General features: G+C 34.5%; 50 protein-coding genes and 1 tRNA gene (1 of these 51 only partly in view). 14 read left to right on the top strand and 37 right to left on the bottom strand.

Annotation, left to right across the window (positions count from 1 at the left end; genetic code table 11):
- Positions 1-21 precede the first annotated feature (21 nt).
- The 8 genes from ACNQGJ_RS00310 to ACNQGJ_RS00345 all read right to left on the bottom strand — a co-directional run bounded on the left by ACNQGJ_RS00310 (position 22) and on the right by ACNQGJ_RS00345 (position 5,717).
- Positions 22-573, bottom strand: coding sequence for a hypothetical protein (locus ACNQGJ_RS00310; protein WP_417971224.1), 552 nt, complete (start codon positions 571-573; stop codon positions 22-24).
- A 189-nt stretch (positions 574-762) separates the two neighbouring features.
- Positions 763-1,476, bottom strand: a complete 714-nt coding sequence (locus tag ACNQGJ_RS00315) for a helix-turn-helix domain-containing protein (RefSeq protein ID WP_417971222.1) — start codon at positions 1,474-1,476, stop codon at positions 763-765.
- A 186-nt stretch (positions 1,477-1,662) separates the two neighbouring features.
- Positions 1,663-1,971 (bottom strand): hypothetical protein, encoded by a 309-nt coding sequence (locus ACNQGJ_RS00320; RefSeq protein WP_417971220.1) that lies wholly within the window; start codon positions 1,969-1,971, stop codon positions 1,663-1,665.
- An 11-nt stretch (positions 1,972-1,982) separates the two neighbouring features.
- Positions 1,983-2,807: a DUF5131 family protein gene (locus ACNQGJ_RS00325; protein ID WP_417971218.1), complete on the bottom strand. Its 825-nt coding sequence runs from the start codon at positions 2,805-2,807 to the stop codon at positions 1,983-1,985.
- A 119-nt stretch (positions 2,808-2,926) separates the two neighbouring features.
- On the bottom strand, positions 2,927-3,244 hold the full coding sequence (locus ACNQGJ_RS00330) for a hypothetical protein (protein ID WP_417971216.1): 318 nt from the start codon (positions 3,242-3,244) through the stop codon (positions 2,927-2,929).
- A gap of 382 nt (positions 3,245-3,626) precedes the next feature.
- Positions 3,627-4,412 carry a hypothetical protein gene (locus ACNQGJ_RS00335; RefSeq protein WP_417971214.1) on the bottom strand — a complete coding sequence of 262 codons (786 nt, stop codon included), beginning with the start codon at positions 4,410-4,412 and terminating at the stop codon, positions 3,627-3,629.
- A gap of 211 nt (positions 4,413-4,623) precedes the next feature.
- Positions 4,624-5,253: a recombinase family protein gene (locus ACNQGJ_RS00340; protein ID WP_417971212.1), complete on the bottom strand. Its 630-nt coding sequence runs from the start codon at positions 5,251-5,253 to the stop codon at positions 4,624-4,626.
- A 152-nt stretch (positions 5,254-5,405) separates the two neighbouring features.
- The gene (locus tag ACNQGJ_RS00345) at positions 5,406-5,717 is read right to left on the bottom strand and encodes a hypothetical protein (protein WP_417971211.1); all 312 of its coding nucleotides are present in this window, start codon (positions 5,715-5,717) and stop codon (positions 5,406-5,408) included.
- Between the two features lie 194 nt (positions 5,718-5,911).
- On the opposite strand from ACNQGJ_RS00345, the gene ACNQGJ_RS00350 reads away from it, so the two are divergent.
- From ACNQGJ_RS00350 to ACNQGJ_RS00365, 4 genes are all read left to right on the top strand, one after another.
- A complete protein-coding gene (locus ACNQGJ_RS00350) occupies positions 5,912-6,919 on the top strand; it encodes a DNA cytosine methyltransferase (protein ID WP_417971209.1) in 1,008 nt (335 codons plus the stop codon).
- Positions 6,920-7,190: 271 nt separating this feature from the next.
- The gene (locus ACNQGJ_RS00355; RefSeq protein ID WP_417971207.1) at positions 7,191-8,618 is read left to right on the top strand and encodes a hypothetical protein; all 1,428 of its coding nucleotides are present in this window, start codon (positions 7,191-7,193) and stop codon (positions 8,616-8,618) included.
- Positions 8,619-9,583: 965 nt separating this feature from the next.
- Positions 9,584-10,864 carry a DNA cytosine methyltransferase gene (locus ACNQGJ_RS00360; protein WP_417971205.1) on the top strand — a complete coding sequence of 427 codons (1,281 nt, stop codon included), beginning with the start codon at positions 9,584-9,586 and terminating at the stop codon, positions 10,862-10,864.
- Positions 10,848-11,939 carry an HpaII family restriction endonuclease gene (locus ACNQGJ_RS00365; protein WP_417971203.1) on the top strand — a complete coding sequence of 364 codons (1,092 nt, stop codon included), beginning with the start codon at positions 10,848-10,850 and terminating at the stop codon, positions 11,937-11,939. Before ACNQGJ_RS00360 ends, ACNQGJ_RS00365 begins: the two co-directional genes overlap by 17 nt.
- 209 nt (positions 11,940-12,148) lie before the next feature.
- On the opposite strand, the gene ACNQGJ_RS00370 is transcribed toward ACNQGJ_RS00365, so the two are convergent.
- From ACNQGJ_RS00370 to ACNQGJ_RS00380, 3 genes are all read right to left on the bottom strand, one after another.
- On the bottom strand, positions 12,149-12,547 hold the full coding sequence (locus ACNQGJ_RS00370; protein WP_417971201.1) for an NUDIX hydrolase: 399 nt from the start codon (positions 12,545-12,547) through the stop codon (positions 12,149-12,151).
- A gap of 401 nt (positions 12,548-12,948) precedes the next feature.
- On the bottom strand, positions 12,949-13,695 hold the full coding sequence (mtgA, locus tag ACNQGJ_RS00375) for a monofunctional biosynthetic peptidoglycan transglycosylase (RefSeq protein ID WP_417971199.1): 747 nt from the start codon (positions 13,693-13,695) through the stop codon (positions 12,949-12,951).
- Positions 13,652-14,806 (bottom strand): NAD(P)/FAD-dependent oxidoreductase, encoded by a 1,155-nt coding sequence (locus ACNQGJ_RS00380; RefSeq protein WP_417971197.1) that lies wholly within the window; start codon positions 14,804-14,806, stop codon positions 13,652-13,654. Before ACNQGJ_RS00380 ends, mtgA begins: the two co-directional genes overlap by 44 nt.
- Before the next feature lie 229 nt (positions 14,807-15,035).
- Between ACNQGJ_RS00380 and ACNQGJ_RS00385 the strand changes: the two genes are divergently transcribed.
- Positions 15,036-16,901: a S9 family peptidase gene (locus ACNQGJ_RS00385; RefSeq protein ID WP_417971195.1), complete on the top strand. Its 1,866-nt coding sequence runs from the start codon at positions 15,036-15,038 to the stop codon at positions 16,899-16,901.
- Positions 16,902-16,962: 61 nt separating this feature from the next.
- On the opposite strand, the gene accC is transcribed toward ACNQGJ_RS00385, so the two are convergent.
- The 6 genes from accC to pdxA form a co-directional block, all read right to left on the bottom strand.
- Complete coding sequence (gene accC, locus ACNQGJ_RS00390; protein ID WP_417971193.1) at positions 16,963-18,309, bottom strand: acetyl-CoA carboxylase biotin carboxylase subunit; 1,347 nt, start codon at positions 18,307-18,309, stop codon at positions 16,963-16,965.
- Positions 18,310-18,400: 91 nt separating this feature from the next.
- Positions 18,401-18,880 (bottom strand): acetyl-CoA carboxylase biotin carboxyl carrier protein, encoded by a 480-nt coding sequence (gene accB / locus ACNQGJ_RS00395; protein WP_417971191.1) that lies wholly within the window; start codon positions 18,878-18,880, stop codon positions 18,401-18,403.
- A gap of 23 nt (positions 18,881-18,903) precedes the next feature.
- Positions 18,904-19,902: a beta-ketoacyl-ACP synthase III gene (locus ACNQGJ_RS00400; protein ID WP_417971189.1), complete on the bottom strand. Its 999-nt coding sequence runs from the start codon at positions 19,900-19,902 to the stop codon at positions 18,904-18,906.
- Between the two features lie 172 nt (positions 19,903-20,074).
- A complete protein-coding gene (gene rpmF / locus ACNQGJ_RS00405; RefSeq protein WP_007137315.1) occupies positions 20,075-20,269 on the bottom strand; it encodes a 50S ribosomal protein L32 in 195 nt (64 codons plus the stop codon).
- Between the two features lie 9 nt (positions 20,270-20,278).
- A complete protein-coding gene (locus tag ACNQGJ_RS00410; protein ID WP_417971187.1) occupies positions 20,279-20,821 on the bottom strand; it encodes a YceD family protein in 543 nt (180 codons plus the stop codon).
- 85 nt (positions 20,822-20,906) lie between these two features.
- Positions 20,907-21,956, bottom strand: coding sequence for a 4-hydroxythreonine-4-phosphate dehydrogenase PdxA (gene pdxA / locus ACNQGJ_RS00415; protein WP_417971185.1), 1,050 nt, complete (start codon positions 21,954-21,956; stop codon positions 20,907-20,909).
- A gap of 58 nt (positions 21,957-22,014) precedes the next feature.
- Between pdxA and ACNQGJ_RS00420 the strand changes: the two genes are divergently transcribed.
- Entirely contained in the window at positions 22,015-22,602 is a 588-nt protein-coding gene (locus tag ACNQGJ_RS00420) for a riboflavin synthase (RefSeq protein ID WP_417971183.1), read from the top strand.
- 33 nt (positions 22,603-22,635) lie between these two features.
- Here the strand turns inward: ACNQGJ_RS00420 and ACNQGJ_RS00425 are convergent, their stop codons facing one another.
- The 3 genes from ACNQGJ_RS00425 to mce form a co-directional block, all read right to left on the bottom strand.
- On the bottom strand, positions 22,636-22,863 hold the full coding sequence (locus ACNQGJ_RS00425) for a hypothetical protein (protein WP_417971181.1): 228 nt from the start codon (positions 22,861-22,863) through the stop codon (positions 22,636-22,638).
- 156 nt (positions 22,864-23,019) lie between these two features.
- Positions 23,020-23,093 (bottom strand) — tRNA-Ile (locus tag ACNQGJ_RS00430).
- A 142-nt stretch (positions 23,094-23,235) separates the two neighbouring features.
- Positions 23,236-23,637 carry a methylmalonyl-CoA epimerase gene (mce, locus tag ACNQGJ_RS00435; protein ID WP_417971179.1) on the bottom strand — a complete coding sequence of 134 codons (402 nt, stop codon included), beginning with the start codon at positions 23,635-23,637 and terminating at the stop codon, positions 23,236-23,238.
- A gap of 210 nt (positions 23,638-23,847) precedes the next feature.
- Between mce and ACNQGJ_RS00440 the strand changes: the two genes are divergently transcribed.
- The gene (locus ACNQGJ_RS00440) at positions 23,848-25,500 is read left to right on the top strand and encodes an Ig-like domain-containing domain (protein WP_417971177.1); all 1,653 of its coding nucleotides are present in this window, start codon (positions 23,848-23,850) and stop codon (positions 25,498-25,500) included.
- On the opposite strand, the gene ACNQGJ_RS00445 is transcribed toward ACNQGJ_RS00440, so the two are convergent.
- The 6 genes from ACNQGJ_RS00445 to ACNQGJ_RS00470 all read right to left on the bottom strand — a co-directional run bounded on the left by ACNQGJ_RS00445 (position 25,497) and on the right by ACNQGJ_RS00470 (position 33,580).
- Positions 25,497-26,273, bottom strand: a complete 777-nt coding sequence (locus tag ACNQGJ_RS00445; protein ID WP_417971175.1) for an amidohydrolase — start codon at positions 26,271-26,273, stop codon at positions 25,497-25,499. The two genes, ACNQGJ_RS00440 and ACNQGJ_RS00445, sit on opposite strands and share 4 nt — an antisense overlap.
- Positions 26,273-26,755, bottom strand: coding sequence for a hypothetical protein (locus ACNQGJ_RS00450; RefSeq protein WP_417971173.1), 483 nt, complete (start codon positions 26,753-26,755; stop codon positions 26,273-26,275). Before ACNQGJ_RS00450 ends, ACNQGJ_RS00445 begins: the two co-directional genes overlap by 1 nt.
- A gap of 122 nt (positions 26,756-26,877) precedes the next feature.
- Entirely contained in the window at positions 26,878-27,624 is a 747-nt protein-coding gene (locus ACNQGJ_RS00455) for a succinate dehydrogenase/fumarate reductase iron-sulfur subunit (RefSeq protein WP_417971171.1), read from the bottom strand.
- Positions 27,625-27,712: 88 nt separating this feature from the next.
- Positions 27,713-29,713 (bottom strand): fumarate reductase/succinate dehydrogenase flavoprotein subunit, encoded by a 2,001-nt coding sequence (locus tag ACNQGJ_RS00460; protein WP_417971169.1) that lies wholly within the window; start codon positions 29,711-29,713, stop codon positions 27,713-27,715.
- 12 nt (positions 29,714-29,725) lie between these two features.
- Positions 29,726-30,391: a succinate dehydrogenase cytochrome b subunit gene (locus ACNQGJ_RS00465; RefSeq protein WP_417971167.1), complete on the bottom strand. Its 666-nt coding sequence runs from the start codon at positions 30,389-30,391 to the stop codon at positions 29,726-29,728.
- Between the two features lie 351 nt (positions 30,392-30,742).
- A complete protein-coding gene (locus ACNQGJ_RS00470; RefSeq protein ID WP_417971165.1) occupies positions 30,743-33,580 on the bottom strand; it encodes a WD40/YVTN/BNR-like repeat-containing protein in 2,838 nt (945 codons plus the stop codon).
- 215 nt (positions 33,581-33,795) lie between these two features.
- Between ACNQGJ_RS00470 and ACNQGJ_RS00475 the strand changes: the two genes are divergently transcribed.
- The 3 genes from ACNQGJ_RS00475 (at position 33,796) to ACNQGJ_RS00485 (ending at position 37,495) form a co-directional block, all read left to right on the top strand.
- Positions 33,796-35,088, top strand: coding sequence for an aminopeptidase P family protein (locus ACNQGJ_RS00475; RefSeq protein ID WP_417971163.1), 1,293 nt, complete (start codon positions 33,796-33,798; stop codon positions 35,086-35,088).
- A gap of 400 nt (positions 35,089-35,488) precedes the next feature.
- On the top strand, positions 35,489-36,289 hold the full coding sequence (locus ACNQGJ_RS00480) for a TIGR00266 family protein (RefSeq protein ID WP_417971161.1): 801 nt from the start codon (positions 35,489-35,491) through the stop codon (positions 36,287-36,289).
- A gap of 423 nt (positions 36,290-36,712) precedes the next feature.
- Positions 36,713-37,495, top strand: coding sequence for an alpha/beta fold hydrolase (locus ACNQGJ_RS00485; RefSeq protein ID WP_417971159.1), 783 nt, complete (start codon positions 36,713-36,715; stop codon positions 37,493-37,495).
- Here ACNQGJ_RS00485 and ACNQGJ_RS00490 read toward each other — a convergent pair.
- The 6 genes from ACNQGJ_RS00490 to ACNQGJ_RS00515 form a co-directional block, all read right to left on the bottom strand.
- Positions 37,492-38,163 (bottom strand): ATP-binding cassette domain-containing protein, encoded by a 672-nt coding sequence (locus ACNQGJ_RS00490; RefSeq protein ID WP_417971157.1) that lies wholly within the window; start codon positions 38,161-38,163, stop codon positions 37,492-37,494. The two genes, ACNQGJ_RS00485 and ACNQGJ_RS00490, sit on opposite strands and share 4 nt — an antisense overlap.
- Positions 38,160-38,411 (bottom strand): hypothetical protein, encoded by a 252-nt coding sequence (locus ACNQGJ_RS00495; protein WP_417971155.1) that lies wholly within the window; start codon positions 38,409-38,411, stop codon positions 38,160-38,162. The genes ACNQGJ_RS00490 and ACNQGJ_RS00495 overlap by 4 nt, the downstream gene beginning before the upstream one ends.
- A 54-nt stretch (positions 38,412-38,465) precedes the next feature.
- Positions 38,466-41,231 (bottom strand): PD-(D/E)XK nuclease family protein, encoded by a 2,766-nt coding sequence (locus ACNQGJ_RS00500; protein WP_417971153.1) that lies wholly within the window; start codon positions 41,229-41,231, stop codon positions 38,466-38,468.
- 64 nt (positions 41,232-41,295) lie between these two features.
- Entirely contained in the window at positions 41,296-42,729 is a 1,434-nt protein-coding gene (locus tag ACNQGJ_RS00505) for an OmpA family protein (protein ID WP_417971151.1), read from the bottom strand.
- 133 nt (positions 42,730-42,862) lie between these two features.
- Entirely contained in the window at positions 42,863-44,056 is a 1,194-nt protein-coding gene (gene kbl / locus ACNQGJ_RS00510; RefSeq protein ID WP_417971149.1) for a glycine C-acetyltransferase, read from the bottom strand.
- Between the two features lie 44 nt (positions 44,057-44,100).
- Complete coding sequence (locus ACNQGJ_RS00515) at positions 44,101-47,739, bottom strand: UvrD-helicase domain-containing protein (protein ID WP_417971371.1); 3,639 nt, start codon at positions 47,737-47,739, stop codon at positions 44,101-44,103.
- Between the two features lie 277 nt (positions 47,740-48,016).
- Here ACNQGJ_RS00515 and rbfA point away from each other — a divergent pair, with 277 nt between their 5' ends.
- Together rbfA and ACNQGJ_RS00525 are read left to right on the top strand one after the other, a co-directional pair.
- Complete coding sequence (rbfA, locus tag ACNQGJ_RS00520; RefSeq protein WP_416842396.1) at positions 48,017-48,409, top strand: 30S ribosome-binding factor RbfA; 393 nt, start codon at positions 48,017-48,019, stop codon at positions 48,407-48,409.
- A 3-nt stretch (positions 48,410-48,412) separates the two neighbouring features.
- Positions 48,413-49,612 (top strand): ABC transporter permease, encoded by a 1,200-nt coding sequence (locus ACNQGJ_RS00525; RefSeq protein ID WP_417971146.1) that lies wholly within the window; start codon positions 48,413-48,415, stop codon positions 49,610-49,612.
- A 127-nt stretch (positions 49,613-49,739) separates the two neighbouring features.
- On the opposite strand, the gene dusB is transcribed toward ACNQGJ_RS00525, so the two are convergent.
- The 3 genes from dusB to ACNQGJ_RS00540 are packed head-to-tail and all read right to left on the bottom strand — an operon-like array spanning position 49,740 to position 52,797.
- Positions 49,740-50,732 carry a tRNA dihydrouridine synthase DusB gene (gene dusB / locus ACNQGJ_RS00530; protein WP_417971144.1) on the bottom strand — a complete coding sequence of 331 codons (993 nt, stop codon included), beginning with the start codon at positions 50,730-50,732 and terminating at the stop codon, positions 49,740-49,742.
- A gap of 39 nt (positions 50,733-50,771) precedes the next feature.
- On the bottom strand, positions 50,772-51,539 hold the full coding sequence (locus tag ACNQGJ_RS00535; protein WP_417971142.1) for a TIGR03915 family putative DNA repair protein: 768 nt from the start codon (positions 51,537-51,539) through the stop codon (positions 50,772-50,774).
- The gene (locus ACNQGJ_RS00540; protein WP_417971140.1) at positions 51,517-52,797 is read right to left on the bottom strand and encodes a putative DNA modification/repair radical SAM protein; all 1,281 of its coding nucleotides are present in this window, start codon (positions 52,795-52,797) and stop codon (positions 51,517-51,519) included. Before ACNQGJ_RS00540 ends, ACNQGJ_RS00535 begins: the two co-directional genes overlap by 23 nt.
- A gap of 242 nt (positions 52,798-53,039) precedes the next feature.
- On the opposite strand from ACNQGJ_RS00540, the gene lepA reads away from it, so the two are divergent.
- Complete coding sequence (lepA, locus tag ACNQGJ_RS00545) at positions 53,040-54,836, top strand: translation elongation factor 4 (protein WP_417971138.1); 1,797 nt, start codon at positions 53,040-53,042, stop codon at positions 54,834-54,836.
- Positions 54,837-54,912: 76 nt separating this feature from the next.
- Here the strand turns inward: lepA and ACNQGJ_RS00550 are convergent, their stop codons facing one another.
- Positions 54,913-55,845: a 1-phosphofructokinase family hexose kinase gene (locus tag ACNQGJ_RS00550; protein ID WP_417971136.1), complete on the bottom strand. Its 933-nt coding sequence runs from the start codon at positions 55,843-55,845 to the stop codon at positions 54,913-54,915.
- Positions 55,846-55,951: 106 nt separating this feature from the next.
- On the opposite strand from ACNQGJ_RS00550, the gene thiL reads away from it, so the two are divergent.
- The gene (gene thiL, locus ACNQGJ_RS00555; protein ID WP_417971134.1) at positions 55,952-56,998 is read left to right on the top strand and encodes a thiamine-phosphate kinase; all 1,047 of its coding nucleotides are present in this window, start codon (positions 55,952-55,954) and stop codon (positions 56,996-56,998) included.
- Between the two features lie 60 nt (positions 56,999-57,058).
- On the opposite strand, the gene ACNQGJ_RS00560 is transcribed toward thiL, so the two are convergent.
- Positions 57,059-57,671 carry the 3' portion of a response regulator gene (locus ACNQGJ_RS00560; RefSeq protein ID WP_417971132.1) on the bottom strand. The gene runs 74 nt beyond the window's last position, so only the last 613 of its 687 coding nucleotides appear in the window; its start codon lies off the right edge, out of view — the gene reads right to left on this strand; the stop codon is at positions 57,059-57,061.

The following is a 57,671-nucleotide window of genomic DNA, read 5'->3' on the forward strand; positions in this document are numbered from 1 at the left end:
CTGGCTAGTAATTATATTTTATTAGAATATGTTTTCTTTGGCTACTTGCAATTTTTGAACTTTTATTGATTGATTACTCAAAGCTAATTCATCCAATAGTTTGCAGAAATTATTTTTATTTGCCGACCAGATAGCATAATTTTCTTCGAATGATTCACCAACAGAAACAACAAAATCATGTTTCATTGTTTGCGATACCATTAAGAATTCTAGTTCAGTTATTTCGTTTGTATTCCATTTTAAAGGAGTTTCACTTTCAAATGCAGCAATTTCTAAAAGTTTTTCTTTTGGGGATATTCTATCTGGCGATTTGTATAAATTTTCATCATCCTCTCCCCAATAAATATCGCTATCAATTAAAACTCCTAGAATCTCCGTATCCGAACTCATAAAGAGTTTTTTAAACAGACCTCCTAGGTCAATTCCACATGATTTATTTTCAGAAATTCTAGCTAAAATCCCTTGCATCAATTTATAATTCCAGTTTAGGCCGTCTAAATGGACTGAATCAAACTCCAGTAAACTGTAAATCTCTAATACTTCATTTTCGTTTAATTTTTCTAATTTTTTCATTACTATTTTTTTTAATTTTTTAAATATAGAATCCCTAACCCATAACAAATGGGTTTAAAAAATTCCGTTTTTTTACTTTGATTTACTTCTTTCCAGACTTGGAAAGTCGTGATTACGCATTAGAGATTTTCATTGGTTCTCTTTCCAATTACTAATATTAATTACTCATTCTTTTGAGCCCAATATTCGTTAAGGAATTAAATTCTTATCTTTTATATTTACAATAAAATGTAATGGAATTTCCCCATGGTTTGGAAAATAAATTAAATCTGCATGATTATTTAAAGGAACTCCTTTGGTTTTAAAATAATTAAAAATTTTAATTATAGTTTCAATTCTAATCTGCTTAATAACACCATTAAAATAATTTGAAATTAATCCATTGTCAATTCCTGTCGCTAAAGATAAATCGCCTCTATTAATTCTGTATTTATTCATAATTTCGTAAATATTCAATTTAAAATCACTTCCACCCTTTAAGACAGGATATTCTAAATTCATTAGTTTTCTTGGTGAATTAATAATTCCATCAAAAGCAGAAACGATTTTTTCAATTGTTTTCATTGTAATATATTCCGTTCCTGAAAAGTAAGATTTCATTGTTGTTTCTCGAATATTAGCTTTTGTTAATAGCCATTCCCAAGTATTGTTTGTTTTATTTAAAAAATATCCAATATTTTTAAACACATGATAGTTTTTGTGATTTGGAAATATTTCAATCAGAATATTATAGTTGAAACATTCTTTAATGGTGATGATATATGAATCTACTCCATCTCTCCTATAGAAGAAATTATCATCGGTGAAACCATATTTCTCTTTACAATTTTCATCCAGATACAAGCGTCTTAGTCCTTGAGTATTTGGGAAATCATCATTTAATGTAAATTCTTTTTTAAACATGTGTTTTATTTTTTTAAGGTTAATTATAGTTTGTTGTTTATAGTATGTATTAGCTCTAAATTGACTCCTTTCCAGATTTGAAAAGTTGCATAATTTTGATTTAGAGAATCTTCTTTAATTCTCTATTTATTGCATATATGAAATTGATAATCCAGGTGGTTTAAAATCATATAAAATGCATTTTGACTATGCAACTACTTTAAATCTCATTTTAAATAATTTGTCATAATCCTCTACGGTCATATCCATTATTAATGAATTAGGCCCGTCATTTGAATTGATGTAAACTCTTATAGCCATACTGCCATCTTCGTTTTTATGATACAACCCCAGTTGGACTGGGTAGGCAAAATCCATTTCATCACTTAGGATGCCTTCTTTAACTAATTCATCAATATCCAAAATTCTATTAAATTTTGCTTTGATTGTGTTTTGATTAATCGTTCTTAGTTCTTCAACTGTTACTGTTTTTAATTTTTTAAATTTTGTTTTCATTTTTGTTTGTTTTAAATTATTTGTTTTTGTTTATTTATTGGAAATTCTCTAATCATTAAGTCATCTGGGATTGCTTTAATCTTATCTATCTGTTTAAAAAAAAATGGGACTCCTTTAGTTTTACAATCATCTCTAATCAATCTGGCCCAATCACAATCAAAAGGTCTTTTCCCATGACCGCTTTCACCACCACTAATTACCCAATCAACTAAATCCAATAAAACTTTATCAGTACCATCATTAATCTTGGCTATCATGTCAATTCTATCCAATTGAGGCTCGACAGAAAGAAACCTAAGACCATTAACCTTCGATAGTTGAACAATCAATTTATCCGCAGTTTCTTGGTTCACTGGTGATGTCCCAAACATTACATTTTTTGGTGGATTTTTCTTCCAGCTTTCTGGAATGTATTTATTAATGTTTGATGGCCTCTTACTGAGCAACAAGAACATAAGATTTGGCGAATTTGGAACCACCTCATTAAAAAACTTATCTCTCAATTGTCCCGTATTCCAAAATTCGCTTTCTGCTTTACTATATGGAATTCCTTTGTGGTCCACTAGCGGCATTGGTTTTTCAAAAATATCCATCATTGAGCCCACAAAAACTCTATGAATTTCCCCTTCAGCTGCAGCCTGTTTTTGATATTTCTCGATTTCTTTCCATACATTCTGTATTAATCGTCTCGGTTTGTCATTTCCCCAAACGTCTTTACCGTATCGTTTAGCTAAAGCTGATGCATAACAGTTATCGCAGCCCGCATGCACCTTTGTGCAACCCCACCATAAATTTGCTGTGTGATGAGTCCATTCTATTTTACTATTTTCAGCCATGTTTTTTATTTATTAATTAAGGCACAAGAAGTCGACTACCCAGTTGATGGGCAATAAAATCTTCCTATAAATTTGTTGTTATATCTTTTCAGAATTGAAAAGACAATTCGATTAGTTTGTTAAACTACTTGTTTTAATTCAACTCCATTTCTCCCCTTTTGCATCTTTGAATTGTATCCATTTTTTAACAATTCATCAAATTGTCTTCTAGTCAACACCCCTGTTCCAGTTGTTAATATGTCATGATACATGTTTGACTCTGCATATAAAGCATATATACCCTCACCCTTTCCAGAATTTGATTTGGAAGTTTTTTTAAGTTTATCATATTCCTCTCCAGTTAAGAATAAAAGCTTGGCATAGTTTCCGTTTAAACTTGGGATTACTACACTGATTAATTGGAAATCATTTTCTTTTATTTTCATTGAATTTTTCATAGTTACAAATTTTAAGTTTGGGCAGTTCTCTTCCTGTCCATGTTTAGAATAGATTTTTTTGTTTAAATAAAATGTTTTTGATTGTTTGCTTTCTCGAAACGGAAAGGCTTTATTCCTTCATTAAATTACTACTCTGTAATTAATGCTTAGTTTCAACTTCGAAACTTGAAAGTGTTAATAGGATTGAGATAAATCTCCCGAAATTCTCAATTTGAGTTTTATCTCCTTGTGATAATTCTCAATTATTCTTAATTTTTATGTCATATTTATCTATTTTTTTCTTGTAAATCACTCTTTTTATTAGACATAGCTTCGCCTATATACCTTTATGGTAAATTTTAATTGATAATAAAATTTGATTATATCTTAATGGATTAATTCCTTAGTATTGTCGATGCTTCCTGAATTCTTCGGTCGTATTTGCAACACTTTTACTGTATAAATAGTGGGATAGTTTTTCTTTATCCCTAAGAATACTTAACATCTCTATTTCAGTTTTGGGGTCTGGGTCAAACAAATCGAAACTAAATTTAATTTCTTCATTCGGCTCAAGTTCTAATAGCTTAATCGTATCGTTTACCGTTCTATGTCCCATATATTTTGAAATTGCAATAAAAATTTTCTTAGTGCAATTGTATTTATTGACCATATCTCTACCCCAAGCAATTTCAAATGTGTTAGTTTTTAGTTCTCTGAATTTTAACTCCAAATATGTTGATGAAAGAACTTCTAATCTAAATTGCTCATAGAGTTTATTCAACTCTCGATTTAGACTTGATGTTGTTAAAACTTTACCTGTTTTAACATTAATATAAATTGGTGCATCGACATCTCTTGAATGGTAATCAAATATATTTATGTACACTTCCCTAGTGTATCGTTGAATAAAATAACTTAATTTTATGGTTCTGCTATCTTCCTTTTTTTCATTATGAAGGATTAATTCATCTCTGCTAGGAAAGTTATCCGCTAAGTCAACATGTAAAGAACCATCATCATTAATAAAATCATTCCATGTTAACTTCAATAACGAACCAATTTTTATCCCAAAACATGAACCATGAATACAGAGTAAGCCATATCCACGTTCTCCTTTATTGACAAGCCACATACCAAACATTACAAGGCTTTCGGTTGACCAAATTAAATCTTTATCATTTTTATTCATTACTGCTGTATTTTCATTATTATAATGCAAATATAGAAATATTATTTAGATGCACAAAGATATTTTCACAAAAAAAATGAAAATATCTTTAATTTTATTTTTAGTTCATCATGATAATGTATGGCAACACCAATAAACAAAGAGAAATTTAGATAATTCAGAAATTACTATTTAAAGAGCTATTTTAATAAATTATACTAAAAAACCTACTCTATAACATTTTCCTATTAACCATAACTTTTTTAACTTTAATAATAGTAGTACTTGATGCCCCTGTAATTTCAGCAATCTCCCTAATCGTCAACCCTTTTTGTAGCTTCTTTAGTACGGTTTGGTGACGTTCCAATAACTTCTCATCACTTTGTACAGCACCAGTCTTTCTGCCGCTAAATTTCCCAAGTGCCTGTGCTATACGAATTCCTTCCATAGAACGGGATTTTATTTGGTTCCGACTCATCTCACCGATGCTACCCATCACTGAAATAACCAAATTAGCCATTGGGTTTTCTTCACCATTATCCAAAAATGTTGAAAAACCTTCTTTAAGTGATTTCAAATTGATGTGATTTTTTTTAAATACAGATATAGTATTTAAAATATCTAATAAATTTCTTCCCAGCCTATCTGTGGAATCTACAACCACCGTGCATCTTTCAAATTGGTTTGTTATAATATCGAACATTTTGACTGCTTCGGGTCTTTCCATAAATGGAACATTTCCTTGTATCCTTTCTACAAACAATCTTGAAGGGTCAAAACCTTCATGTGCTTTAAAGGACTCTATTTGCCTTGCAGAATTCTGAAAAATCGTTGAAGTGCGAGAATAGAAGTAGTAAATCATATTATTGGGTATTTAGAGTTAATTTGTTTTAGTTTTAGAGTCCAAATTATTTTAAACCATTATTGCTGGTTTTGCTTGGTTACATCTTAGATTTTTGCTTTAGAAAAGAACTATGGTCTAATTCTAAAACGGAGAAATCAAAAAAAAAGGAATTACTTCCCTTCCACCCAATCGATAACTGGAACGAGCATATCACAATAGGCTCTTTTAAATGTTTTGACAGTTTCCCGTTTTTTATTAATAAACACAATAGTATAGTCATCGGCCCATCTTAGGCAAACTTTAATCCATCCTTGATGAGTAAGGCCATTCACTTGAAAAGCTAGGCCACCTTGGAATTCTTTACTTTCTTCGATTGCTGCGAAATTTTGTGCTCCCCAAGCCATCAGTGCTGAACGGTCCGCATATTTAATTTGGTCTAATATTGTTTGTGCGATTTCCATTGTTTGTGTCGTTGTGTTCATATCTTAAATTATTTGTACACCACGAGTGTACAAGGAAATTAGTTCCTGTGCCAGGTTTTATCAAATTATTTTAGTTTTTTTTTAGCGCTGTATCCCCTGTAAACAGGGAGTTAGTAAAAATAATTGGGGTTTCTCCACTGCAAAAAATGTTCTTTTCCCCATGGCGTAATATTTATTATTAAACGATAAATATTATGAAAACAACCCAAAACAACAAAGAAGGTTTAAATGTCCTATCATTATTTGATGGGATCTCATGTGCCAAATTAGCCCTAGAAAAAGCTGGAATAAAAATCAATAAGTATTACAGTTCTGAAATCTGCCCAAATGCACTTGCTATTCAGAACTATCATTATAGTGGTGATACCAATCACATTCAATTAGGCGATGTACGTAAAATATATAGTTGCGACTTATGGGATGAAGTTGACCTAGTTATATTTGGTAGTCCATGCACAAATCTTTCTAGCATCAATCCTAGTGACAGAAGAGGTCTTGAAGGAACTGAATCAAGATTATTCTATGAAGCTTTAAAAATTCTGAGTGAAATTTATGTTTTTATGCCTTCTGGAAAAAAGCTTTATTTTTTAATGGAAAATGTAGCTAGCATGACTTCAAAAGATAGAGATATAATAACTAACGAACTTTCTCAAATATTTGGGAATATTCAGCCTGTTAAGATAAATTCGGCAGATGTAGCTCCAGCAAATCGAAGAAGACTTTACTGGACCAACATTCCAAATGTTGGAATTCCAGAACCAAAAGAAATTAAATACCATGACATTATAGTAAATGGCTATGTAGATAAAGAAAAAGCTAATGTTTTATTGGGCAGCAATATCACACTCACTAACGGAATTTTTAGATACTATAAAATGAATCTTGGCAACCTTATATATAAGGATAAAGAATTTGCAGACTTAACTACTGAACAAAAGTTACTGGAATATCCATTTATTCTTAACAAATCTGGATATGTTGGGAAGTCTAGGTCAGCATTTGGCGAATATGATTTCCCAAATGGATGCTATCGTTTACCTAGTGTTCTGGAATGCGAAAGATTAATGACTATTCCAGATGGATATGTTGCCGATGTCCCAAATGTATCAAAAACCAATAAATTAAAAGCAATCGGATTGGCTATGACTGTTGATGTTGTGGCTGGATTATTAGAAAAATTAAAGGGGAATAATCTAATTTAATCAAATGTATAGATAAATATTATTAAAACATAAATAGCTATAACAAAATAATATGTGCCGTATTAGTTGACTATCAAGTTGCTTGTTAGTATATTTAATAAAATCGATAGCAAACAAATATTAAAGTAATTTAAATTTTTAAAAGGCTGTAGATATCTATATCTACAGCCATTAGATTACTTGGGTATCCAGAGGATAAATGGTAGGCATGCCACCTCTGGTTTCTGCACCCAAAGCAGAAAAAATAACAAAGCAGAAATAAATATTAACGTTGAAAATTAACAAAAAGAACAATCAACAACTTGTTCACAAAAAAACAGCAACATCTTACATTTCATTACCAAAAACCTTGGTTGATGATATTCAAAAATTAAATATTACAAAAACGGAAAAATCACATTCGTTTAAATTTGTTGGTATCTTACTTAGAGATTCATTCCAAGAATTTTGGGATGTTACAACACCAACGCCAAAACCACAAGTATATCTTATAAAAGCCTTTGATGATTATTATTTTAAATGGTTAAAGGTCTTAATCACTAAAAATATAGTTGTTAGAAATGAATATTATTCAGCGGATAAAAATATCTGTTATAATTATTCAGTTTCACCAGAATATTTTAAAGATTTTAATGTTTCTAAATCTTACAATCTTTCAAATGTACTATGTAATGAAAAAGAACACGAACCCTTATTAACAGTGGGATACAAGGATATTATTAAAAACATAACTGTATCAGATGGAATTCAGAACAGAAGGTTTATTGATGATATTGCTACACTTAAAATTGATTATGACCGATTACAAAATATAGTTGATAAAAGAGTCACCACATTATCTATATCGGAATTCAAAATCAATGAACAAATAACTCAATTAAGTGTTAAAATTTTTGTGCCAAATGGCAATTCATTTTTTATAAAAACAATTGATGCTATTGCCAAAGCTAAATTAAAAGGAATGAGCCTTATAAATGACAATGGAAGATTCCGTATTGCTGATGAAAGCCAATTTATTCATAACAAAAAAGTGTCAATCAATTTGGCCTATACCGATTCAATCGAAAAAATGAGAATGGGTAGTTTTAGAGCGGCAAGAAATGCAACAAATAATAGGCTAGATACCAACCTAACAAATATGTGTTCACTTCTAGTTGATGATATATGTGCCCAGAATAATTTGGTTCAGATTGACCTTAATAATTCACAATTTACAATACTATCACACATATTAAAAGATACCTTAAACACGCCAGATTTCAACCGATTTAAAGCACTGTCTGTTTCGGGCAAGCTATACGATTATATTTGGCATGAACTAGGTTTAGAAACAAAGAAACAAGCTAAAAATGCAATGTTTGAAATTATGTTTAGTTCAAGAAAAAACAACACTTCTGGTAAGATGAAAATTAAAAATTTATTTAGTAATGTTGTTAAATGGATTGATGATTTTAAAAAAGAAAATGGAGATAACACTTTCGCTATTATGCTTCAACTAAAAGAATCTTTAATTTTTATTGATGGTATTTTACGACTGATTAAAACAAAAAAAATATTCTGCTTGACCAAACACGATTCATTAATAGTTAAAGAAAATGATATGGATACGGTATTAACGATGGTTCAAGAATATTTTAGTACAATTGATTTGGAATATAATTTATCAATCACCAGAGCAGCCGATTTAAGAAATGAATAATCTAATTAGCAACAGTATTGACATGAAAAAAGGAGTAGATAATAACAAAAAAAGAATTAGTCGTTATTAGAATTTTTAGGACCAGAAGATTGGGGGGAGAGGAAGGACCCTGGCTTCGTATAAAAGAGGATAATTTTTAAAATATAAATTCTCGTTTCCGCCTAGAAAAAAGGAAAAAATAAAAAACTTATTATTGATAGCTATTAATATGTACAAAAATTTCTAGATGTAAAAAACCATTTTTTTTTAAGGCAAGCCAAAATTTCAAAAAAAAATTTTGTAGAAAAATGAACTCCTTTTTTGACTTATCAATCTTTTACACGTACCCTAAGGGACTAGACCAGCCCGTTTCTGCTCCATCGATTCAAGTTGAATGCATTACTAAAAGCTAGATATAGTCTATACTGTGTGCGAGCCTCAGCCTCGTTTTAATGGATTATTTATTTTTTAATTAGAGTTTGTGTTTTTGGAGTGATATTTATCATTAAACGAAGGATATGAAGATAAAGCTGACAGCTAAACAAATGAGAATGTTACTCGATAAAATAGGTGTGCCTAAAGGTAAGGTGTTGACAACAACAGCTGGAATATTGGATAGAATTTATCAAAGCAAACAAAGTAATTTGCTGAACTAAATACCAAATGGATGGAGAGTGATTCGGTTTTGGCGTACATTCATAAAGAAAAATTTGCAAGATTGTATCCAAATTATTGAACAGGAAATTAGTGATTCCGACAAATAAAAAACTAATCTATCTTGTAATTAAATTATTTTGCTTTTTGCCCAAAGACATTGTCAATTATTATATCCTAATATCTATAAAGATTTACAGTGATAAAGCAGATAAATATTATAATACCTCAATATCTAATTAACGGTTGAAAAAATAGTGAACTTCTTTTCAAAGTTGTTTTACTTCATATCACAAAATTTACGAACTTGCAGAAAATTGAACAAAAAATAAATGAAGTTAAAAGAAAACATAAGCATTGACGAATTTGACGGAAAACGCTATCAAATAAGGATTGTTGAGCCAAATAATAGCGGCAAAGCGGTTTTAACTCATTATTTACACAACATTCATAACGGTATTTCAAAGTATTACAAAAAAGATGCTTTGAAAGCTTTAGATGAATATATTTTATACAAACAAGAAGAAGAAAAATTGTCAATGGTAGCGGAAGATGCAATGCAACAACTTCTTTTTGAAGTTGAAAATGTTCCATTTCCAACTCCTGAAAATTATTCATTTAAATTTATTGATTTATTTGCAGGAATTGGAGGGTTTAGAATGGCAATGCAAAATCTCGGTGGGAAATGCGTTTTTACAAGCGAATGGGATAAAGAAGCTCAAAAAACATACAGGGCAAATTATGGTGAAGTTCCATTTGGCGACATTACAAAACAACAAATTAAAGATTATATCCCCGAAGAATTCGATTTGCTTTGTGCTGGTTTTCCTTGCCAAGCTTTTTCAATTGCGGGAAAACGTGGTGGTTTTGACGATACAAGAGGAACATTATTTTTTGATGTTGCCGAAATAATTAAAAAGCACAAACCAAAAGCTATTTTCCTTGAAAACGTAAAAGGATTAAGAAGCCACGATAAAGGAAAAACACTTGAAACAATTTTAAATGTCTTAAGAAATGATTTAGGTTATTATGTTCCTGAACCACAAATTATAAACGCAAAGAATTTTGGAGTACCTCAAAACCGAGAAAGAATTTATATAGTTGGTTTCCGACAAGATTTAAATATTTCAAGTTTTGTGTATCCTGAACCACTTGAAAGCAATCCAAAATTCGAAAACATAAAAGAAGAAAATGTACCGCCAACAAAATATTTTCTTTCCACACAATATGTTCAAACTTTGATTAATCATAAAGCAAGACACGCAAGTAAAGGAAATGGTTTCGGCTATGCAATAATTCCCGATGATGGAATTGCAAATGCAATAGTTGTTGGTGGAATGGGAAGGGAGAGAAATTTAGTTCTGGACCATAGAATTACTGACTACACTCCAACTACACACATAAAAGGAACTGTGAATCGTGAAGGCATACGTAAAATGACACCAAGAGAATGGGCAAGGCTACAAGGGTTTCCTGATAATTATATAATTCCAGTTGCTGACGCATCCGCATATAAACAATTCGGCAATTCTGTTGCCGTTCCTGCAATTCAAGCAACAGCAAATAAAATTTTAGAACTAATTGGAATTAAAAAATATGCTATCAGGAAATAAAGGGGAATGGAGTGAAATTTATGCTCTGTTTAAATTGCTTGGCGACAAACAATTATTTGCAGGAGATGCCGACTTAAATAAGGTCGAAGAGTTATTCTATCCAATAATCAAGATTATAAGAAACGAAAGTGGAGGGAATTTCGAATATGAAATAAACCGAGACTTAGTAATCATTTCAGGTGGAAAAGAAGAGTTAAGAATCCCTGTAATAACCTTTACGGAACAATCTGCGAAATTATTGTCAACTATAAAAGGTTCGACAGGAGCATTTAGTATTCCTGAAATTGAAACTTTTATGAACTCAATAAATTGTAGTTCTTTGAAAGCTAAATCAACTTCAAAATCTGATATTAGAATTGTTATTCACGACCAAAGAATAAATCAAAACGCTGAATTAGGATTTAGTATAAAATCGCAACTTGGTGGAGAAGCAACGCTTTTAAATGCTGGAAAAACGACAAATTTTATTTACGAAATTGAAAGTAGCTCTTTTTCTATTCACGATATGGAACAAGTAAATACTTTGTTTTTAATACGTGGAATAAAAATATCTAGAGATATAAAGGGTAGAATTAAAGCTATCTTTGAAAAAAATGGAAATTTAAAATTCATAACTCTAGAAAAAGATATTTTTAAAAATAATTTGGTTTTAATTGATAGTTTGTTGCCTAATATTTTAGCAGAAATTGTAACAACTTTTTTCACTTCAAATTTAAGTTCTGTAAAAGATTTAACGGAAAACATCAATACGGTAAATCCATTAAATTATGACAATCAGTTTGCTCACACATTTTATGAATACAAAATCAAACGTTTTTTAACAGATGTAGCACTTGGAATGATGCCTTCAAAAGTTTGGAATGGTATTTATGATGCAACTGGTGGTTATTTAGTTGTAAAAGAAAACGGAGATGTTCTGTGTTATCATATTTATAATCGTAATCAATTTGAAGATTATTTATTTCAAAACACAAAATTAGAAACCGCTAGTAGTTCAAGACATGAATTTGGAGAAATTTATGAGAAAAATGATAAGTTCTATTTTAAACTAAACTTGCAAATACGTTTCAAATAAATAGAGAGGAAAAGTTTAGACTTTTAAATAAATCAAATAATTGTCCAATTAATCTAACGGCACTTAATAAGTGGCAAATGCTTGAAAATGCAGTATTTTGCATTACTTAAAAAACGTAAACCCCAGTAAAAAAGTCTATTTCAAAATATAGATTCTATTGTTAATCAGAGGGTACTTGGTTTTAACCCAAAATGGACACACAGTATTATTTACTCTAGTATATTTCTTTCTTTTAAAAAATCAAAAATTAACTTATCGACCTCTGATATTTTATTTTTATCGGAATAAGACAGCCAAATAATTTCTTCAATTTCTGAATTTGCTTTTAGTAAACCAGTATAACTTGCCGAATAACAAGTCATTTTAACAAATGTATCTACAGAATGTCCATGAGCGTGAGCTTGAAATAATCCAATAAATTTTAGAGTATCTGCATTTAACTCTACACTAAGTTCTTCTTTTATTTCACGACTTAGTGCTTGCTCGTCTGTCTCATCATATTCTCTTTTACCCCCTGGAATATAATATTTATTCTTGCCAAAAGATTTTGTAGATAGAATCTTCTTGTTTACAATTTCAATCCAAGCTAGCTTATCAATTATTTTCATTTATTGTGGTTTTAACATCATCTTTGTTATTGTTTCCAAAATAACTAAATACAGTTTTACCACAGCCTTTTTATCTAAATAATTTTAAAAATTACTGCTGAGGTTTTTGATAGCCCATAGAAACTGTTACTTCAGTATGAATATAATTTCACCAAAAACACAACAAAATATTCTCATTATCTAAGTGTACTTAATGAGTGGCAAAATGCTTTAAAATGTATGTTTTTGCACCACTTAAAAAAACACGGCTCCAGTAAAACTGGGGTTTATATTAATATGGTTCCTACTGGCAGGCAAGAGGTGACCGGTTCGAATCCGGTATTCTCCACCAGTATTACCAAGCCTTACAGCAATGTAAGGCTTTTTTTATTTTATAGACTATGTTTTACATTTAAATAAAACTATTTTGGATATTCAATTTTCCCTACTTGCCGCATCACGCGTACAATTTTAGCTTTTCGCCTGTTGATATATGTGGAAGAACTAGTCGCCGAATATTTTCTTGGATTGGGTAATATCGCTGCAATTCCTGCAGCTTGCATCGTGGTAAGACTAGAAGCACCTTTTCGATACCAATGTTCAGTGGCTGCTTGTGCTCCATAAACCCCATTCCCCATTTCGATACTGTTCAAGTAGACTTCCATGATGCGTTCTTTTCCCCAAATGATTTCAATCAGAACAGTGAAATACGCTTCGAGTCCTTTTCTCAAATAACTTCGGCCTTGCCAAAGAAATACATTTTTGGCCGTTTGTTGCGATATTGTGCTGCCTCCTTTTATTCTTCGGCCTCGTTCATTGCTTTTATAGGCTTTTTGCATGGCGACAAAATCAAAGCCATTGTGTTTCATGAAAGTTCCATCTTCACTAGCGATTACGGCTTTTTGAAGATTCATGGAGATGTTTTCAATTGGTTCCCAGTCGTGGCTAAAAAAAACTTCGTTTCCTGCTGCTTTATTTTCTATTCCCCGAATGACCATCAAAGGCGTAAATGGAACTGGTACAAATTTAAAAAGTAAGACAAAAAACAAAGAGAGTCCGAGGAACCATAAAAATACTTTAAATAAAAAACGAGTAAGTTTGCTCATAAATGAAGTTGGTTCCTTTTTAACGGGTTGCCTTGATTTTCTTGGTTTTACTTTTGTTGCCATCTACTAAATCTGCTAATTCTGTTCCAATTAAACTTCCTATTGCCACCCCCATTCCGCCCAATCGCACGCCGCAATAGACATTATCTGACAGTTGGGAAACGATTGGATTCTTGCTGTTGCCAATACCCATGATACCGCTCCAGCGGTGTGCAATTTTGAAATCCTGATTCGGCAAAATTACTTCTTTTAATAATTGTTCCAATTTTTTTTGCACAATTTCTGTTTGACCAAATTTGTTTGTATTCTCCCTCTCAAAATCTAGGTTTCTTCCACCACCCATTAGCAAACGGTCGCCAACATTCCTGAAATAATAATAGCCTCTATCCAAGTGAAAAGTCCCTTTTACGTCTAAATTTTTAATGGGTTCCGTGATTAAAACTTGTGCCCGGGCCGGTTGTACGGCTCCATTAGTTATTGCATTGGCAAACCCATTCGTAGCAAATAGTATTTTTTTAGTCGTAAAACTAAAATCACCGAGTACTACTTCAACTTCCTTTCCTTTGTCAAAATAAGAAGTAACGGTTTGCTGGTTCAGAATTAATATATTTTTAGAAAACACTTCTTTCAGCAGCGCCTGCATCATATTTCCGGTATCTATTTGCGCTTCAAAAGGATTAAAAATCAGATATTCTTGTATCCCACTGAACCCAAAGCGGTCAACCTCTTTGGCAAAAACATCGGCTCTAAATAGAGGTCTTAAAATTTCATTGATGAAAGGTAATTTTCCAACACATTTATCGTAGCAACTGTCGTCGTGTTTTAAAAATAACTCATAACCGCCATAAGGTTTGAAATCTATCGTGTCATCCCCTAATCTTTTTCGCAACAATTGTAGTCCTTTCCATCGTTTTTGAATCAGATGAATAACCTCCTCTTCCGAATGCGATTTCAAATCGTCGATGATTTCTGAAAGGCTTCCAAAACACGCAAAACCAGCATTTTTTGTACTAGCGCCCTGCGGCAACATTCCTTTTTCCAACACTAAAATTTTGCTGTCCGGGAATCTTTCGCGCAAGCGTAAGGCTGCGTGTAAGCCCACAATACCGCTCCCAACAATGGTATAATCGACATTAGTAAACCAGTTTTTTAATTCCCAATAACTTAAATCCATGTCAAAATATTTTTATAAAAATAATAATTTTTTAGATTTATTCTGAATTTATTTCAGAAGCTAATCCCGCTATCCGTTACAATCTTTCTAGTCCTGAAACAAGTTCAGGACTAGAAAGGATTTCCACTTCTATCGGGGCTAAAAAGCAATTATTAAAACGACAAACATCAAATTAAATTGGTTATTTTTATGGTAAAGAAAAAAATTTATTTTAATTCGCTTAGAAGCTATGGTACAAGATGTAATGACACCCGAATTACTTTGGAAATTAGGAAGAATAACCACTTTAGGTATTTCTAAAGACGAAAAAAATGTCGTTTATAAAGTAGAAACTCCTTCTATCACAGAAAACAGATCCGACACGACATTTTACACCTTACCCATAAATGGTGGAAATCCAAGTCTACTTAAAGACACAGCTGCAGTATTAAAAGACAAGACCATATCTCCAGACGGGACCTATATATTTTATAATGAAGAAGTAAAAATCGAAAAAGTTCACGGAAAAGATTTTTATCCAGAACTGGAAAAATCAGACGTTCAAATCTACAATGGATTGAATTATCGGCATTGGGATACTTGGAATGACGGCAAATACAATCATGTTTTTTACAAAGAAAACAAAGAAGGAGCAGTGGGAATTGACATTCTGAAAGGAGAAAATTTTGATAGCCCGCAAAAGCCTTTTGGCGGTAATGAAGATTACATTTGGTCGCCAGACAGCAAAAGCATTCTTTACGTAAGCAAGAAAAAAGCAGGAACTGAATATGCTCTTTCTACTAACACTAATATTTTCGAATACAACCTAGAAACTGGAAAAACCATCAATAGAACGGAAGAAAACCTAGGATATGATAGCGCTCCACAATTTTCTCCAACAGGAAATTTGACTTGGTTGCAGATGAAACGAGACGGTTATGAAGCCGATAAAATCGATTTGATCGTTAACTTTAAAGGAATTAAGACAAACCTTACGGCTTCTTGGGATGGAACGGTAGATAATTTCATCTGGAGCAGTGACGGGAAAAAAATCTTTTTTGTGGCACCAATAGATGGAACAAAACAGTTATTTGAAGTTAATTTTCCGGGGGTTACCAATCCTGAAGTTGCGGGAGCAATTACCGTCCGCCAAATCACTACTGGAGAATTTGACGTCAATGATTTAGTTGGTTTTTCCGGTGATAACATCATCGTAACGAGAACCGACATGAATCATGCTGCGGAAATTTTTTCTTATAATCTAAAGAAAAATATTTGGAAACAACTCTCTAATGTAAATACAGCAACCTACACTTCTTTGGCGTTAAGCAAAACCGAAAGAAGATATGTAACGACGACAGATGGCAAAAAAATGTTAGTTTGGGTGGTTCTTCCTCCTAATTTTGATGCTTCAAAAAAATACCCAACGCTTTTGTATTGTCAAGGCGGTCCTCAATCACCATTGACACAATTTTATTCATATCGATGGAATTTACAGTTAATGGCTGCTAATGGTTATATTGTTGTGGCTCCAAACCGTCGCGGCATGCAAGGTCATGGCGTGGACTGGAATGAGCAAATCAGCAAAGATTGGGGCGGACAGGTAATGGATGATTACCTATCAGCGATTGATGATGTGGCGAAGGAAAAATATGTTGATGCAACTCGTTTGGGATGTATAGGTGCCAGTTATGGTGGGTATTCTGTTTTCTATCTGGCTGGAATTCACAACAATCGATTCAAAACTTTCATTACCCACGATGGCGTTTATAATACCCAAAGCATGTTTGGCACTACCGAAGAAGTTTTCTTCAGCAATTGGGATTTTGGTGGTGCTTATTGGGAAAAAGACAATGCGATAGCTCAAAAAACTTACACGACATTCAACCCGATGACTATGGTAGAAAAATGGAACAAACCCATTTTAATTATTCAAGGAGGAAAAGATTTTCGTGTACCAATAGGACAAGGTCAAGAAGCTTTTCAAGCAGCACAAATACGCGGGATAAAAAGCAGGTTCCTTTATTTTCCAGAAGAAAATCACTGGGTACTAAAACCGCAGAATGCACAGGTTTGGCAGCGTGAATTTTTCAAATGGTTGAAGGAAACCTTGTGAATTAGACGAAACAAAAAACCTTGCATCGCTGCAAGGTTTTTATTTAAACAAAAAATATTTCTTATTCAGGATCATTCATTTTGAAATTATCCATAAATGCAGTTGTATATTCTCCTGCAATATAACGAGGATCATCCATTAATTGTCTATGAAATGGAATGGTGGTTTTTATTCCTTCGATTACAAATTCATCCAAAGCTCTTCTCATTTTACTAATAGCTTCCTCACGAGATTGAGCGGTAGTAATAAGTTTAGCAATCATTGAATCGTAATTTGGCGGAATCGTATACCCGGAATATACGTGAGTATCTAAACGAACTCCATGTCCACCCGGCATATGTAATGTTGTGATTTTTCCCGGAGACGGACGAAAATCATTGTAAGGATCCTCAGCATTAATTCTGCATTCGATCGCATGCAATTGTGGCAAATAATTATTACCAGAAATAGGTATTCCAGCGGCAACCATAATTTGCTCCCGAATTAAGTCATAATCAATAACCTGCTCCGTAATTGGGTGCTCCACTTGAATGCGAGTATTCATTTCCATAAAGAAGAAATTACGGTGCTTATCTACCAAAAATTCTACCGTTCCAGCACCTTCATATTTAATATATTCGGCTGCTTTTACAGCTGCTTCACCCATTTTTTCACGTAACTCATCTGTCATAAATGGAGATGGCGTTTCTTCGGTTAATTTTTGATGACGTCTTTGAACAGAGCAATCTCTTTCAGATAGATGACAGGCTTTTCCGTAGGAATCTCCTACTACTTGAATCTCAATGTGGCGTGGTTCTTCGATTAATTTCTCAAGATACATTCCATCATTTCCAAAGGCTGCAGCAGATTCCTGACGCGCACCTTCCCAAGCTTTCAGTAAGTCTTCTTCTTTCCAAACCGCTCTCATTCCTTTTCCACCACCACCAGCAGTCGCTTTAAGCATTACTGGATAACCAAAATCTCTTGATAATTGCAAGGCTTCTTCATAGGATTCTAAAATTCCGACCGAACCTGGAACACAAGGAACACCTGCTTCTATCATCGTAGCTTTTGCAGAAGCTTTATCCCCCATTCTATCAATCATCTCTGGAGAAGCTCCAATGAATTTGATCCCATGTTCTTGACAAATTTTAGAAAATTTAGAGTTTTCAGAAAGGAATCCGTATCCTGGATGTATTGCATCTGCATTTGTAATTTCGGCAGCGGCAATAATATTTGACATTTTTAAATAGGACAAGTTGCTTGGAGGTGGCCCAATACAAACTGCTTCGTCAGCAAACCTTACATGTAGACTTTCAGCATCTGCAGTAGAATAAACGGCTACTGTTTTTATGCCCATTTCTTTGCATGTTCTAATCACGCGTAACGCAATTTCCCCTCTATTGGCAATCAATATTTTTTTAAACATCTTTTTTTGAAATTTTAAATGCAGAATTTTAAATTTTAAATTATTTTAAATAACGAAAAATCATCATTCAAAATTTATAATTTATAATTTCTTATGATGGATCTACTAAGAATAACGGCTGGTCAAATTCTACTGGCGACATATCGTCAACCAATATTTTTACAATTTTACCAGAAACTTCTGATTCAATTTCATTAAATAATTTCATGGCTTCAATTACACAAAGTACATCACCTTTAGAAATTGTTTTACCTACTTCAACAAACATTGGTTTATCTGGCGATGGTTTTCTATAAAAAGTCCCAATGATTGGAGATTTTATGGTGATAAAGTGCGCATTTTCTACTACTGGAACTTCCGGAGCGGCTGCAACTGGAGCAGTTTGTTGCGGTGCTACTGCTTGCTGAAGTGCAGCTTGAGCAGGCATTTGTTGAACATACGTGGTTTCAGTTACATTCCCTTCTAAAGTTGTTCTGATGGTGATTTTCACATCATCCATCTCTAATTTAACTTCTGCAACTCCTGAATTTGCTACAAACTTGATTAGATTTTGAATTTCTTTTAAATCCATAATTATTTGTTTTTAGTTTAAATTTATTTTTTATCGTATGCCCATTTTAGATAAATAGATCCCCAAGTGAATCCACCTCCAAAAGCGGCCAAAATTATCGTATCACCTTTTTTGAATAAATGTTCAAAGTCATTAAGAACTAATGGTAAGGTCGCAGAAGTTGTGTTTCCATATTTTTCAATATTCATTAACACTTTAGACTCTTCTAAATTCATTCTATTTGCGGTTGCATCGATAATACGTTTGTTGGCTTGATGAGGAACTAACCAATCTACATCGTCATTCGTCAAATTATTTCTTTTCAAAATTAATTCACTTGAATCTGCCATATTGGTTACCGCATATTTAAATACCGTTTTTCCGTCTTGGATAATATTGTGTTTATTATCTTTTACCGTTTGGTAAGTGGCGGGAAGTAAGGAACCACCGGCATCAATTTTTAAAAAATCTCTTCCGATTCCATCACTGCGTAAATACTCGTCTTGCAATCCTAATCCTTCATAATTAGGTTCAAATAATACCGCTCCAGCACCATCTCCAAAAATGATACAAGTTGATCTATCAGTGTAATCTACTATAGAAGACATTTTATCAGCTCCTATTAATAATACTTTTTTGTATCTTCCAGATTCTATGTAAGCTGCTGCTGTTGACATCCCAAATAAGAAGCTGGAACAAGCTGCTTGCAAATCATATGCAAAAGCATTTAAGGCTCCTATTTCAGTTGCTACATATACGCCTGTTGAAGCTACTGGCATGTCTGGTGTTGCAGTTGCCATTATCAACAAGTCTATTTCCATAGGGTCAATATTGGCTTTAGCTAATAAATCTTGTGCAGCTTTTATGGCTAAAAAAGAAGTTCCTTTACCTTCGTCTTTGAGGATTCTTCTTTCTTTTATTCCTGTTCGAGAGGTTATCCACTCGTCATTGGTCTCAACCATGGCCTCAAGAGCTTTGTTTGTTAACACAAAGTCTGGCACATAGGCTCCAACAGCGGTTATTGCGGCTGTAATTGTATTCATTATATGCGATTATTTTTGTCAAATGTCGCCATTTGAAAAATTTTTAAAAGACTTGAAAATTACAAAAAAAAATTCCATTTTCATTGCTTTGGAACTTCTTATTTAATGAAAATTATAAACAACAAAAAAACTCTCACGATGTGAGAGTTCGAATACCATTTACAAAAATGTATTAAGCAACAGCTACAGATTTATCTATAACAACTTGCCCTCTGTAATACATTTTACCTTCGTGCCAGTATGCTCTGTGGTATAAATGCGCTTCTCCTGTAATAGGACAAGTAGCAATCTGCGCTACAGTAGCTTTGTAATGTGTTCTTCTTTTATCTCTTCTTGTTTTGGAGATTTTTCTCTTAGGATGCGCCATTTTACTATATTATTTATCCGTTAATAGTTGCTTTAATTTGTCCCAACGCGGGTCAATATTTTCTTCTTGTTTATTCTCTTTTTTTTCTTCTTTTACTTTCAGTTCATTTAGTTTAGTCAAGGCTTCGGTTTTTAAACTTCCATCTTTAACTCCGGGATGAACCCGTCTTAGAGGCACTGACAACACTATCATTTCATAGATATACTGTGCAATATCCACTTCAAACTCTCCATGAGGTAAAATCAACAATTCTTCATTGTCATTATTATAATCCTCGCCAAAACGAACAATCAATTTCATTTCGCCTTTAATGGGCAAGTCAAAATCTTCGCTTGTCAAATCACAGGGAACATTTACCGTTCCTTTATGCTTAAAACTTAACTCTATCAGCGTACTTTTTTTCTCTAAAACTACATTTACTTTGATGTTTGAATTTTGAAATTCATTATAATCAAAGATTTCAAAGAACGAATTGTTTATTTGATACTCAAAATGATGTTTTCCTAGCTTTAATCCTATAAAAGGAATTAAAAATTCTTTTGTCTTATTCATTTCAACAACAATTTGACCCTAAACTTCGGGAGTGCAAAGATATAAAATTATTGCAAATCTAATAATGTTATTCACTTTTTTTTGTTCACAACTGTTTTTCTTTTGTTTTTAATGGCTTTACACTGATTTCAGCATAATGATTTCTCGAATGATAAATATCAATTGCAAGGTAGACTGCTTCTTTAAATGAGTTGAAATCAGCCGTTCCTTTTCCCGCTATATCATAAGCAGTACCGTGATCCGGGGAAGTTCTTATTTTACTCAAACCCGCCGTATAATTCACTCCATTACCAAAAGACAATGTTTTAAAAGGAATCAATCCCTGATCGTGATAGGCCGCTATAACAGCATCATACTTCTCGTATTGATTGCTTCCAAAAAAACCATCAGCCGCAAAAGGACCAAACACCAAGGTTCCCTTATCAAAAATCTTTTTCAATGTTGGCTTTATAATTAAATCATCTTCGGTACCAATAACGCCACCATCTCCACAATGCGGATTCAATCCCAAAACAGCTATCTTGGGTTTATTAATACTAAAATCCTGTATCAATGATTGCTTAATCGTTTCTATTTTTCTTATTATCAACTCTTCAGTAAGATGAGAAGCCACCTCTCTCACCGGAATATGATCTGTCAAAAGCCCTATTCTTAAATTATCCTGTACCATCAACATAAGTGCATTCCCCTCCAGCTCTTGGTCTAAATAATCCGTATGTCCCGGAAATTTAAATTCTTTGGACTGAATGTTGAACTTATTTATTGGCGCTGTAACTAACACATCTACAACACCATCCTTTAAAGCTTTGGTAGCCGCAACAAATGATTTTATTGCATATTCACCTGCCTTAGGATCATTTACTCCAGCATTCAAGTCCAAACCTTCTCTCCATAGATTTAAAACATTAATCTTACCAGGTATAATTTGATCCAGTTTGTCAATTCCGTGCAATAATGAAGTAGATTGAAAACTTTTCTTTACAAAAGACAGCAACTTAACATTAGCAAAGATAACAGGAGTACATAACTCTAACATACGAGAATCCTCGAATGTTTTTAAAACAACTTCGCTTCCAATACCATTTAAATCTCCTATAGAAATCCCAACGATTATATTTTCTGCTTTTTTCATCATGACCTAACGTTATTTATTGCTAATTTTGAAGTGCAAATTTAGTAAAATAAAACAAGAAATGTTTACAGGAATTATAGAAACCCTTGGTCTCATACAAGAAATAAAAAAAGAGAACAGTAATGTCCACATAACGATGAATACATCGATTACCAGCGAACTAAAAATTGACCAAAGCGTTGCCCATAACGGAATCTGCCTTACAGTCGTCTCAATCAAAGACAATTTTTATACCGTGACCGCCATAGACGAAACAATAAAAAAAACAAATTTAGCCAATTGGAAAGTCGGAGACAGCGTTAACTTAGAAAGAGCGATGAAACTTGGCGACAGACTTGACGGACACATTGTTCAGGGACACGTGGATCAAATAGGAACCTGCATCACCGCAGAACAAACCGACGGAAGCTGGCTTTACACCTTTGAATACGATGAAAAACTAAACAACATTACTATCGAAAAAGGTTCAATTACTGTAAATGGAGTAAGTTTAACCGTAGTAAATTCTAAAAATAATCAGTTTAGTGTAGCCATAATCCCATATACACATGAGCACACTAATTTCAAAACCTTTAAAGTTGGCACAAAAATAAATCTTGAATTTGATGTAATTGGCAAATACGTTTCCAGACTCTACACTAACAAATAATATCCTTAATTATATAAAAACAAAAAACACTATTTAAATAGTGTTTTTTGTTTTTATATAATTAAGGTAAATGATATAAATTCCAAATAACAAGGCAACTATCAGTATTACAATACTATTGCCATCAATAGATAATCCAGGAGGCGGCACTTTTTTAGCTGTAGGTGCAGGAGGACTAGCATCCCCAGAGCCTGCAAAAGCATGCATAAACCCGAAAAGGAAAATGATTAAAAAACAAACATTATTTGACTCAATTTTCATCGGTTTCAAAAATAGTAATTTATTAAAATAAAAAAATCAATCAAACCTTTCACAGGAAATACTTATTCCTAAAATACAAAGATACGTTTTTTACTTAATTTAATTTTAAATAAAAAAATAAACCCCTCAGTATCAATTGATATGAGGGGTTTTTCGTGGTCCCACCTGGGCTCGAACCAGGGACCACCTGATTATGAGTCAGGTGCTCTAACCAGCTGAGCTATAGGACCGGTTAAGAATGTGCAATATTACTACTATTTTTCATTTGCTCCAAATATTTTTGACTTAGATTTTAATATAGTTTAATTATTAAATTATTTGAATCAGAAACCAACTGAATATTAGAATACTACCGCTTTATCTGCATTTAAATTATTTTATTTCTTGACACAATTCAATCAAAACACCGTTTGTGCTTTTTGGATGTAAAAAAGCAACCAGCTTATTATCAGCACCTTTTTTAGGGATTTCATTCAAGACTATAAATCCTTCCTTTTTCAAACGCGCTATTTCTGAAAAAATATCATCAACATCAAAAGCAATATGGTGAATCCCTTCTCCCTTTTTTTCTATAAATTTAGCGATGGGACTTTCTGGATTCGTTGCGGCAAGAAGCTCAATTTTATTGGGTCCATTCCTGAAAAAAGAAGTGGTTACTCCTTCGGTTTCTACATCTTCAAATTTATACGCTGGAGCGCCAAAGAGTTTTTCGAAAACTAAATTTGAGACTTCTAAGTTTTTAACAGCAATACCTATATGTTCTATTTTTCTCATTATTTATTTATCAATTCAACGTTAGTTTTAGATTGAAGCAGTCAGCCAGCGGCAACGCCGTTTATTTGATGTAAAATTAAACATTAAAAACAAAAAAAAGCGCAGTATTCTAAAAAGTAAGCTGAATTAAATCGCTCATAATAATTCTATAAAAAATTTCGATTGCATGAATTATAATTGTTATTTTGTAGATTCTAATTATGATTTGATATGTTGAAAAACAATTTAAAATACACCTTATTTCTATTGCTTTTAATTTGTGTTGGATGTGCAAAAAGAGGCTCCATCACTGGCGGTTTAAAGGATACCATTGCACCCGTTTTAAAAGTAAGTTTTCCGGAAAATTTTAGCAAAAACTTCAAAGAAAATGAGATCAAACTAGTTTTTGATGAGAACATTAAACTTAAAAACCTTAAAAAGCAATTGATTATTTCACCACCAATGAAATACGAACCATTAATTCTGCCTACTACGCCAAGCAAAACGATTACAATAAAAATTAAGGATACATTACAACCAAACACCACGTACAGCTTCAATTTTGGACAAAGCATCGCTGACAACAACGAAGGAAATCCGCTAAATCAATTCAAATACGTGTTTTCAACTGGTGATTATATTGACTCTTTAAGTCTTGGCGGAACTGTAAAAAGCGCATATGACAAAGAAGTTGAATCATTCGTTTCGGTTATGCTATATGACGTGAATGACACTTTTAAAGATTCTATAGTCTATACTGAAAACCCCAGATATGTAACGAACACATTAGACAGTTTGAAGACATTTCATTTTGAGAATTTAAGAGCGGGAAAATACTTACTTATAGCTTTGAAAGATTACAACAGCAATAACAAATACAATCCAAAAACAGATAAAATAGGATTTAGCAAGCAGTTCATTACTATTCCAAACGACACTCTTTACGAGTTGGAATTATTTAAAGAAACACTTCCTTTTAAAACTTTCAAACCAAGTCAAGCGTCTGGAAACAAATTGTTGTTGGCATATGAAGGTGCTGTAAATTCAGCTGCTGCCCGACCAAAATTAATCTTGAAAAACAATAGTGAAGTTCTATCCAACATCATTACTAAATTCCCCAAAAAGGATTCCCTCCAAATTTGGTATAAACCCATCAAAGTAGATTCGCTAACTTTGGCTGTAACCAGAGATAAATACGAAACTAATTTCACCTTTAAAATAAAAGACCAGAAAAAGGACACTTTAAGCATCTCTGCCGTACAATCCGGCAGCTTAGACTTCAGGGAGCGCTTTACAATAGAAAGCTCCACTCCATTAATTCGTATTGAGAATTCTAAAATAAATTTGACCAACAATGCGAAAACCATAGTGCCTTTTACCACTGAATATGACGAATTTAATCAAAAACTATATTTTGACTTTAAAAAAGAACCTTCAGAAAATTACAGTTTTGAAATTTTACCTGGAGCGTTAACAGATTTTTTCGAAAAGTCAAACGATACTTTGACCTATAAATTAAATACAAGAAGCTATTCTGAAACGGCAAATCTAAGGGTGTTATTACAAAACGTAAAACAATTTCCCATCATCGTGGAACTCACTAACTCCAAAGGCGATATTTTAGCCTCTGAATATTCGGAAAATGGCACTACAGTCGATTTCAACTTACTGGAACCTTCTGTATTTTCGCTTCGGGTAATTTATGACACCAATAAAAATAAGGAATGGGATTCCGGTAATTATTTAGAAAAACGTCAGGCTGAGGAAGTAATCTATTCTTCTAAAGAAATAAATCTACATGCTAATTTTGACTGGGAAGAGATATTTGACTTGAGCTTACCCTACAGCCCGGAACCTAAAAAGAAAACAGATAAGAAAAACTAGAGCCGTATATTTTTTATTTCAAAAGAATCTCTGTCGTTTAAGAAGCCTAATTTTTGTCGGGTTTCTAACATTTTTTCTTTGTCTAATACTACTATAAAAAAACTTTCAGATTCTTCTGGTTCCAACACATAATTTCCAAGAAAATCGACCGCTTGTGAGTGTCCAATGTATTCATAACCATTGGCATCGGTTCCTATTCTATTAACCCCTATTGCATAACTCATATTTTCTATCGCTCGCGCTTTCAACAAAGCATCCCAAGCATTGGTCCTTATTTTTGGCCAACTCGCCACATAAATTAACAAGTCATAATCCTCTGAATTTCTGGAAAAAACAGGAAATCGTAAATCATAACATACCTGCAGGCAAATTTTCCAATCTAAATAATTGACGATACCTTTTTGTGTTCCGCTGGTGTACACTTTATCTTCCCCAGCCAACGTAAATAAATGTTTTTTATCATAAAACTGAATTTCTCCTGATGGAAAAACAAACAACATCCTATTATAGAAATTATCGTTTTCTTTAATTACAGCACTTCCGGTGATGGCGCTTTTTTTGGCTTTTGCCAATGCTTTAAGCCACGTTACCGTTTCGCCTTGCATTGTTTCAGCAACATTCTCTGGATTCATCGTAAAGCCCGTCGTAAACATTTCCGGCAATACAATCAAATCCGCATTTTCAGAAATGGAATTTATTTTTTCTTCGAAATACTTTCGGTTGGCTTTTGGGCTTTCCCAAATTAAAGCCGATTGGATTAGGGTAACTTTCATTATTTATCATTTAATTTTATTTGAAATCGCCACTTATCCTTTTTATTTTTTTTGGGAATATTAGGCATTAGAAGACCTGCTCCTCCTATTAATATTACTGGAGGAATTACCACAGCTGCAAAAGGATTGTTTTTAGCCTCAGGACTAATCATTACAATAAAGCTAGCACTACTGACAATTAACAAATCAGACAAAACTGTTAAAACAATTGGTCGTCTTCTAACCATAGTGATTGAGTCCATAGATAAAAAAAAATCTCTGATTCTAATTGTTTTATCATCGACGACTCTAAATTTACCTATTAATTTTCTTCCACTACTTATTTTAATTTTTATTCTTTTATTCTCCTCTATTAATTTTGTTTCACCTGTCTGTTTGTTTATTAATTCAATACTGTTTTTTTGTGCCAAAGAAATAAACCCAGAAAACAGGAATACTATCAAAATAACAGTTTTTTTTATAAAATAATTGCTTACTTTCATAATGATAATTTAATTCAAAAATCAAAGATAAAAAAAAAAAAAAACGCATTCAACTTTTACATTGAATGCGTTTCTTAGTTGTATGTTTTGAGCTTTCGACCTTAGACTTTAAGACCAACTTATTATCCTTTCAAACTCGCAGATAAATATTCTCTATTCATTCTGGCAATGTTTTCCAAAGAAATCCCTTTTGGACATTCCACTTCACAAGCGCCAGTATTGGTACAGTTCCCAAAACCTTCCGCATCCATTTGGTTAACCATATTTAAAACTCTATCAGTAGCTTCAACTTTTCCTTGTGGCAACAAAGCATATTGAGAGACTTTGGCAGCAACAAACAACATAGCCGATGAGTTTTTACAACTCGCAACGCAAGCTCCGCAACCAATACATGTTGCTGCATCAAATGCATCATCAGCATCTTCCTTGTTTATAGGAATTGTATTGGCGTCAATTGTATTTCCTGAGGTGTTTACAGATATAAATCCTCCAGCATGTTGAATTCTGTCAAAAGAACTTCTGTCAACCACTAAATCTTTAATTACTGGAAAAGCTTTCGCTCTAAATGGCTCAATAAAAATGGTATCTCCATCCTTGAACATTCTCATGTGCAATTGACATGTTGTGACAGCTCGATCCGGTCCATGAGCTTCACCATTGATATACAAAGAACACATTCCGCAAATTCCTTCGCGACAATCATGATCAAACGCAACTGGCTCATCCCCTTTCATGATTAGTTCGTCATTCAAAATGTCAAGCATCTCAAGAAACGACATGTCTGGTTCAATATGATCTATCGGATATTCAACTATTTTTCCTTCTGCAGCGGCATTTTTCTGACGCCATATTTTTAATGTAAGTTTCATATTTTTAGTTTGAAAGTCATAAAGTCGAAAGTCGAAAGTCGATTGACATTGCGCCATTTGACTTTAAGACAGTAGACATTAGACTGAATTATTTATAACTTCTTTGAACTAATTTCACGTTATCAAATACCAATGGCTCTTTGTGTAAAACAGCTTCACTTGGTTTTCCAGTGTACTCCCAGGCAGCTACATAAGCGAAATTCTCATCATCACGTTGCGCTTCACCTTCTTCTGTCTGATATTCTTCACGGAAATGTCCGCCACAAGATTCATTACGATGTAACGCATCTTTAGCGAATAATTCTCCCAATTCAAGGAAATCGGCAACACGAGTCGCTTTTTCCAATTCTTGATTAAAACCATTCGCATCACCAGGAACTTTTACTTCATTATAAAACTCTTCGCGCAAAGCAGCAATTTCTACAATCGCTTCATTTAATCCTTTTGCATTACGAGCCATTCCAACTTTGTCCCACATGATTTTTCCTAATTTCTTATGGAAATAATCAACGGATTGTGTTCCTTTATTGTTCATGAATTTTTCGATTTGATCTTTCACCACTTTTTCAGCAGCAGCAAATTCAGGCAAATCTGTAGAAATAGCACCCATTTTAATATCTGGTGATAAATAATCTCCAATAGTATATGGCAACACAAAATATCCATCAGCTAAACCTTGCATCAAGGCAGAAGCTCCAAGCCTGTTTGCTCCGTGGTCAGAGAAATTAGATTCCCCGATAGAGAAACATCCTGGAATAGTAGTTTGCAAGTTATAATCAACCCAAGTTCCTCCCATGGTATAATGAACCGCCGGGTAAATCATCATTGGAGTTGAATATGGATTTTCGTCAACAATTTTCTCATACATCTGGAATAGATTACCATATTTGTTAGCAACAACTTCTGTTCCTAATTTAATGATTAATTGAACATCATTCAAATCTAAACCTTTAACGTAAACTTGTTCTTTTCCGTAACGTTGTATTGCTGAAGCAAAATCAAGGTAAACAGCTTCACCTGTTTTATTGATACCAAAACCAGCATCACAACGCTCTTTAGCAGCACGTGAAGCAACATCACGAGGAACAAGATTTCCAAAAGCTGGGTATCTTCTTTCCAAGTAATAATCGCGTTCTGCTTCAGACAAATCCGTTGGTTTCTTTATACCGTCCCGAATCGCTTTGGCATCCTCCATTTTTGCAGGAACCCAAATACGCCCATCATTACGCAACGATTCGGACATTAATGTCAATTTCGATTGGTGATCTCCTGAAACTGGAATACAAGTTGGATGAATTTGTGTGTAACAAGGATTTGCGAAGAAAGCACCTTTTTTGTGGATTTTCCAAGCCGCGGTGGCGTTACTTCCCATTGCATTGGTAGAAAGAAAAAATACATTTCCGTACCCTCCAGAAGCAATAACAACAGCGTGAGCAGAATGTCTTTCGATTTCTCCAGTAACTAAGTTACGGGCGATAATTCCTCTTGCTTTCCCGTTCACGATTACTAAATCCAGCATTTCGTGACGGTTGTGCATTTTTATTTTTCCACGGCCAATCTGGCGATTCATTGCTGAATAAGCCCCTAATAAAAGTTGTTGTCCTGTTTGTCCTTTCGCGTAAAAAGTTCTGGAAACCAAAGTTCCACCAAAAGAACGGTTATCTAACAATCCGCCATATTCTCGAGCCAATGGAACACCTTGCGCCACACATTGGTCAATAATATTCGCAGAGACTTCAGCCAAACGGTGCACGTTTGCTTCACGAGCGCGATAATCGCCCCCTTTTACAGTATCATAAAACAAACGGAACGTGGAATCCCCGTCTCCTTGATAGTTTTTTGCAGCGTTAATTCCACCTTGTGCAGCTATTGAGTGTGCACGACGTGGTGAATCTTGAAAGCAAAAAGCTTTTACGTTATAGCCTAGTTCTGCTAAAGTTGCAGCAGCAGAACCTCCAGCCAAACCTGTACCAACTATAATAATATCTAAATTACGTTTGTTAGCTGGATTTACTAAATTAATATGATCTTTATAATTTGTCCATTTGTCCGAAATTGAACCTGTAGGAATTTTTGAATCTAATGCCATTATAATTTAATATTAATGATTAAAATGATGAAATAATGCAATGAAAATGAAACCAAAAGGAACTACAATTGCAAAAGCATATCCTAATGTATGCAACGATTTTGAATATTTATTATTAAAACCTACTGACTGAAAGGAGGAATTGAAACCATGCCACAAGTGCAGTGACAACAATAAAAATGATATACAGTATAAAATAGTGCGAACTGGGCTTTCAAATTTGGCAACTAATTCATGAAAATACCTTGATTCATCCAACGGATTAACTTCTACATATTTGTACACCATTTCAGGAACCCAAAAATCGTAAAAATGTAATCCTAAGAAAGCTAAGACAACTGCCCCAGAAATAATCATATTTCTTGAAGCCCAAGAAGAATTAGCCGCTCCATTATTCTTAGCATAAGAGATTGGTCTGGCCCTATTGTTTTTGATTTCCAAAACAATACCCATGATAAAGTGGAAAACTACACCAAAAATTAAAATTGGCTGAAAAACATATTGAATTAGAGGATTATTTCCCATAAAATGAGATATTGAGTTAAAAGTATCGGAACTAAACACCGATGTCATATTGATAAAAAAATGCTGTGCTAGAAACAACACCAAAAAAAGTCCTGAAAGTGCCATAGCTACTTTTTTTGCTATTGACGATTTCAATAATGCAGATTTTGCCATAAGATTTATATAATTTGTATTAGAAAATTATACAAAAATAAAGCAATTTGACAGGAACCACAACCTTTTTGCCGTTATTTATAATGATTTTAAAGTGTTTTCCATAAATCACCAAGAAATCCTTAAATATCAAATACAAATCCAGAAACGACCTAAAAATAGTTAAACAATAAACAAAAAAAACTTAAATAAAAAAAAATGAAATAATGTATAAAATTAATCTCAACATTGAAGATCAAATAGCATTTAAGTTCGGTATGTTACGAAGCCCAATTTTAGAATATAACAACCATAAAAAAACACGATTTCAAATGAAATCGTGTTTTTTGTTTTAAAAATAAGAATGACTACTTATTTTGATTCGATAATGGTAAGGTCCGTAACGACTTTCTTTTTCCCTTTTTCAATACTGATTGTATTCACAGAAATCGGAAGGTAGTATTTGCCGTTTTTAGCTGGTTCCAATTTTAGTTTTTTGTCTTTCTTTTTCCAATTATCAGCTGTTGTTTTTGTTATAGAAAGATCATAAATGTGTTTGTTCAATCCTTTTACAGCCTTCACTTTCTGAGAATAAACGACTTCTTTCAAGCTGTTCTCAATTTGCAAAAGCACTTCTGCATCTCCATCCGAATAAAACCAAATCTCTGCTTTTGGCTCTGAAGCTTTAGCCCAAGAACTCCAGCTGTTCCCCCATTCTTTTGATTTTTTTATCTTTTTTAGTTCAAAAATATGAATATTTTCCGCAACAACTTTGTCATTCAATTGTTGCACTTGATCCAAATTGACTTTATAAACGGATCGACCGTGAGTTCCTACCACTAAATCTTTTGCTTTCTTTTGAATCACTACATCGTGAACCGCCACGTTTGGAATTCCGTTTGAAAAATCATCCCAAGATATTCCTCTATTTAACGAAACATACAATCCGTTATCCGTTCCCAGATATAAAATATTCTCGTTGACATTATCCTCCACGATCACATTCACGGGACTTACAGGCAAATTATTGGCGATATTTTTCCAAGTTTGACCAAAATCATCTGACATATAAACATAACTGGCGAAATCATCATTTCGATATCCGTTCAAAGTCGCATACACTCTTTCTTTCTTATGAGCCGAAGCCACAACTCTCGAAACCCAGCGATTTTGAGGTAAATTTTCTGAAATTTTGTTCCAAGTCGCACCGCCATCTTTCGATACTTGAATCAGTCCATCGTCACTTCCTGTGTAGAGTAACCCAAACTGCAAAGTACTTTCACTGATAACAGCAATTGTTCCAAAAGCAACATTCCCTTCTTTTGCTCCTTGCGTTAAATCAGGCGAAATAGCAGTCCAAGTCTGACCTTGATTCATCGAACGATGTAAGAAATTAGATCCCATGTACAAAATATCCTGATTGTGTGAAGACAATAAAATAGGCGTTTGCCAATTGAATCGAAAAGGCTTTTCATCCTTTTTTGACTTTGGAGAAATATACTCCCGCTTTTTAGTGGCGCGATCAATTCTGTAATAATTCCCAAATTGAAACCCTGTAAAAACAATATTAGGATTCCTCTTGTCTATTTGAGTCTGCATTCCGTCACCACCCATCAAATTTTCGTATGGATATTTTCCGGTTTGATACCATTCCGAAGAATATTTATAATCACTTGGCCCTACCCAAACGCCGTTATCCTGCATGCCGCCATAGATATTATACGGTTCTTGCTCATCCACATTCACTGCGTAAAACTGGCTCACGCTGTGCGAATTACTTTTTACCCAATGCGCTCCATCATCATACGAAATGTTCAAACCCCCATCATTTCCATTGATTAAATGTCCTGATTTATTTGGGTTAACCCAAACAACGTGATGATCCGAGTGAACATTCTCTTCGCTAATGGATGTAAATGTTTTTCCGCCATCATTTGATTTTATAATGGGTACACCTGATAAATAAATTTTATTGACATCATTGGGATCAACAGAAATAACACTGAAATAATACCCGTACGAATAAAAGAAATCATCGATAAAATCCTGATGGGTCTTTGTCCAGCTTTTCCCTCCGTTATTTGATTTATACACTTCGGCTCCGATAACTTCTGTTTCTGCTAAACTATTTATCGCATCCAAAACTACTTTGGCAGCTTCGTTTGGTTGTAAATACCCGTTTTGAACCCAATGTTTAATATTTTCGGCCCTGTATTTTTCAGTTAAACCGTAATTCTTTAAAATAGAATTCAAACTTTTATTGGGTAATTTTAAGAATTCATCTCCCGGCATAGAAAACGCAACTGGTAACGAATTACTTTTTTTGGATTGTAAAGGTCTTTTAAATTGGTTGTCCAAAATGGCGTACACGTTTTCATCATCATACACTGCTAAACCAATACGGCCAACGCCTTCACCAACAGGAAAACCGCTTTCAGCGTTTGTAAAAAGCTTCCATGTCAATCCTGCATCTTCACTTTTATAAATTCCCGAAGTAGCGCCACTTCCTATAAAATCCCACGCTTTTCTGTCTTTACTCCAAGAAGCTGCATACTGAATTTTGAAATTTTTTGGCGAAACTGCCACATCTATAATCCCCGTTTCATCATTGATATAAAGTGTTTTTTGCCACGTTTTTCCGCCATTAGTCGTTTTATAAATTCCTCGTTCTTCATTTTTCGAATACAAATGACCCACTGCACCCACAACAACTTCATCTGGATTTGACGGATTTATCAGGATTCTGCTGATGTGATGGCTGTCGTGCAATCCCATATTTTGCCAAGACTTTCCTTTGTCTTCAGATTTCAAAATTCCAATTCCAGCATAAGACGATCGCGACGAATTGACCTCGCCAGTTCCTACCCAAATTGTGCCTCGTTTCCAGTCTATAGCAATATCACCCACATTTTGCGTAGGCGCCGCATCCATAACTGGCAAAAAACTCATTCCGTTATTATTCGTGTACCAAAGTCCACCCGAAGCATAGCCCACATAAAATTCGGTTGGATTTTCCGGATTTACATCTACATCCACCACTCTGCCGCTCATCACCGTTGGACCCACATTTTCGAAAGTAACATTTTGAAAAAGAGATTGTTTCTCCATTCTATTTTTAGCTTCCAATGATTGCTGAAACGCTTCAGCAGAAACTTGTCCCCAAGAGACACTTTGTAAAATAAGAGCCGAAAAGAGTACTATTTTTTTCATGTAATTTGATTTGATTTGGAAAATTAATCATAAAAATAGTTATCTGAAAATTTTATAGTGTAATTAACATCCGTTTCTCTCAAAGTTAGTATTTTTGAATATTCAATATATTAAACGAAGTGTAATGAAATGAGCGTAGCTAGAAATGACCTCAAAACCAATATTAGCGCTCTGCAAATTACACTTGACCCATAAAAAACAATTAAAATCAACAAATGAAATACAATCAAATTGACCGAGATTTATTTATAAAAAACAGAGCAAAATTCATGGCTCAGATGAAGCCAAAAAGCGTTGCCATTTTCAATTCTAATGATATTTATCCCATTTCTGCGGATAGTTCGTTGCCTTTTGCACAACACCGCGACATCTTTTATCTGAGCGGAGTCGATCAGGAAGAAAGCATTTTATTGCTTTTCCCAGATGCGCCTTACGAGCATCAAAGAGAAATAGTATTCCTGAAAGAAACCAGCGAACACATTGCCATTTGGGAAGGTGAAAAACTGACTAAAGAACGTGCTTTTGAAGTAACAGGAATCAGAACTGTGTATTGGTTGCAGGAATTTGAAAAAGTCTTATTCGAAATGATGACGCACGCTGACACGATTTACATCAATACCAACGAGCATTACCGCGCTACTGTAGAAACCGAAACTCGCGAAGCCCGTTTTGTAAAATGGTGGAAAGAGAAATATCCGGCACATGCTGTTGCAAAAAGCAATCCAATATTGCAACGCCTACGTTCTGTAAAAGAGACCGAAGAATTGGATTTAATCCAAAAAGCCTGTAACATTACGGAACTCGGTTTTAGAAGATTATTGCCTTTCGTGAAACCAAATGTTACCGAATACGAAATTGAAGCCGAGCTAATTCACGAGTTCATTCGCAACCGTTCCAGAGGTTTTGCCTACACACCAATTATTGCTTCCGGAAATAATGCCAATGTGTTGCACTACATCGAAAACAACCAACAATGCAAAGCAGGTGATTTGATTTTACTGGATGTTGCGGCTGAATATGCGAACTATTCCAGTGACATGACGCGAACCATTCCGGTTTCAGGAACGTATACCGAAAGACAAAAAGAAGTGTATAATGCCGTGTTGCGGGTAAAGAACGAAGCGACAAAAATGCTGACAACAGGTACACTTTGGAAACAATACCATATCGAAGTTGGAAAATTAATGACTTCTGAATTGCTAAGTTTGGGCCTTATTGACAAAGCCGATGTACAAAACGAAAAACCGGAATGGCCCGCTTACAAAAAATATTTCATGCACGGAACTTCCCACCACATGGGACTCGACACGCACGATTATGGAATCCTGACCGAACCCATGCAAGCCAATATGGTTTTCACTGTGGAGCCGGGAATTTATATTCCTGCCGAAGGTTTCGGAATCCGTCTGGAGGACAACATCATCGTTCAGGAAAGCGGCGAACCATTCAACATGATGCGCAACATCCCAATTGAAGTAGACGAAATCGAAGAATTAATGAATCGTTAATTTCTTAAAATACATTTACCCAAATCGGTTTACAGCAATGTAAACCGATTTTTTTTTGGGCGCAACCCAGCCTCCGTGAACTCCAGCTGCGTCGGGCTATTCGCTACAAGTCCTCGCACCGTAAAAAAAATGCGGTGCTGTGGGCTTTCCGCTATTATCCCTTGCGCGCTTCAACGAGAAAATTTATAATTCCAAAACATCAATTCCAAAATCCATCTTAAAGCTGTAACTTTATAAACACCCTTCCGACTTATTTAAAAACAATGGATATTTTGTAAAACATATTTTATAAATAATTTAAACCATTAAGTAATTAAGAAAAATTAAGCTCTGATTCTAAATGAAACTTAGTTTCTTAATGGTAAAAATCTTTTAAACAAAAACTTAAAATATAGAAATTATGCAAGCACACGAAATAGACTACCACATTTACGGCGAGGAAATGCAATATGTGGAAATAGAACTGGACCCACAGGAAATTGTAATTGCCGAAGCCGGAAGTTTTATGATGATGGACAATAATATTCAAATGGAAACCATTTTTGGAGACGGTTCCGGACAAGAAAGCGGATTATTCGGCAAACTTTTAAGTGCCGGAAAAAGAGTTTTGACCGGCGAAAGTCTTTTCATGACCGCGTTCATCAATCAAAATACTACCAAAAGCAAAGTTTCCTTTGCCTCACCATATCCCGGAAAAATTATCCCAATTGACTTAACGCAATTTGGCGGAAAATTCATTTGCCAGAAAGATGCCTTTCTCTGCGCCGCTAAAGGCGTTTCTGTGGGAATCGAATTCTCTAAAAAACTGGGTCGTGGACTTTTTGGTGGTGAAGGTTTCATAATGCAAAAAATAGAAGGCGACGGTCTGGCGTTTGTGCATACCGGCGGAACATTAGCCAAAAAAGAATTAGCAGCAGGCGAAGTCCTAAAAGTCGACACAGGTTGTATCGTAGGTTTTACTAAAGATGTCGATTATGACATTGAATTTATTGGTGGAATCAAGAATTCCGTCTTTGGTGGTGAAGGTTTATTTTACGCCACACTACGTGGTCCGGGAACAGTTTATGTACAATCCTTGCCTTTCAGCCGACTCGCCGACAGAATCATCGCATCTGCTCCGAGAGCTGGAGGAAACAGTCGCGACGAAGGCAGTTTATTAGGCGGATTGGGAAGTTTACTTGATGGCGACAGACGATTTTAATTTTTATAAACGGCTTTCAGAAATGGTTGCCGTTTTTTTTAAACCATATAAGAAATATAAGGACATAGTAGTAATTTTTAAATGAACTTATACCATTTCATCTTTGAAAATACTGGTTTGATTTTTATGTCAAATCGAGCGCAGTCGAGATTCATTTGAGCACATGAGTTGTTAAAAAAGGGTTTCGACTGCGCTCAACCTGACAGAATCATATCGAATTTATTCCAGTAAATTTATAGATGAAATGGTATTATATTTCTTATAGGGTTTAAAAACACATTTTGTTTAATTATTCTCTATAACGATTTTTCCGATTTTTACTTCGTGTTTTTTTGCGTAATTCATGGCAACCATTTTAAACGGTTACAATAATGCAAAAGCATAAAAAAATAAAATGGTATTTTTGTAGTCTAAATTTTCATTTTGAAACAAATCCTCTTTAAAAACACCAACATCTCCTACTCCGATACCGGGAAAGGAACTGCTATTGTCTTGCTTCATGGTTTCTTGGAGAACAAAGGTATGTGGGATTTTTATATTCCGGAGCTTGCTAAAAAAAACCGCGTTATTACTATAGATTTATTGGGACATGGCGCAACGGAATGTTTGAGTTACATACAAACGATGGAAGATAATGCGGATGCAGTTCATGCTGTTTTATCGGATCTGCGCATCCGAAAGGCCGTTTTTGTCGGACATTCTATGGGAGGTTACGTCGCTTTGGCTTTCGCCGAATTATATCCCGACACGATAAAAGGATTTGTTTTATTAAACTCGACCGCAAGAGCCGACAGCGAGGAGCGAAAAATAAATCGGGACCGAGCAATCAAAGCAGTAAAACTATCTTTTATAAATTTTGTTTCGCTATCCATCGCAAATTTATTCAGTGAATCTAACAGAGAACGACTTTCATCAGAAATAGAAAGCGTAAAAAGAGAAGCATTAAAAACACCGCTTCAAGGAATCGTTGCCTCACTCGAAGGAATGAAAATAAGACAAGATCGGGAAGTGTTGTTGCATCTTACACCCTACCCAAAATTAATAATTCTGGGCGAAAAAGATTCTGTTTTAAATTACGAAGAAACCAAAGAGCAAATCGAAAATACGACTGTCAAATTGGTGACTTTTCCCGACGGACACATGACTCATATTGAGAATCAAGATCAATTATTGACCGTGTTGTTGGCTTTTTTTAAAAGCATTTAAATCATTCCAGATTTCAAATACCCTTTTTCCACCAATTCGCTTTTGTCTTTTAAGTGGTGCATTTTGCCTTCTTTCATCAACGCTAGTTTTGTGGAAACTTTAATCACATTTTCATAACTATGATCCGTGATAATAATGCCTTTTTGACTGGACATTGCAGTGATTAACTCATTTATCCTTTCAATCATCAGGGGCGACAAACCATTATAAGGCTCATCCAACAAAACAAATTTTGACGCATTGTTCAGGATTAATTTAATTTCTAAATACCGTAATTCTCCCCCCGACAAATGCTTTATTTTTTTGTTCAGCATCGATTGGATCATTTCATCGGCATAAAATTCCTGTAATTTCTCTTTGGTAATAGACAATAGAATTGTCTTTTTTATCGAAAATGAATTTGGAATAAAATTATCTTGAGGCAAATAGCTGATTTCGTTTAGCAAATCGCTGGTTTTTGATTTCACAACGCCATCCACGCGAACAAATTTAAAATCGGCAGAAACAATTCCGAAAATGATTTTCAACAAGGTCGATTTACCGGAACCATTTCTTCCTAGAACACCAATAATATCAGCCGTTTCACATTTTAAATACACATCAGAAACTATGATTTTTCCATCATATTGCTTTTGAACGCTATCCACTTCTAAAACACTCTTTGTCATAGGAATTTCAATACTTCGTTAATAACTAAAATCAGCACCATCGAAAAAACAAAATTCATTAAAAAACCATACACGAACAACTGCAATTTAGAAACTCCGTTATTGTAATAAAACAGGTATTCATTTTTAGCATTTACTTCTTTTATCAAAATACTAATCAAAAATCCAAAAATAATAAGAACGTATTTAGAAGTTTCAAAACCTCCAAAAACCCACGCCAAAACAGTTATTGAAACGTTTATCGTCACGGTGCTTTTGTAAAACTCAAAGATGTTGGCTAATTTTCTGATTGTTATTTTTGTTTAAATTATTTTCTCCTGAAACGGAATAGTCTGATCTAAAATCTCACTCAATAAAAGAACCATTTGTTCGAGATAGTTACACAAAATTTGCTCATCTATAATTGAATTTATTTCTTTATCTTCTTTGAAATTAAACGGAAGAAAGCCAGCTTTTAAATTCTTGAAAGAGATAATTCCTGCTTCAATTGGTTTTCCTTTCGCTTCGTGCTCATACATATAAGCATACGCGAGTACCTGAATGATTTTATCGCTTTTAATTTCTTCTGTTAATCCTTTCCATGATTTCAAAGTGACACTTGCTTTTTCTACTTTTCCGGTTTTATAATCGATAATTCGAATGATTCCGTTACGTTCTTCAATTCGATCCACATTTCCTTTTATCAATACCGGGAAAGGCAGATTAGGATGTTGTAAGGGCCGCTCAAAAGTTTTTTCCAAAGCAATGATTTTTATTGCGTCGCCATTCTTGATGCTTTCCAATTCTACTTTCAGGAAATTCGAAACATTTCGTTTGGCGACTTCAAAAGCCAACAAATTTCGTCCTTTTTTAATTTCGCCTTCTTTGTAAACTAATTTGAATTGTTTTAAGACCTCAGCATCAATCTGCTCGAAACACTTTAAAATATCACTTTCAGAAATGAATTTACCGATGAAAGGCTCGTATAAAACCTTTAAAGTTTCGTGAATAATGGTTCCCAAGGTATTTAAGGCAATATTTTCTTCAACTTCTTCGACTTCACTGATGCGCAAAATCTTCTGGAAATAAAACTGAATCGGATTTCGGATATAACTCGTCAATGCCGATGGGGAGAACCCTTTTTCTGTAATTTCTTTCAATCGAAGCATTACACTTTCTGACTTTGGGATTACCATCGGTTGATAGGCTGTTTCGGGTAAAACTGCATTGTAAATTTCGTGTGATAAAGCATGATTTTTTTGCCTTTCGACTTCCAGTTGCGTGATGAATCGGCTTTTTTCACCCGCATCCAAACCTTCGCTTTCCGTATTATAAATTAAATAGATATTCTTTGCTCTTTGTAATAAATGATAAAAATGATAGGTATAAATAGCATCTTTTTCTTTAAATGTGGGCAAGCCCAATTCGCGTTTCACATCATACGGAATGAAAGAATTCTGTGATTTACCAGCCGGAAACTTGCCTTCATTCATCGAAGTGACAATAACAGTATCAAAATCCAAAACACGGCTTTCCAACACGCCCATAATCTGCAAACCATTTAAAGGTTCTCCTTCAAAAGAAACTTCGGCCAAATCAATTACTTGTTTGTAAATGGCATAAAGCGTTTCTATTTTATCAATATGTAGGTGCTTCGAATAATAATTAATTAGTTTATTGATGACTTTGAAAATGGCAAAAACAAAAGACTTGGTGATTTTTTCTTCTTCGTTGTCGTTGCTTAAATTTTCTTTTATTGTTTGCAATAATGTAGAAATAGTCTCTAATACCGGAATGGAACCCTTTTCCCATTTTTGGAACAACAACAGAAATAACTCGCTTGGAATTACATTTAGTTCCATCAATTTATGATGGGTGATAAATGTGTAATTGTTTTGATTAATGATCTTAACTAATACATTCGTATTTGCATAAGGCTCCACCAAAGGATGCGTCAAAATATCCAAAACATCTTTGTAATACAACACATAACTTTTGGCATTTCTAGACAACGCATTCGTATGCATTTTGAATAATTTGGCAATCAAAATCTGCGCTGGATTGTTCTTACTCGAATACCCCATCGTAATATTCAAAGCACCAACAGTTGACGGTAAAGAATATAACAGCGGTACCAAAAGATTTTCTTCACCAAGGACAATCGCCACTTTATCAAGTTTCCCTTCCGGATTTCCTTTGATGACATTTTCGATGATACTTCCCGCGATTTTGGCCTGACCAATTGTTTTGGGTGTTCCTATTACCTGAATGTTTTTAGTCTGAGAAAAATCATTGACAATCCATTCAAACGGATGCAGTTTATAATGCTTCCAACTTTCTTTAAAACGGCGTACAAAGAGTCCTGCATCGTGATAGGGATCATTGAGAAAGGTTTGATCTACATCCCAATATATTTTGGCTTGATTAGCAGTAATAAGGTTTTGAATTATTTTTTCTTCTGCGGCATTCAATGCATTAAAACCAGCAAAAACAAATTGTTTGTCTTTGATAGAATCTGTAAAATGATTAATATTTTTTACAGCCTCCCGATAAATGAGTCCTTGATATCCGATTCCTTTATTCAATAAATGAGCATAAAGGGATTGATAATAATTAGGAAGCAACTTCCAAAAATCAATATATTTCTCTAACAAGGCAGTTTTATTTTCGACTTCAATTCCCCATTTTTTGATATCTTCAATATCCTTCAGATACGAAAGTACATGCGATGGTTCTAATAAATAGCGGTCTATTTCATTGAAATCTTGTAATAGTGTTTTGGCCCAATTGGCAAACAATTCAAATGATTGTTGGTTTACTTTATCGGTAATTGATAAGTATACGTCGTAAAATTCGAATAGTAGTTCGATCGGATCTATAGTGCGGATACCGGCTATTGTTTGAACAAAATCTTCGATACTTATAATTTCGGGCGAAAGTATATTTGCTGTGACCTGATTTTTCAATGCTTCAATTAAGAATATTTTAGCTCGTTTGTTTGGTAAAACGACAATCGTATTGGGAAGATTGTCTAAATAATTTTCAATTAAAACGGTGGCTATTTTATCTAAAAAAGAAGTATTTGTCATTTTATAAAAATAAAAAAAACGCCCCGATAAATCGAGGCGTTTTCCATAAATATTTTATAAAAATTTATTCTTTTATTACAGAAATTTCAGTTCTTCTGTTCATTGCTTTTCCTTTTGCAGTTTTATTAGTTGCAATTGGTTTAGTCTCACCAAAACCTGTATGCTGTAATCTATCAGCATTAATTCCATTTTCAATCAAATAATTTTCAACCGCATGAGCTCTATTCATAGATAAAGTTTGATTCAGCTCATTACTTCCATCACTATCAGTATGCCCTTCAATTAAGAATCTTGAATAAGGATATTCTTTTAAGATTGCAGTGATTGATTGTAAAATTGTATAACTTTCATTTTTGAAAGTAGATTTTCCAGAATCAAATAAAATTGTTCTACTATACTCATTTAATTTCATCAAAACTTCTTCTGAAACTTCTGGACAACCTTGATTAGCAACAGTACCTCTTACGTCTGGACATTTATCATCTTTGTCTAGAACACCATCTCCGTCAGTGTCTGGCCATGGACATCCAGCATTTTCTTTAGGACCTGCAACAGTTGGACATTTGTCATCTTTATCAGCAATTCCATCACCGTCGCCGTCTGGACAACCTTTCATTGCAACTGAACCAGCAACATCTGGACAAGCATCATCTTTATCAGCAATTCCATCTCCGTCAGTATCAGGACATCCGTTCAATGCAGCTAAACCAGCAACTTCTGGACAAGCATCAGCACTGTCTTGAATTCCATCTCCATCAGTATCAGGACATCCGTTGAATTCTTTTAGACCAGCAACTTCTGGACAAGCGTCATCTTTATCAAAAATTCCATCACCGTCTGTATCTTTACCTCCAAATTTGAAGATAAGACCAGCTGAATGTTGAAAATGTGATGGAGCATCTGGAGTTCCAGAAGCATCTTCTCTATCACCAAAAGATTTTTTATATTTTGTAGCAAGTTCAAGTCCAACGTTTTCAGTAAACCAAAAAGTTAAACCAGCACCTGGATTTAAAGTTCCATAACTACTATCTCCGAAGAAAGTATAACCTCCACCAACAGATAGAGACGGATCAATAACTTTAGAACTTAATAAATTCATGAAACTATATTTAATAGTTGCATCAACACCATAATACATTAAGTCTCCAGGATTAGACACTACGTAACCACGTGAATCATGACCAACTGCAGTTGGAGCGAATTTCACATATTTATCAATTTTATTCACAGAACCAGAAAGTCCAAATGAGAAATTATCACCTACATATCTAGATACGCTAAGGTACGATACTGAAGGAAGAATATTCCAGTTGTCTTTAACTGCGAATGGCTGAGAAAAATGCTGATCTAGCCAATTATTTCCTCCACCAGCACTAGTTTTAGTGTCAACGGCATTTACTCCAAAGGAGAGTGCCCATGGATTGTTGCTGTCTTGTGCATGAGAACTTAGTCCCATCACCATCATTACAGCAACTAAAAGTTTGTTAAGATGTTTCATACTTAATTTATTTAATTACAATTTAGTTAATTATAAACAAAAGTAATGCGTAAATTTTTAACTACAAAACTAAATGTTAAAAAAAACTTATAAAAACTGCCAAAAGTGGAAATTATATAACTTCATTTCAAAATTATACAACATTTAACATTCTGCCAACTTCAACAAAAGCAGCGATAGCCTTGTCTAGATGCGCTTTTGTGTGTGCTGCAGATAACTGTACTCTAATTCTCGCTTTATCTTTAGGAACTACTGGAAAAAAGAAACCAATTACGTAAATTCCTTTTTTTAACAGCTCATCCGCCATTTTTTGCGATAATTTTGCATCATATAGCATAACGGGAACTATCGCAGAATCACCATCAATTATATCAAAACCCGCTTTTTTCATTCCTTCTTTAAAATAATTAGTATTTGATTCCAATGTATCTCGTAACGAAGTATCCTTTTCTAATAATTCAAATACCTTTATGGAAGCACCGACAATTGCAGGCGCAAGAGAATTAGAGAATAAATACGGTCTGGATCGTTGACGCAATAGCTCGATAATTTCTTTTTTGGCAGTGGTATATCCACCCATAGCACCACCAAGTGCTTTTCCTAAGGTACCCGTAATAATATCTACACGACCCATTACACCTTTTGCCTCGAGCGTTCCTTTTCCGGTTGCACCAATGAATCCAGCGGCATGACATTCATCTACCATCACCATTGCGTCATATTTATCAGCTAAATCACAAATTTTATCCAGAGGAGCTACAACGCCATCCATCGAGAAAACACCATCTGTAACAATTAATTTGAAACGTGTTCCAGCTTCAGTAGCCTTAATTAATTGTTGCTCCAAATCTTCCATATTGCTATTTTCATAACGATAACGAGCCGCTTTGCACAAACGAACTCCATCTATAATGGAAGCGTGATTCAAACTATCTGAAATTATTGCGTCATTTTCTCCTAATAACGGCTCAAAAACTCCTCCGTTAGCATCAAAAGCTGTGGCATACAGAATTGTATCTTCAGTACCATAAAATTCAGCGATCTTTCTTTCCAATGTTTTGTGAATATCCTGCGTTCCACAAATAAAGCGTACCGATGACATTCCGAAACCATGCGTGTCCAAAGCGTCTTTTGCAGCCTGAATCACTTCTGGATGCGATGATAATCCAAGATAATTATTGGCACAAAAATTTAAAACAGTTTCTCCCGTAGAAATAGTAATTTCTGCTCCTTGTGGTGACGTGATAATTCTTTCTTTTTTGAAAATTCCATTATCTTCGATCGCTTGCAATTCTGCTGTAAGATGTTCTTTTATTTTTCCGTACATTATTCAGTATTTTTAATTCGTTTTATGTTTATAAATATCTCCGACTACAAATTTACTACATCGATTTCTTTTCCTATATATATAAGTGCTTTTTTTATCACCTGATACCCCATTAACTCAATTGCAGTTTGATAATTTTCCAATTGTTGTTGGTATTTCACATTATGTGTTCCCGTTTTATAATCCAGTAACAAAACTTCTTTGTTTTTGTTTACCACCATGCGGTCCGGTTTAATGGTTTTACCTTCTTTTTGAATAATAGTTTGTTCATTCAAAACTTCATTCCCTTCGGCAAAACAAATTTTTAATTCACTGTGATTGACAATTTCCCGAATTGTATTCAACACTGTTTCTTTTTGACCAAAAGTTATCAATCCGTTTTCAATAGCCTTGGTAATGGCCAATTCAATATCGTTTTTAGTTTTTACGAAAGACAGAATCTCATGAATTACATTTCCATATTCAATCGCTTCCTGTTGATGCGTTCCCCACATTAATGCTTCACGTTGCGCAATTTTTATATTCTTTGGATTTAGAATTTTAGACACTAGGGGAATTGTTTTGGAAGAATCAACATGTGGTTTTGCGAAAGATAATTTTGTTGCACTTCCAAATTCGTATTCCAATTTACTCTCATCAAATTCACCTTTGCTATCCAAATAATTAATAAAAAAGCTGCACATATTATTTTTTGGAATTTCGCCTTTACTGGACAGATTCATATTCGAAATCACCAATAATTGTTCCTCAGCTCTTGTCAATGCGACGTACAAAACATTGATATTATCCAATAATTCTTCCTGCTTTTTTTGATTATAAACCTTCGCAGCTTCTTCTCCAAATCCTTCCACCGCACTGCTGTTGTCAATTAAAATCTTTGGCAATCCAAAATCCTGTTCTTCAGCACTTAGCCATAATTTGTCTTTCGGTTTTCTATTGTAATCCTCTTCGGCAAAAGGAAAAATAACGACCGGAAATTCCAATCCTTTCGATTTATGAATCGTCATAATCCGAACGGCATTAGTCCCTTCCGGAGACGGAATACTAAATTTCTCGGCGTTTTTATCCCAGAAATTCAAGAAATCAGCAATTCCTGCTTGGTTACGAATGTCCCGCTCGAGAACAATGTCTAGGAAATATTGAACGTAGGCATTCCCCACCCCAGCCCTCCCCGAAGGGGAGGGAGCCGAAACCAATAAGTTGGAGTCTCGAATTTCTTTTTGTTGAATTAATTCTTCCTTTATTCTTTTTAAAACATCTGAAATACTCTTTACAACTTGCTCATTTGTAAATCGAATGACTTTATACCCTAATTTATGTAGCCTAATTGTTCTACTATTATCTAACTCAATTTGTTCTTCAGTAAAATGATAATCACCATCAACTTCAATTACCAGTTTTTTTGACAAACAAACAAAGTCAACGATGAAGTCATCTATTAAATGTTGCTGCCTGAATTTATAATCTTCTAATGATTTAGATTTAAGCTCCATCCAAAGAACTTTCTCAGCGCGCGTTGGCTGTCTCCTCATCTCTTTCGCTTTTTCAATTAAAAGATGAGAATAATTTCCGCCCGTCATGTATCCTAATTTATCCACGCAGTTTTCCACTCCGTCACCCTTTCCTTTAGAGAGGGCCGGGGAGAGAAACTTTGCTATTATTGTTTCAACCGCTTCATACAATGATTTTTTTCTAATGTTTTGAAACGAAAGTGAAACATCAAAACTCATCAACCAATTTTCGAAATCAGTTTCCTGAAATAACGCCATTCCTTGAGCAATAAAGTCGTGAATTGGTAATTTATCCTGACTGTTTTGAGCTAAATATTGAAGAAAATTTGCTTTGGATTCCAAGTCAGAACTATTTTTTAAGTATTTCAATAAATGAATAATCAATCGAACTTCGGTTGCATTTTGAATCATCAAAGTTTCCGATGATAAAAGTGGAATTCCTTGCTCGGTCAGATAATTGGCAATTGCAATTCCCTGGCTTCGTTTCCGGGTCAGAATCACAATATCTTTGTACTGAAAGCCTTTTTTTACTGTTTTTTGAATGGCATTTAAAGTCGCTAAAACATACAAATCGGTTTTGTCCAAAGCTTCTTCCTCTTCTGAAGCTTCTACTTTAGGAATGAACGAAATATTTACGTAGCCGCCTGTTTTATCATTTATTTTTTGATTACTGTGATTTTCATACAAATCTTTATAATCTACGTGTTCAAATTCATTGGATAATAATTGAAAGAAATCATTGTTGAATTCAATTATTTGCGAGTAGGAACGGTAATTTTTATCTAAATGTTCGAGTTTTTTATCCGGATTATTAAACGGATTTTGGTCTTTACTGAGTTCAATAAACTGCTCGGCTTTTCCACCGCGCCATCTGTAAATAGATTGTTTGGGATCGCCCACAATCATCAAAGTTCCTTTCACTCCAAAATCATCCTGACCCGAAAGCGCATTATCAATCAACGGAATGAGGTTTTGCCATTGCATTTCGGAAGTATCCTGAAATTCATCAATAAAAAAATGACGGTAGCGCTCGCCCAATCGTTCGTATATAAAAGGCGCTGGCTGATTTTGAATTTCGCGATGGATAATCGCATTAAATTCGGAAATGGAAAGTACATTTTGTTCTTCCTGAATTTTGGCTAATTCATTACTGACTGTGTTTAGCAATGACAAAGGCGTAATGTTTTTGAGGAATGCTTTATAGAAATTTATCTTTTCGAAAGTTTTGTAAACTTCGCCCAGCAAATGCAATAGATCAGGAATTATGTTTTCAATAATTGCACGGTCTATTGCCGTTTTATTGATTGCAATATCGTCAAACTCATGAAAAGTTTTATTCTTGGGATTGAATTTCCCTTGCTGAATACTCGCTATATGATTGGGGAAAGTACCTCTAGAAAAGGATTTTATATCAATTCCGTTTTTATCAATTAAAGTCAAGGCTTCTTCAGCAAAAACAATGGTTTGCTTTTCTAAATCTTTACAAGCTTCGGTTAATTTGGCTTTAATTGCGACAAACTCAGCGATGGATTTATCTTGAAAATGCGTGATTTCGTTTCGATTATTTTCGTTTAAAACCAAGCGACCGGTTTCGAGAATTTCACGGGAAATGTCCCACGACTTATCATCATCGGTTTTTTCCATTGTGAAATCGATGAGCAGCTTAGTTAATGTTTCATCTTCTCCGGCTTGTGCGATGATGGCATCGACTGCCTCTATCAATAAATTTTCAGTGTCTAATGTTACTTCAAAAGTCATGGGTAAATTCAAATCATGGGCAAAAGCCCGAATGACTTTATGCGTAAATTTATCAATGGTCGAAATATCAAAAGCGGCATAATTATGAATAATGTGCTTGATGATTTGCTGTGATTTGGTTTTGATTTGAATGATGGATAATTCCGTGTCAATGGATAAATCCTGCATTAAATCCTGTGCTTTTTCGCTGGGCTCCTCTTTCGCAAATTCCGATAAACTGCCTACGATTCGGGATTTCATTTCGTGTACCGCTTTGTTGGTAAACGTAATGGCGAGAATGTTGCGATAAGCATCGTTTTTTGGCGCAACAAGAATAATTTTTAGGTATTCTTTGACCAGCGCATAGGTTTTTCCGGAACCGGCCGATGCGTCATATATAGAGAAGGAAGGTCTCCCCTCCCCAGCCCTCCCCAAAGGAGAGGGAGCCGAAACTGGATTTATTTTATGTTCCAAACTGATGTTTTTTATACATTACGATTTTAGATTCTGATTTAGAATTAGCGTTCTAATTTCCCAAATCCCATAGCCCTGATGGAAACGGCATCCTTTTTCTAAGGTGATTTTTCTTCACCTTAGAAAAAGATACAGTGAACAGCAGGAAATAGCTCCTAAAAATACAAGTATTAACAGGTTACTTTTAAAATTTGTCTCGAAACTTCGGGATAAAACTTAAAAGTAGTATTTTTGCAGCATGGAAACAAATAGACAGAAAAAAATAGGTGGGGTTATCCAAAAAGATTTGGTTGATATTCTGCAAGGTGAAGTGAGAAAAAACGGAGTAGCTAATTTAATTATTTCGGTATCCAAGGTTGTTGTAACTTCAGATTTATCTGTGGCTACAGTTCATTTAAGCGTTTTTCCTCAGGATAAAGCAAAAGAGATTTTAGAGGCGGTTAAGTCCAATGCTAAAACAATAAAACATGATTTATCACAGCGCGTTCGTTTACAATTAAGAAAAGTACCTAATTTGGTTTTCTTTATAGACGACTCTTTGGACTATATTGAAAAAATTGACAATGCTTTAGCTAACAGAGACAATCCTATTGAAAACAGAGATCTTTTGGACAAACGCAGATTTCAATAAAATTTGAATTTTCCCCTCTACATAGCCAAGCGCTACATCCTTAGCAATAGTAAAAATAATGCGATCAATATCATCAATCGGATTGCCAGTATGGGAATCATTGTTGGTGCCATGGCGTTGTTTGTGGTTTTATCTGTTTTTAGTGGGTTGAAAGTTTTTAGTCTTTCCTTCACCAATGAAATCGATCCCGATCTAAAAATAAGCAGCACTTTAGGAAAATCCTTTTTAATTGCTCCTAGTCAGGAAAGCCAAATCAAGAAAATTGACGGCTTGGTTTCCTATACAAAAATAATTGAAGAGCGTGTTTTATTCACTTTTGACGGAAAACAGGAAGTTACGTACTTAAAAGGTGTTGATTCTAATTTTAGCAAAGTAAATGCTATTGAAAAGAAACTTTTTAACGGACAATGGCTTAAACCAGATACGTATCAAGTGGTGGTTGGTTACGGAATTGCCCAGGAATTCTCGATGGGATTATTGGATTTCAATCGTCAATTGGAAGTTTTAGTTCCAAGACCTGGAAAAGGCGCTATTGAAAATCCGGAACAAGCTTTTAACAAAACGGATTTAATTCCTGTTGGGATTTACGCCATCAGCGAAGATTTAGATTCTAAATATGTTTTTGCCGATTTAGGTTTAGCACAAGAATTATTGGAATACAAAACCAATCAGGTTTCTGGGATTGAAATCAAAGTGAAAACTGGTACTGATGAAAGTGCAATTGCAGACCAGCTTCAAACTATTTTTAACAATAAAATCACCGTAAAAAACAGGGCGCAACTTAATGAATCCTTGTATAAAATGTTGAATACTGAAAATATTGCTGTGTATTTAATCTTTACTTTGGTGATAGTTGTGGCACTTTTCAACTTGATTGGCGCATTGATTATGATGATTTTAGACAAAAAAGGAAACTTGAAAACCCTTTTTAATCTAGGAACCGAAATCAAAGATTTGCGAAAAATATTTCTGCTTCAAGGTACATTACTAAGTGTTTTTGGTGGAATTATTGGCTTGGTTTTAGGAATTATCATTGTTTTACTGCAAGAGTATTTTCAACTGATTATGATTACGCCTACACTGGCGTATCCAGTTGTTTTCTCGCTGGAAAATGTACTGATTGTTATGGGGACGATCATTACGCTTGGCTTTATTGCTTCGCTGATTGCGAGTAGCCGCGTGAGTAAAAAGTTGTTAGAGTAGTTTTTTTTTACCGCTAATTCGCTAATTTTTTTAAAAAGATTACGCTATAAATTTATCGGTGATTTTTGATTGATCAACAACTATAAATTTGCGAATTGGGGGTAAAAGATGATTAAATGTTTACTACTTAAACAACCTCATATCCCGCATACACTTCTTCAATTTCATTCAAAGCGGCAAACAACTCTTCCGGTCGGTCTAAGGTTACCAATTGTTGCTTGTGCGTTTTAAAAGAGTGAATTCCTTTGAAATAATTGGTATAATGAGGACGTGTTTCAACAATACCCAGTCTTTCTCCTTTCCATTCCATGGCCCAAGTGAGGTGATTTCGCACTGCTTCAACTCTATCGACAACGGTAGGTTTTGGTAAATGTTCTCCCGTTTTAAAGTAATGTTTGATTTCGTCAAAAATCCAAGGATAACCAATCGCAGCGCGACCAATCATGATGCCGTCAATACCGTATTCATTTTTGTATTGTAATGCTTTTTCGGGAGAATCAATGTCGCCATTACCAAAAATAGGCATTGTGATTCTAGGATTATTTTTTACACGGGCAATATGCGACCAGTCGGAATGACCTTTGTACATTTGCGCACGAGTTCTGGCGTGTATGCTCAAAGCGGCAACACCAATGTCTTGCAGACGCTCTGCAACTTCATCAATATTTATCGAATTATCGTCCCAACCCAAACGGGTTTTTACCGTTACTGGCAAATGGGTACTATTAATAACAGCCTTAGTCAGACGAATCATCAAATCTACATCTTTTAGAACTCCAGCGCCAGCACCTTTACATACGACTTTTTTGACAGGGCAACCAAAATTGATGTCTATCAAATCCGGGTTTACGGTAGATACAATTTTAGAAGACATCGCCATGGCTTCTTCGTCTCCACCAAAAATCTGGATCCCAACAGGACGTTCGTAATCAAAAATATCTAATTTCATTCGGCTTTTAATGGCGTCACGGATTAATCCTTCGGAGGAAATAAATTCCGAATACATCATATCTGCACCATGAGCTTTACACAATCTGCGGAAAGGCGGATCGCTCACATCTTCCATAGGTGCAAGAAGTAAAGGAAATTCGGGTAATATTATGTTGCCAATTTTTATCAAGGTAATTTTTTTTGCAAAAATACGGAAATGTTTGTAAGTCTAAAACATTTTCTTTTCGGTTAAGTATTTCCAATAGCGTTTTGGAACGTGCTGTACGTGAAGCTTGGTGTTTTTTCGTTCTTTTATATTGGTATGATCAAAATATTCCCACCACAGTTTTTGATAATTAATTTCTGTGTCCGAAAAAACTTGATTGTGTTTATCATCTAATGATTTAATATCTAAATCCATCATCACAATTTCGGCATCTTTTAAATCGTAATACACACCATATTTACGTCGTAAATCATAAATGATCCATTTTTGATCTTGGTAACGATTTTTAAAATGTCTTATAATCAACGTTAAAACATCAAAATCAGGATCAATTTTGGCAAAATAAATGCCGTCTTTCAATTGTTCGAACCTAATAAAGGCTTCCATTCGATGCTTCTCACGACCTACGTTTTTGGTTAGTTGAGAAATTTGTAACACACTTTCATTTGCAAAATCCTTCATAATATTTATGGTAGGATTTTGAACCGCATAATTTATCACATCAAAAATCACATCTTCAACTCCTATTTTTTCAGACAGAAAGGAGTAAATAATACAGCGAACACCATCATTACCAATCTGTATTTTGAGCTTTTTTATAACCCGATCGGATTTAGAAATATCGGTACCAATTTCTATTTTTTCAGCGAATAAATTGTGCTGTAAATCGTCTTTTTTACTGATTTTAGGATTAGGATATTTATATTCATAAATTTCGAAAACCGCTGTCAATAAACCCTCAAAAGTGTTATCGTAGGAAAGTTGTGTCATTAAGTAATGATAATTGATTATCAAACGGTTTCTCAAATTTTGATTTCATATCACTAAGAATAATTTCCTTTAAATTTAAGGCATTCAAAAATTTTAAATGGGTATTTTCGTTGCTAACCGATATAAAATATTTTGCTCGGTTAATCGATACACCTATTTTTTTTAAATGTTCCATGGAAAGATTTTGGAATCGTCTGGCATGAACAATTTTGTGTGCCGATTTTACTCCTATACCCGGAACACGAAGAATCATTTCAAGCTGAGCATTTTGAATAATTACTGGAAACTGAGTGATGTTCCGAAGAGCCCATCCCATTTTTGGATCAACTTCTAAATCGAGAAATGGATTGTTTTTTTCCAGAATTTCATTGGCTTTAAACCCGTAAAAACGCATTAGCCAATCGGCTTGATACAATCTGTTTTCACGTACCAACGGAACTTGGGCTCCAATGGCTGGCAATCGTGCGTCATTGGAAACCGGTACATAACCCGAATAATACACTCTTTTTAGATTAAAATTATTGTAAAAATGATCGGCAACCTGAATGATTTGAAAATCGTTTTCTTGTGTTGCCCCAACAATTACTTGTGTGCTTTGTCCTGCTGGAGCAAATTTAGGTGTGCTTTTGAATTTTTTCTTTTCTTCCTTGTATTGAATGAGTTCATTTTTTACAAAACGCATCGGCTTAATCATGTCCTGATGATTTTTATCTGGCGCCAATAATTTTAACCCTGATTCAGTAGGGATTTCTAAATTCATACTTAATCTATCAGCGTATAATCCGGCTTCACGCATTATTTCATCGGAAGCTCCAGGAATACTTTTCAGGTGAATGTAACCGTTAAAATTGTGTTCCAATCTTAATTTTTTAGCCACACGAACCAGACGCTCCATAGTGTAGTCGGCATTTTTGAAAATTCCTGAACTTAAAAAAAGTCCTTCAATATAATTTCTTCGGTAAAAATTGATGGTTAAATCTACCACTTCTTCTACGGTAAAAGCGGCTCGCTGAATGTCATTACTTTTTCGAGTGACACAATAAGCACAATCGTAAATACAGAAATTGGTAAGCAATATTTTTAGTAAGGAAACACATCGCCCATCTTCTGTATAAGTATGACAAATTCCAGAAGCCGATGAATCGCCGAGTCCTTTACTGGTGTTTTTTCGATTCCCGCCACTTGAGGAACACGACACATCATATTTTGCTGCGTCTGCCAGAATTTCTAATTTTTCTGTGATTTTATCGTAATCCACAATACCGTTTTCTTTTTTTTATTTAAACAAAAGTACAGCTAATAATAATTGTAAAACAGCTATTTAACATTTTTGTATTCTTATAAAAACCTTCTTTAGGACGGCAAAATATTTAAAGAAATTGTAAAAAGTTTGCTTTATATTTGCAAACTCAAAGTAGGGCTAAGAAAGGCTTGGACAGATATAAAAAAGAAGATGATATGTTAGGCATTTCATATTTTCAAAAAACAATAGCATAAGAAATGAAACACATACGTAATTTTTGCATTATTGCACATATTGATCACGGGAAAAGTACGCTTGCTGACCGATTATTAGGTGCTACACAAACTGTTACTGCTCGTGAGGAAAAAGCGCAATTGCTTGACAACATGGATCTAGAACGCGAACGTGGAATTACGATTAAAAGTCACGCGATTCAGATGGAATACACCTATAAAGGACAAGAATACATCTTGAATTTGATTGATACTCCGGGACACGTAGATTTTTCGTATGAAGTTTCACGATCAATTGCAGCTTGTGAAGGCGCACTTTTGATTGTAGATGCAGCGCAAAGTATTCAGGCACAAACGATTTCGAATTTATATTTGGCTTTGGAAAACGACTTGGAAATTATTCCGGTTTTGAATAAAGTGGATTTACCCAGCGCGAATCCTGAGGAAGTAAGTGACGATATTATTGATTTACTTGGCTGTAAATTGGAGGATATTATTCACGCTTCAGGTAAAACGGGTTTTGGTGTCGAAAATATTTTGGCTGCAATTATTGAAAAAATTCCGCCTCCATCAGGAAGTATTGACGAGCCGTTACAAGCATTAATTTTTGACTCGCATTACAATCCGTTTCGAGGAATAGAAGTTATTTTTCGTGTGAAAAACGGACAGATTAAAAAAGGCCAGAAGATAAAATTCATGGCTACTGGAAATGAATATTTTGCGGATGAGATTGGTACATTAAAACTCAACCAAGTTCCGAAACAAGTCATTTCTGCAGGTGATGTTGGGTACTTAATTTCTGGAATTAAAGAAGCAAAAGAAGTAAAAGTAGGAGATACGTTGACGGATGCGAAAACGCCAACAACAAATATAATTAAGGGTTTTGAAAATGTGAAACCAATGGTTTTTGCGGGGATATATCCTGTGGATACTGAAGATTATGAGGAGTTGAGAAACTCGATGGAAAAACTACAGTTGAACGATGCTTCGTTGGTGTTTTTACCGGAAAGTTCCGCAGCTTTGGGATTTGGTTTCCGTTGCGGATTCTTAGGAATGTTGCACATGGAGATTATCCAAGAGCGTTTGGAGAGAGAGTTCAACATGACTGTAATTACTACCGTTCCCAACGTTTCGTATTTGGCTTACACCAAAAAAGATCCTACGACACCACTCGTCGTAAATAACCCTTCAGATTTACCGGAGCCTTCTCGTTTAGACCATGTGGAAGAACCTTTTATAAAAGCAACTATCATCACTAAATCCGATTATGTTGGAAACGTAATGAGTTTGTGTATCGAAAAACGAGGATTGATTACCAATCAGACATATTTGACTACGGAACGTGTAGAGTTGACTTTTGACATGCCTTTAGCAGAGATTGTATTTGACTTTTACGACCGTTTGAAAACTGTTTCTAAAGGATATGCTTCCTTTGATTATACGCCAATTGGGATGCGAACTTCTAATTTAGTCAAAGTGGACATTCTGTTGAACGCTACTATCGTTGATGCTTTATCATCCTTGATGCATGCCGACAATGCATATCACATTGGTAAAAAAATGTGCGAAAAACTGAAAGAATTAATCCCACGTCAGCAATTTGATATTCCTGTTCAAGCGGCTATTGGGGTAAAAGTGATTTCTCGTGAAACAATAAAAGCATTGCGTAAAGACGTTACCGCCAAATGTTATGGTGGAGATATTTCCCGTAAACGTAAATTATTGGAGAAACAGAAAAAAGGTAAAAAACGAATGAGACTGGTTGGAAATGTTGAAATTCCACAAGAAGCGTTCATGGCTGTTTTGAAGTTGAACGATTAATTTTTTTAGAAAATAGAATATAGAGGATAGAACATAGAGAAAACCTGATGATGAAAATTATCAGGTTTTTTTATTTTTATTTATCCTTCAACCAATCAAATAATCGTTTAGCATCTTCGAATTTAAACAATTGGGTTCCTTCATTCATCGTTGCTGCCGAGCCGCAAGCCACTCCCCAACGGATAACTTCTTTAAGACTTTTATTTTGCGAAAGCGCCCAAACCATTCCGCCCACCATACTATCACCAGCACCAACGGTACTTTTTTTGACTACATTGGGAGCAGGAACAAACTCACAAGAATCTTTTGTAACCAAAACGGCGCCTTGTGGACCAAGAGAAACGACTACAATTTCGGCGCCACCATCAGTAATGCTTTCTTTTGCGGCTTCGTTTACTTCTTCCAGTTCCAATCGCTCCACGCCTATTAATTTTGCCAATTCCCCAACATTGGGTTTGATCATATAAACCCCAACTTCTAACGCTTTTTTTAAAGCTTCGCCTGAGGTATCTATAATTAGCTTTGCATTTGATTTTTTTGCAATTTCAGCAATTTTTTGATAAAAATCTACTGACAAACCTTCATTCAAACTACCACTAGCTACAAAAAATTTTGGTTTTAAAAGAGCTATGGTTTCTAGAATTTTGTTGCTTTCTTCTTCTGAAATTTTTCCACCCGTAAATCCAAATCGGTATTGAGAATTGGTACTATCATCCACGGCGACAAAACTCTCTCTTGTCCAACTCTCAACCGCAACAGCCTCGTAGGCAATCGATTCCTTACCAACCAATTCTTCAAGCATTTTACCTGTAGGCCCGCCAGAAGTAAATACCGCTAACGAAGATCCGCCTAAACGCGAGATTGCCTTAGACGCATTGATACCGCCTCCACCGGCATCAAAGCGTGGTTCATCACATCGTATTTTCTGTTCCGCAACCAAGCCTTTAAAGTGGGTGCTTTTATCCAAAGCCGAGTTGACTGTAATAGTAACGATATCAAATGATTTCATTTTGTCCGATTTAACTAAACTAAAGGTCGGATAAAATTCATGAAATTGGCACAAATCAAGGCGAATATTTCTTTGTATATTTGCAATCTGAAAACAATGAAAAAAAATGATTGAAGATAAAAACCCACAACGCACCAGTATTGCCCAATTAGGAGAATTTGGATTGATAGACCATTTGACAAAAAACTTTGAAATCAACCAGCCTTCTACTTTAAAGGGAATTGGGGATGATGCAGCCGTTTTAGATTTCAAAGACAAAAAGGTGGTAATCTCCACCGATTTACTCATTGAAGGCGTCCATTTTGATTTGGCGTACATGCCGCTAAAACATTTAGGCTACAAAGCAGTCGTGGTCAATGTTTCAGACATATGCGCGATGAATGCCAAGCCAACTCAAATCACGGTGTCAATTGCGGTGTCAAATCGTTTTCCGTTGGAAGCTCTGGATGAATTATTTGCGGGAATTACGCATGCAGCCCGTGAATATAATGTAGATGTTGTAGGCGGTGATACGACCTCTTCTCAAAAAGGATTAATTATCAGTATAACTGCTATTGGCGAAGCTGACGAAGATGAAATCGTTTTTAGAAACGGCGCAAAACAAAGTGATTTATTAGTGGTTACCGGAGATATTGGAGCTGCTTATATGGGACTGCAAGTTTTAGAAAGAGAAAAGCAAGTTTTTCAGGTGAACCCAAACTCACAACCGGATTTAGATGCATATACGTACTTAATCGAACGTCAACTGAAGCCAGAAGCCAGAAAAGATGTCCGTACCTTATTGCACGCCTTGGAAATAAAACCAACTTCAATGATTGATATTTCGGATGGATTGTCGTCTGAAATTATGCATTTGTGCAAACAGTCCAAAGTGGGTTGTAATTTATATGAAGACAAACTACCAATTGATCCTCAGTTTATTAATGTTTGTGAAGAATTCAATATCGATAGTACTACCGTTGCTATAAACGGAGGTGAGGATTATGAATTGCTTTTCACTATCGCTATGGAGGATTTTGAAAAAATAAAAGGCAATCCAAATTTCACTATCATTGGTCACATGACTCAAGAAAGTGAAGGGATTCATTTAGTTACTCGTGCCAACACCAAAATTGCGTTAAAAGCACGTGGTTGGGATGCTTTGAGTGAATAAAGTATAGATTAAACCACCAAAAAACGACACCTATTAAGTGTCGTTTTTTTTTTAAGAAACTTAAAAAAGTAATCCTTTATTTTTTGCTTCTCGGACTAAGTCGATATCGCTGCCTTCTTCTATTTTCAATAGTTCTTTTAATTTTAACTTTCTTCTTTCAATTGCTCCTAATGAAATTGGAATGTAATGAGGAATGTCAGACAGCTTCGTTCCTTTTGAAATATGAAATAAAATTTCTTTGTCAAATTGATCAACTTCTATACTGTCCTCCTCGGATTGTGCTAACATTTTTAGAACAGACTGACTATAATATTTTTCATTTTTTATAACTTTATCGAACGCAAAAAGCAATTCATCAAATGTTAAATCATTCTTTATAACCAATCCATTAGGATTTATAGTTTTAATGATAGTTTTTATCTTTAATAATTCTGTATACATGGTAAGCAAAATTATTTTACAGCTTGGCATAAATTCAGATATTAATCTTGCCAAATCCTCACCAGAATATATGTTTTTTTCTTCATAAGGAGGCATACTGATATCTAAGAAAGCGATATCAAATGAAGCAACATCTGGATTGGTAATAATATGGTATGCTGACTCACAATCTTTAGCTTGTGTTATAAAAAACTCGAACTCATCAGGGTTATATCTCGTAATTGCATTTTTG

This window comes from Flavobacterium cryophilum, assembly GCF_048286555.1.
In the GTDB taxonomy this organism is placed as follows: Bacteria; Bacteroidota; Bacteroidia; order Flavobacteriales; family Flavobacteriaceae; genus Flavobacterium.

Coding starts and splice junctions, on each gene's coding strand:
- ACNQGJ_RS00310 (WP_417971224.1), bottom strand. CDS start 573: ATGAAAAAATTAGAAAAATTAAACGAAAATGAAGTATTAGAGATTTAC.
- ACNQGJ_RS00315 (WP_417971222.1), bottom strand. CDS start 1,476: ATGTTTAAAAAAGAATTTACATTAAATGATGATTTCCCAAATACTCAA.
- ACNQGJ_RS00320 (WP_417971220.1), bottom strand. CDS start 1,971: ATGAAAACAAAATTTAAAAAATTAAAAACAGTAACAGTTGAAGAACTA.
- ACNQGJ_RS00325 (WP_417971218.1), bottom strand. CDS start 2,807: ATGGCTGAAAATAGTAAAATAGAATGGACTCATCACACAGCAAATTTA.
- ACNQGJ_RS00330 (WP_417971216.1), bottom strand. CDS start 3,244: ATGAAAAATTCAATGAAAATAAAAGAAAATGATTTCCAATTAATCAGT.
- ACNQGJ_RS00335 (WP_417971214.1), bottom strand. CDS start 4,412: ATGAATAAAAATGATAAAGATTTAATTTGGTCAACCGAAAGCCTTGTA.
- ACNQGJ_RS00340 (WP_417971212.1), bottom strand. CDS start 5,253: ATGATTTACTACTTCTATTCTCGCACTTCAACGATTTTTCAGAATTCT.
- ACNQGJ_RS00345 (WP_417971211.1), bottom strand. CDS start 5,717: ATGAACACAACGACACAAACAATGGAAATCGCACAAACAATATTAGAC.
- ACNQGJ_RS00350 (WP_417971209.1), top strand. CDS start 5,912: ATGAAAACAACCCAAAACAACAAAGAAGGTTTAAATGTCCTATCATTA.
- ACNQGJ_RS00360 (WP_417971205.1), top strand. CDS start 9,584: ATGAAGTTAAAAGAAAACATAAGCATTGACGAATTTGACGGAAAACGC.
- ACNQGJ_RS00365 (WP_417971203.1), top strand. CDS start 10,848: ATGCTATCAGGAAATAAAGGGGAATGGAGTGAAATTTATGCTCTGTTT.
- ACNQGJ_RS00370 (WP_417971201.1), bottom strand. CDS start 12,547: ATGAAAATAATTGATAAGCTAGCTTGGATTGAAATTGTAAACAAGAAG.
- mtgA (WP_417971199.1), bottom strand. CDS start 13,695: ATGGCAACAAAAGTAAAACCAAGAAAATCAAGGCAACCCGTTAAAAAG.
- ACNQGJ_RS00380 (WP_417971197.1), bottom strand. CDS start 14,806: ATGGATTTAAGTTATTGGGAATTAAAAAACTGGTTTACTAATGTCGAT.
- ACNQGJ_RS00385 (WP_417971195.1), top strand. CDS start 15,036: ATGGTACAAGATGTAATGACACCCGAATTACTTTGGAAATTAGGAAGA.
- accC (WP_417971193.1), bottom strand. CDS start 18,309: ATGTTTAAAAAAATATTGATTGCCAATAGAGGGGAAATTGCGTTACGC.
- accB (WP_417971191.1), bottom strand. CDS start 18,880: ATGGATTTAAAAGAAATTCAAAATCTAATCAAGTTTGTAGCAAATTCA.
- ACNQGJ_RS00400 (WP_417971189.1), bottom strand. CDS start 19,902: ATGAATACAATTACAGCCGCAATAACCGCTGTTGGAGCCTATGTGCCA.
- rpmF (WP_007137315.1), bottom strand. CDS start 20,269: ATGGCGCATCCTAAGAGAAAAATCTCCAAAACAAGAAGAGATAAAAGA.
- ACNQGJ_RS00410 (WP_417971187.1), bottom strand. CDS start 20,821: ATGAATAAGACAAAAGAATTTTTAATTCCTTTTATAGGATTAAAGCTA.
- pdxA (WP_417971185.1), bottom strand. CDS start 21,956: ATGATGAAAAAAGCAGAAAATATAATCGTTGGGATTTCTATAGGAGAT.
- ACNQGJ_RS00420 (WP_417971183.1), top strand. CDS start 22,015: ATGTTTACAGGAATTATAGAAACCCTTGGTCTCATACAAGAAATAAAA.
- ACNQGJ_RS00425 (WP_417971181.1), bottom strand. CDS start 22,863: ATGAAAATTGAGTCAAATAATGTTTGTTTTTTAATCATTTTCCTTTTC.
- mce (WP_417971179.1), bottom strand. CDS start 23,637: ATGAGAAAAATAGAACATATAGGTATTGCTGTTAAAAACTTAGAAGTC.
- ACNQGJ_RS00440 (WP_417971177.1), top strand. CDS start 23,848: ATGTTGAAAAACAATTTAAAATACACCTTATTTCTATTGCTTTTAATT.
- ACNQGJ_RS00445 (WP_417971175.1), bottom strand. CDS start 26,273: ATGAAAGTTACCCTAATCCAATCGGCTTTAATTTGGGAAAGCCCAAAA.
- ACNQGJ_RS00450 (WP_417971173.1), bottom strand. CDS start 26,755: ATGAAAGTAAGCAATTATTTTATAAAAAAAACTGTTATTTTGATAGTA.
- ACNQGJ_RS00455 (WP_417971171.1), bottom strand. CDS start 27,624: ATGAAACTTACATTAAAAATATGGCGTCAGAAAAATGCCGCTGCAGAA.
- ACNQGJ_RS00460 (WP_417971169.1), bottom strand. CDS start 29,713: ATGGCATTAGATTCAAAAATTCCTACAGGTTCAATTTCGGACAAATGG.
- ACNQGJ_RS00465 (WP_417971167.1), bottom strand. CDS start 30,391: ATGGCAAAATCTGCATTATTGAAATCGTCAATAGCAAAAAAAGTAGCT.
- ACNQGJ_RS00470 (WP_417971165.1), bottom strand. CDS start 33,580: ATGAAAAAAATAGTACTCTTTTCGGCTCTTATTTTACAAAGTGTCTCT.
- ACNQGJ_RS00475 (WP_417971163.1), top strand. CDS start 33,796: ATGAAATACAATCAAATTGACCGAGATTTATTTATAAAAAACAGAGCA.
- ACNQGJ_RS00480 (WP_417971161.1), top strand. CDS start 35,489: ATGCAAGCACACGAAATAGACTACCACATTTACGGCGAGGAAATGCAA.
- ACNQGJ_RS00490 (WP_417971157.1), bottom strand. CDS start 38,163: ATGACAAAGAGTGTTTTAGAAGTGGATAGCGTTCAAAAGCAATATGAT.
- ACNQGJ_RS00500 (WP_417971153.1), bottom strand. CDS start 41,231: ATGACAAATACTTCTTTTTTAGATAAAATAGCCACCGTTTTAATTGAA.
- ACNQGJ_RS00505 (WP_417971151.1), bottom strand. CDS start 42,729: ATGAAACATCTTAACAAACTTTTAGTTGCTGTAATGATGGTGATGGGA.
- kbl (WP_417971149.1), bottom strand. CDS start 44,056: ATGTACGGAAAAATAAAAGAACATCTTACAGCAGAATTGCAAGCGATC.
- rbfA (WP_416842396.1), top strand. CDS start 48,017: ATGGAAACAAATAGACAGAAAAAAATAGGTGGGGTTATCCAAAAAGAT.
- ACNQGJ_RS00535 (WP_417971142.1), bottom strand. CDS start 51,539: ATGACACAACTTTCCTACGATAACACTTTTGAGGGTTTATTGACAGCG.
- lepA (WP_417971138.1), top strand. CDS start 53,040: ATGAAACACATACGTAATTTTTGCATTATTGCACATATTGATCACGGG.
- ACNQGJ_RS00550 (WP_417971136.1), bottom strand. CDS start 55,845: ATGAAATCATTTGATATCGTTACTATTACAGTCAACTCGGCTTTGGAT.
- thiL (WP_417971134.1), top strand. CDS start 55,952: ATGATTGAAGATAAAAACCCACAACGCACCAGTATTGCCCAATTAGGA.